Raw genomic sequence first — 49,140 nt, 5'->3', positions numbered from 1 at the left:
CAGCCTCCAGTCGAGTACGAGAAGGCAACCGCCTGAAATCCCCTATTCGGGTGTCCACTAAAACTTGACCACGACAAGGTTCCTGAATAAGCATTGAGGTTTTTCTACAGCCTCAACGATTAAGCTAAGGGGCAGACAAAGCGAAGCTTTTGACTGTCCAGCGAACGAAGTGAGCGATAGTTGAGCGCATTGCTAGACCTCTGGCACAAGCTCGGGATGGCGATCTAAAACTGACACAGTTAATTCGTAAGCTATTTGACGAATGCAAGCCAGCTCAACTTTGTCGATTGGTTTAATGTTGTCATTGACCCCGACAGCATAGCCGATGGAATTTTGCCTGCTGAGAGCTGCATAAGTTGCGTCGATTTCAGGATCCACGTGAGCTCCCCCATCTGTATTGGCGACTGCCATGACGAGCATGCGTCGAGAGAACCTTGTGCCCTGCATATCAGTTAAAACAGCTTGGTTCCACCAGTCGGGAAACAAAACTTTCTTTGCGCGGGGCCAGCCTTCTGGTCGATGTCCCAGGAGTGGGTGATGCTTCCCGCTTAAAGTTAAGTCTTCATTGACCGTGATTTTGGTTTGGAGGAAAGCAAGGATGGCTTGTTTTTCTCCTTTCGCTATTGGAATTGCGGTATTTAAGAAACCAATTGACTTGAGGCCAAGCTGTGAGAATAAAGAGTGTGAGCTCTTCGTATCATGCAGCATCAGTCGAAGCGTTGCGGCAATACGCTTTGCCTCTGCCGTAAAGCCGGTGTCGTACACTGAGCATGATCGGCTGAGAAACTCAAATTGCTCTCGCAGGTGTGAGCGTAGTTCTGTTTTCGATTGCGGAACTCGTGCCATACGATTCTATGTGTAGGTCTAACTATAGTTAGGCGTCATTTGACGTATAAGACGCTGGAAGCGTCTGACGGATAAAATTCTTTCCACTACCGATTCGCTCTCTAGCCTGGGCCTTTTCGAGAGGCCCTGACTGTACAAGGGAGTTATACGTCATGGCGGGAAGGGCGCTCTGGTTGGGGAAGACGGTAGCCGAGAGCGTGGCGATTTGCCATGCGCATATGGCGCCTATCGTTCAGATCATTCCCCTGCGAGCATTCCCAGCAAGCGCCGCCCCAGCCTATGCCACTTACGCATACCCCACCGTAAATCGGCATTGGTCGGCGTTCTCCGTTTCCCGCAGATTGCACCGCGCCGGCCCTCCTGGGGCTGGTCTTGCGGTCATCGGCTTGCGTGGGCCGATGCGGGGCCCCGCTGTGGGCCGATCACAACAATAACGGACGAAAGCACTATGACTCAGCAGACAACGACCCTGGGCGCGCCGCTGCGCCTGTGGGGCAGCCTTGCGCTTTGGCAGCGGATTCTCATCGGGTTGGCCCTGGGCATCGGTATGGGGTGGATCTTCAAGGCGGATGCCCAGGTGCTGGCGCCGGTCGGCAGTCTGTTCCTGGCGGGGATCAAGATGTTGATCGTGCCGCTGGTGTTCGTCTCTCTGGTGGCCGGTATCACGGCGATGGCCGATAGCCGCAAGCTGGGCCGGATCAGCGCCAAGACCATCGCCATCTATCTAGTGACCACCGCCTTCGCGGTGAGCATCGGTTTGTTGTTCGGCGCCCTGTTCACGCCCGGCGAGGGCATGCAGATGGTCGCCAGCGGCGAGCAGGAGGCCAAGGCCGCGCCTTCGCTGGTGAGCATTCTGGTGGGGTTGGTGCCTACCAACCCGGTGGCCGCCTTCGCCGAGGGCAACATCTTGCAGATCATCGTGTTCGCCATCGCCCTCGGGGTCAGCCTGAATCTGGTGGGCGAGAAGGGGCGGCCGGCGGTGAAGGTCTTCGACAGCCTGGCCGAGGCGCTGTACAAGCTCACCGATCTGATCATGGGCCTGGCGCCCTACGGCGTGTTTGCGCTGACCGCCGTTGTGGTCGGCCAGCACGGGCCGGAGGTGCTGTTGCCGCTGGCCGGGGTGATCGGGGTGATCTACCTGGCCAGCGTGACCCATGTGCTGCTGGTCTACGGCGGCCTGATCGGCGTGCTCGCCCGGCTCAGCCCGCTGCGCTTCTTCCAGGGCATCGCGCCGGCTTTGGCGGTGGCGTTCAGCACCTCGAGCAGCGCCGGCACCCTGCCGGTTTCCATCGATTGCGCGCGCAAGAATCTGGGCGTGTCGGAAGGGGTGGCGGGCTTCGTGCTGCCGGTGGGGGCGACCATCAACATGGACGGCACGGCGATCTACCAGGGCGTGCTGGCGCTGTTCATCGCCCAGGCGTTCGGCATCGATCTGAACGCCAGCCAGTACCTGATGATCATCCTCACCGCCACCCTGGCCTCGATAGGCACGGCGGGCATTCCCGGCGCCGGCCTGATCATGCTGGGCATGGTGCTGACCTCCGTGGGCCTGCCGCTGGAGGGCGTGGCGCTGATCGCGGGGATCGACCGCATCCTCGACATGTGCCGCACCACGGTCAACGTCGCCGGCGACCTGATGACCACCACCCTGGTCGGTCGCAGCGAGAAGGAGCTGGACGTCGAGGTGTACACCCGCTCGAACGCGCAATAACCGACCGGCGGGCGTTACCGGGCGGGTAGCTCGAAACGCCCGAGGTGTCCCTTCCAGTCCCATTGCGCCCCGCCGTAGTCGATACGGTGGGGCGTTTGCGCGTCGGTGCTGTCGGCCAGCGCCAGCAGTTCCCGCCGGCCGTCCCGCCATTCGATGACGATCAGGTCCGTCGCCACCTGGCGGCTGTGTTCGAGCGCGGCGATGCGGCTGCGGCTGTCAGTCACGGCCTCGCTTTCCGGGTCGTAGCTCCCGTGGGGTTCCAGCAGGGAGACGAAGGTGGCGTCGGCGGCGCCGGCCTGGCGCTGGATCACCACCGGCTCGCGGCGCAGATTGAAGTGCGGGTCGTTGGCGCCGCTTTCGGCCAGGATGATCTGCGCGTTTTCCGGCAGCAGCATGCGGTAGCTGTAGAAGCGCTCGCCGTTCATCCAGGTCAGGGTGGCGGCGCCGGCCTGGGGCGTGCCGATGGCGTCGACCCACAGGTGCTGGTAGCCGTTGGCCTGGCCGAGCACGGGGCGGCTGCTGGGGTGGGATTGCAGCGCAAAGCCGATGTCTATCAGGTGGCCGGCGTAGTGCAGCGGCAGGTCGTATTGCGCCGGTTGCTCGCCCTCGACGCGCAGCAGGTCCAGCACCAGCGGGGCGGGGCTGCCGGCGACGTCGAGCTGCACCAGGCTGCGGCGCCAGCGCACGCCGGGGTAGGCGCCGGTCATCTCGGCGGTGCTGGCGCGGGTGCGGTCGTCGACGACGAAGGCCAATTGCCGCGGGGCGCGGCTCTCGCCGAGCTGCCAGTCGCCGCCGAAGTGGCTGGTCTCGTTCACCACCAGGGTGTTGTGGGCGACGCTCTGCTTGGCCCAGCTTTCGTTCTCCGGCAGGTAGCGGCCGCCGTTCTTGGCCTCGATGTTGAGAAAGCGCGCCGCGCCGTAGTCGGTCACCAGCGGCTTGCCGTTGTCGTAGAGCAGCCAGCCGAGCTTGTCGAAGTGGCCGTGGCCCATGCCCTGGGCGCTGTTCTTCGCCACCAGGGTCTGCTCGCCGGAGCGCAGGATGGCGACGGCACCGCGCTTTCCCTCGGGACCGTCGCGCAGCAGCAGGGAGGTGAACGGGAAGGGCCGCTCCCGCGCCGCCGCCAGGTCGCGGGCCACCTGCAGGCCCTCCGGGGTCAGCGGCACGCGGCCCTGCCAGCGGGCGATGGCCAGCAGGCCGGGGTCGCCGCTGTGGGCGTAGCCGATGGCGACCGCGTGGTACAGCTCGTCGGTGCGCAGGCTCTTGTCCGGCATGGCGTCGTTGAGCGGGAAGAAGTAGCCGTCGTGGGTCAGCTGGATGCTGGTGCGGATGGCTTTGAGCAGGATGCCGTCGCGGTAGGCGAAGATCTGCCGCCGCGGCTCGTTGAGGTCGATGGCCTGGGCGAAGACGACGAAGGGCAGCAGGGCGTAGCGCTGGTAGTAGGGGCCTTCCGAGTAGTAGCCGTCCGGCGAGAAGAGCAGGTCGAGCTGGCGCAGGAAGCCGCTGCGGCCATCCTTGGCCAGGCCCTTGAGGGCGCGCTCCACGTAGTCCCGTTCGCCGAGCACGTAGCCGGTCATGCCGACCGCGGCGGTGGCCCAGGTGGCGTGGTTGTGGATCAGGTCGAAGGTCTGCGGCTGGCCTTCGGAGAGGAAGCTGGCCATCGGGCGGAACAGCTTTTCTTCCAGCAGTTGGCGTTCGTCCAGCGGCAGGGTGGCGCGGATGGCGTCGTAGCCCTGGATGGCATGCACCAGCCAGACGCTCTCGTTGAGGCTCTGCCAGAACAACCGGCCCGGCGCGCTGCTGGCGGCGGCCGGGTGGCGGCCCAGGGACGGGTAGAGCTCGGCGTAGGCCAGCAGCAGCTCGCGGGCATGTTCGGCATAGGCCGGTTCGCCGGTGATGCGGTAGAGCAGCCCGGCCTCGTAAAGGGTGCGGTAGTTGCGCTTGTGCTGCTCGTGGCTCGGTCCGCCACCCGGATCGGTGGGGTAGGGCACCTGGATACCGGCGCGGCGGGCTTCTTCGAAGTCGGCCTTGGCTCGCTGCAGTTCGTCGGAGAACAGCGGGTAGGTCATGGCCTGGGCGGTCGGGATCGGCCACGCATCGGTCTTGAACAACACTGGCGCGGTCGCGGCCGGCAGGGGGCTCGAACAGATCAGCATGATCGTCAGACCGAACAGGATGCGCCTAATTTCCATGAATTCCCCTCTCCTTTTTGCCAGTGCCGCTGCGCATGGACTGCGTGTTGGGCGATGCGTTCAGCGGTTGGGGATTTATTTGGTGCTGTGCGTTTGGTCGGTAGAGGTGACTTGCTGAGGCTCGGATTCGCTTTCTGCTTGCACTGGGCTTTAGCAGGAAGCGTCCGCGCTGCTCGCCCCTGGGTACCGACCTACGTCGGTACGACGGGTTTGGGTGGGCCTGCTTGTAGCCCGAATAAGCGTCAGCGCAATCCGGGGCGCGCTTCCCGGATTGCACCGCGTTCCGCGGCTGATCCGGGCTACGGTGTGCCCATTAGGCTGGGAGCCTCCGCGCTGCCTGCCCCTGGGTACCGACCTGCGTCGGTACGACGGGTTTGGGAGGGCCAGTGGCTTGGTGGCTCCGGTGTTGCTTGAGGGCGATTGCCTGCGTACGGCTGTGACTGTGCCCTAGGCTAGGTACTGGCTTGGATGAGGACGGTTGGAGAGCTTAGGTAAGGTCAGTCGTTTTTTCGCACTGCGCTACGGCAGCTGGCAGAAAGCGGCTTACCTTGGACTCAAGCAGACGGACCAGAACCGGGTCCATGAAGTCATACTCGTCCGGGATATCCAGACAGATGATTCGCTGAGCCTTGATGTGGCGTTTGAACTTGGCGCCCAGCTTGTTTCTGTGTGCTTTCTCCATCACGAAGATCAGCTCCGCCCACTCCAGCAGCTCCGGTGTGAGCGGATTTTCCGCGTCGTTGTTCAGCCCTGCCGAAGAGCATTCAATCCCCGGATGGTTGGCGAAGATCTGTTCGGCGGTTGGGCTGCGCAGGCGGTTCTGGCTGCAAATGAACAGAACATGCTTTGCTTGGTTATTCATGGAGCACTCTTCTCTTCTGAAATCAAACCAGCCTCTACCGCTATCTCACGAAGCAGTTGTTTCTGAAGAGCGTCGGCATGGGTACATGCGGAGTCGTGCAGGCCGTATCTGCAGGACTTTCTCAGCGCTGCGATGGCGAAATGAATGTCTTTTGGTACGCCTTGCCCTTTGCTCAGTTGCAGCCCATACATCGTGCAAGCCCAAGGATCATCGGCCGCACATCCCTTGGAAAATGTTCTGACTGAACAGAGATGTACGGAAGCGTTTTCCCCATTATCACTCAGCATGCCAGCAGCTCTATTGGTACAGCCAGAAACGACACCAAGCCGGCAGGAGCGCTGGAAAAGCACCTCGGCAGCCAGTTGTTCGCCATGGTTCGCCTGGATTTCTTGAGCGAGCCAGTAGCACGCGTTTGCTGATTCAGCCATGCATTCGTTGAAACAGCGCTCTAGGCGCCCTGGGGCGCACGGATTCTGTTCCGACTGGGTCTGTAATTCGTAAGAAGGGACGAAGTCGGCAGGGCATTGCTCGGTATCCGCCACCCATTCATTCATCCCAAGGGCTTGTTGTGTGACGGCTTGTATGGAGGTGGACTCGGCGTGCAATTGAGCATTGGCTAGCAATGCCACGGAGGCAAAGAAACAGCGGAGGAGAGTGTGCATTGGGGCAGTCCATTAGAGCGCATCAGCGGGCTGGTTTCGCAGAAATCGTGGTGCACCGCAAGAAAGGACTCACCTGGCTGCATTCCTTTGCTCTTGGCTCACGGCCCGCGAGAGTAGTGGTACGGGATGAGCGTGGCAAGCGCCCGGATAGCACCGTGTTCCGCTGTTCATCCTGGCTAGGTCTGCCGGCGAGCCCCGATTGCAGCCATTACCCCGTGCGCCCAAACTAGCCGCCCTACCTTCACCCGCGGAGATTCCCGTGTCCCACCCCGCCGATCTGTCCCGCCAAGCCACCCTCGCCCACCCCGATGCCCAGGACTGCACGCTCTACCGCCCCGACCCGAAGGATGCGGACGCCGAGGAGCAGGACCTCGGCGATGCGCGCATTCTCATCGTCGGTGCCTTCCAGCCCCCGGCGGACTGGGATGCTCGCGAGCGTGAGGACTATTTCGGCGACGACGATCCAGCGGCCTTCGTCGTGGCCCATATCGCCTGTGAGGCGGAGCCGGGCAGCAAGGCTTATTGCGAGGCCGAGGCCGGCGACTACGTGGCGGTGATGGCGGGGCTGGAGGTGATCATGTTCTATGTGCACGAGCGTGGCGAAGGTGGCGCCTATGTACTGATTCGCGACGACGAACAGGACTGAGAGTAGCGACTAGGCCGTGTTGCGCGGCAGCGTAACCCTTACTTCCAGCCCGCCCAGCGGCGAGTCGAGCAGTTCGATGCTGCCGCGATGCAGCTCGACCACCCGCGCGACGATGGACAGGCCCAGGCCCGCGCCGAGGCCCTCGCCCTGGCGGAAGAAACGCTCGAACAGCTTGCCGCGCAGGTCCGCCGGCACGCCGGGGCCGCTGTCTTGCACGTGCAGGGTGATGGCCTCCGGCCGGGCTTCCAGACGTACCTGGATCTGTCCGCCCTCGGGGGTGTATTGCACGGCGTTGCTGACCAGGTTCTGCAGCAGCGTGGCCAGGCTCGGCGCGTCGCCCTTGAGGTGCGCATCGGCGCCGTCGGCGATCTCCAGGGTCAGCTCCTGATGGCGGGCCAGGGCCAGCGGCGTGAGTTCGGCCAGCTCGTCCCGCAGCAGGGCGTGCAGGTCCAGTTCGGTCATGGCCAGTTGCGCGGCGCTGGGTTCCAGGCGGGCCAGGGTAAGCAACTGGGCGACCACCCGAGTGGCCCGCTCGACGCCGCTGCCGAGGTGGCGTAGGGCATCGTCGCGCTCCTGCGCGTCGCGGGCTTCCAGGGCGTTCTGTGCATGGATGCGCAGCACCGCCAGTGGCGTGCGCAGTTCATGGGCAGCGTCGGCGAGAAAGCGCTTCTCGCGCTCCAGCAGGTCGGTGACCTGGGCCAGCAGGCGGTTGAGCGAGGCGGCCATCGGCTCCAGTTCCTGCGGCAGCGGCGCCAGCAGCAGCGGGTCGAGGTTGTCCGGATCGCGGGTCTTCAACAGCTGCACCATGCGCGCCAGCGGACGCAGGCCCCAGCCGACCGCCAGCCACACCAGCAGGGCCAGCAGCGGCAGGCCGAGCAGGTCGGGCAGCAGGCTGCGCATGGCGATGTTCTCGACCAGCTCGCCGCGCACGTCTTCGCGCTCGCCCACCAGTATCCACAGGTCGTCGCGCGAGTCGTGCAGCATGAACAGGCGCCAGCGATAGCCACCGATGGAGATGTCGTGATAGCCGATCAGGCGCTCGCCGAGGGCCGACAGGCGGGCCGACTTGGAGCGATCCCCGGTCAGCCGGTCGAGTGCACCGAGCGGGGCGCTGGCCGACTGCAGCAGCGCCTGGCCCCGGTCGTCGAAAACCTGGAAGCCCAGCTTGCTCTCGTAGGGGTGGCCGCGGTTGCTGGCCTCGTCGTCGGCATAGCGCTGCAAACTGACCGCTTCGTCCAGCGCCGCTTGCAACTGCTGGCGTCCGTGCTCGTCCATGTCGTGGCTGACCATGCCTTGCAGCAGGCGCGCGCTCTGCGCCAACTGGGCATCGAACAATTCTTCGATCTCGTGCTGGGCGTCGCGATAGCTCTTGTAGGAGAGCACGCTCAGGGAAATGCCGAGCAGGCCCAGCACCAGTACCAGGGTGCGACTGCGGATCGAGCGCATCAGGCTTTGTCCACCAGGTAGCCGACGCCGCGCACGGTGCGGATCAGCTCGGGGAAGAACTTCTTGCGCAGGTGATGGATGTGCACTTCCAGGGCGTTGCTTTCGACTTCCTCGTCCCAGCCGTAGAGCGCCTGTTGCAGTTTGTCGCGGGTCAGCACGCGGCCCGGTTGGGCGAGCAGTTCGTGCAGCAGGAGGAATTCCTTGCGCGGCAGGTTGACCGGTTTGCCGCGATAGCTGACCTGCTGGTTCACCGGGTCGAGCTGGATCTCGCGGTATTCCAGCGCCGGTTGCGGCCGGTTGAAGCTGCGCCGCAGCAAGGCGCGCAGGCGGGCCTTGAGTTCGGCGACGTCGAACGGCTTGATCAGGTAGTCATCGGCGCCGGCGTCGAGCCCGGCGATGCGGTCGCTGGTGGCGTCGCGCGCGGTGAGCACCAGCACCGGCACCGGGTTGGCCGCCGCCCGCAGGCGCTTGAGCACTTCCAGGCCGTCCATGCGCGGCAGGCCGAGGTCGAGGATGGCCAGCTCGAAGCTCTCGTGGCTCAGCGCGTGCAGGGCGCTGGCGCCGTCCTTGAGCCAGTCGACGGTGTAGCCTTCGGGTTTGAGTGCGGTGCGAATGCCTTCGCCCAGGGCGGGGTCGTCTTCTACCAGCAGAATGCGCATGGGGAATCCTGTCGATCATTGACAAGCGCCGCCTGGCGGGCGGCGCGGGTGCTGACATTCAAGCCTGTGGCGGCGGCTTATTCCAGCTCCTTCTCGACCTCGGCGAGCAGCTTGCGCGCTTCGGCGCGGCGGCCGGCGTCGGCGCTGGCGCGGCCGGGGCGGTCGGCTGCGGCCAGGGCCTTTTCCAGGGCCACGCGGGCTTCGGCGTAGCGACCCTGGCGTTGCAGGTAGTCACCGTAGAAGTAGTTGGGGTCGATGCCGTTGGGGTTGATCGCCAGGGCCTGCTTGAGCATCTGCTCGGCCTTTGCCTTGTCGCCGAAGCCGATGGGCCAGCCGGGGACCTGGTAGTAGAGGCTGCCGAGGCTGGTATAGGCCGAGCCGTCGAGGGCCTTGGCGTCGAGCTGCTGGGCTTGTTCCAGGCTGGCCTTGGCCTGCTTGACCAGGCCGAGGGCGCCGAGCCCGCCCTTGGCGCCGGCCCAGGTGCTCAGGATGATGCCGTGCCAGATGTGCAGCTCGGCGGCTTGCGGCTCCTCGGCTACGGCCTTTTCCGCCTGGCTGGCGAGGTCGGCGAAGGCCGCCTCGCGCTGCTTCTGCGGCGTCTGGTAGTTGATTTCGGCCCAGCGGCTTTGCAGTTGCTGCAGGTGTTGCTGGCCGCTGTCGCTGAGGGCGAAGGCGGGCAGGCTGATGACGGCGAGCAGGGCAAGGCACAGGCGTTGCAGGTGGTTCATCGGATGGTTCTCCAGGTCAGGAACGGTGGCGGGCGAAGCGCTGGATGATGGGCAACTGCTTGCGCAGCGCCTGGTCGACCACCCGCGGCAACAGGCTGTTGAGGCGCACGAAGAGCTTTTCCGGCCAGCCCAGGTAGAGTTCTTCGCGCTCGTCGCGGATGGCGCGGGCAATCTGTGCGGCGACGGTCTGCGGGTCGTCCATCTCGACCTTCAGTTCGTCGTTCATTGCCACCACGTGGTCCGCGTTCATGCCGGTGCGGGTGGCGCGCGGGGCGATGTAGAGCACCTTGATGCGGCTGTCGGCCAGCTCCCGTCGCAGGGCTTCGGAGAAGCCGCGCAGGGCGAACTTGCTGGCGCAATAGGCGGTGAACCCCGGATAGCCGATGGAGCCGAAGGTGGAGCCGAGGTTGACCAGCAACGCCTGCGATTGCTGGCGCAGCAGCGGTAGCAGGCGGTGGCTGAGTTGCAGGGTGGCGGTGACGTTGAGGTCGATCAGCCGGGCGATGGCGGCCTCATCCTGCTGTTCCAGCAGACCGAACTGGTTGACCCCGGCGGCATTGATCAAGCAGTTGAGACCGCCGAACTGGCGGGCGGCGGCGACCACCGCATCGCGGTCGGCGGCCTGGCGCAGGTCCGCGCGCACCAGGCTGATCTGGGTCGGGTAGCGCTGGGCCAGGGTGTCGAGGGCTGCACTCTGCCTGCCGACCAGCAGCAGCCGTGCCCCGCCGGCGCAGAGCTGCTCGACCAGGGCCTGGCCGATGCCGCCGCTGGCGCCGGTGAGCAGGGCGCGACATTCGCTAAGGCGCATGGCGTTCTCCTCAGGCAGACAGCGGCAGGCTGCGGAACAGGTCGCCATACAGGCGGTAGACCACCCTGGCGGTATGCACCACGGCGGCTTTGTCGTCGTCGTTGTCGAGGCGGTTCATCAGTTTCTTGAAGAACTCGATGTGCTCGATGTCCAGGCTGCCGTGGGAGGTCAGGTAGCTGAACGCCTGGGGCGGCAGGCGCAGCTTGTCCTGGATGATGCCGGCGGCCTGGGTGGCCAGGGCGATGCTGGTGCCTTCCAGCACGTTGACCATGCCGAAGAAGCTCACCGGGTTGTGGCGGGCGATGCGGTCATAGACGTAGGCGACCATCAACTCGGTGGGCAGGTTGGGTGTGCCGGCGCGCACTGCCTCGGGGTCGGCGCCGCAGGCGCGGATGTCGTTGAGAATCCACTCCTGGTGGCCGTATTCCTCCTCGATGTATTCGGCGATGGCCTCGCGCAGCCACTCCAGCCGTTCCGGCAGGCGCGCGCCGCAGGCCATCAGCAGCGGCACGGTGTGCTTGACGTGGTGATAGGCCTGGGTGAGGAAAGCGACGTAGCTGTCCAGGTTGACGCTGCCGGTCATCGCCTGCTGGATGATCGGTGCGGCAAGCAGGTAGTCGCGCTCGGTGCTGGTCTGTTGTTGCAACTGGTCGAAGAAGTCCATGGGCGTCCTCAGTGGGTGGGGGCAGTCGTCAGGGCCTCGATGGCCTCGCGGTAGTGGGCAAGCAGGGCGGCGCGGCGCAGCCGGCCGTTGGCGGTGGCCAGGCCGTTTTCCGCGCTGAAGGGCCGTTCGGCACGTAGCCAGTGATGCACGCGGGCGTAGTCGGGCAGGCCGCGGTTGACCTGTGCCACCGCCTCGGCGAGTTCGGCGTCGGCGGTGTTGGCGAAGCGCGGCACCAGCACGGCGACGTTCTCGGCCAGCGCCTCGCCATGCAGCCAGGCCTGGGCGATGGGCAGTTGCTGGACCAGTTCGGCCTCGACCCATTCCGGGTTGACGTTGCGCCCATAGGCGGTGACGAACTGATGCTTCTTGCGCCCGTGCAGGACCAGGAAGCCGTCTTCGAAATGGCCCAGATCGCCGGTGGCCAGCCAGGCGTCACGCAGCGGCGCTTCGCCCAGATAACCGAGCATGCGCGCGCCGCGCACCATTACCTCGCCATCGGCAGCCAGGCGCACCTCGGCGTGGGCCAGCGGCGTGCCGACCGTACCGATGCGCCGTGCCAGGGGCGTGTTCAGGCAAACCACCGAGGCGCATTCGGACAGGCCGTAGCCCTCGAACACCGGCAGCCCGAGCGCTTCGGCGCGCTCCAGCAACTGCGGCGCGACGCGGCCGCCGCCGACGGCGATGAAGCGCAGCGAGGGAGGCAGTGGCAGGCCGCGCTCGGCGGCGCTGACCAGCGCCAGCAGCAGTTGCGGCAGCAGGATCAGGCTGTGCGGCTGGCTGGCGTTGAGGCTGGTGAGAAAGCGCATCAGGTCGAAGCCGCTGGCGCCGGTCAGGCCGATTTCCGCCAGCGGACGCAGTTCGACGATGATTCCGGCCAGCAGTGGGGCATAGATCCCGGCGAGGTTTTCCAGCAGGGTGGCCAGTGGCAGCACGCAGAGATGGCGCTCCACCTGGCAGGGCAGGCTGGCCTGCCAGAGGCTGGCGGCGACGGTGAGCTGAGCGTCGGCATCCAGGCACACGCCCTTCGGCTGGCCAGTGGTGCCGGAGGTGTAGGTGATCTTCAGGGTGCCGGCCGGTACCTCCGGCACCCGCGCCGGTTGCCGCTGCAGCAGGCCGGGGCGGCTTTGCTCGAAGCCGCAGGCGTCGGTCAGTTGGTTGGCCTCGCCGATCAGGCAATCGACGCCGGCGCTGTCCAGCACATGGCGCTGCTGGCTGGCGGAGAAGAAGCCCGGCAATGGCACGCAGATCAGTTCGGCGCGCAGCAGGGCCAGGTCCCAGAGCGCCCAGTCCAGGCCGTTGTCCAAGGCCAGGGCGACCCGTCGCGCGCCCAGCTCGCGCAGGATTGCCATGCGCTCGGCGACCTCGGCGAGCAACTCGGCATAGCTCAGATGGCGCCCGCCCTGGCTTAGCGCAAGGCGCTCGCCATGGTTTTCCAGCGCCTGCCAGAAGCCCTCAGCTACAGGCGACATGGGGCATCTCTCCCTCGGCGAACAGCGGTTGGTAGCCCAGGCGCGGGTAGACGCCGGCCTGCAATAGGCGTTGGTATCCGCCGAGGATTTCCCCAGCCATCACCTGTGGCCGGCTGGCGTAGTAGCTGCCCCAGTCGGCCAACTCCTCGCCCATGCGCGCCGGGTCGGCATGGCCCAGCGGCAAGGGGTTCAGGCCCAGGCGTTGGAAGCTGTTGAGCAGCGTCGGGGTGCCGGTGAAGGTCACCCAGCGAAAACCCTGGGCCACCAGCAGATCGGCCAGGGCGACGATCAGCAGGCGCGAGGCGCCGGCACCGAGGGCGGCCAGGTTGCCGACCTCGACGATCTGCTCGCGGGGTATCTGCTGGCCATGGTTGGTCGCGATGGCCTGTTCGATGGGCTCGTCCAGGTAGCGTTCGAGAAACAGCGGCCGGCTTTGCGCGCTGCGCAGGCCGACCGCGCCCTGGACCTCGCCGGCATCGTTCTCCAGGCCCAGCAGGCAGGGCATGAAGTGACGGATGCGCGCCTGATAGTGCTCGGCGAAGCGTGTACGGATGAAGGTTTCCAGCGCCGCCCGGCGTTCGCCGTGGTGGGCTTGGGCCAGTCGCAGGGTAAGCGGGCGGTCGCGACCAATGCGCGCCAGCGGTCCGTCTTGATGCACCCAGGGCAGTTCCATCGGGGAACCTCGGTTGATGAGCCTGGGGGCATTCTTGGGGGGCGGGCTTAACTCAACATTAAGGAAGGGAAGTCGGCCTGCCGGCGAATGCGGCAGGCCGACAGCGGTGCACTCAGCTCAGGCCCCTGGCCAACTGCAGGGTCAGTTCGGCAGCACCCACGGCCTGGCAGCCGCTGGCGTTCTGCCCGCACCAGAGCGGCGAGAAGTCGCCGCTGCCCTGGCTTTCCGCCTTGGCCCGCAGCGGGGCGAGGGCGGCGCTGGCCAGGGGGAAGGTCGGCACTTCGGTGGCCAGCGGCCCCTGCTCGCGCATCAGCCGGTTGACGATGCCGCGAGCCGGGCGGCCGCTGAACAGGTTGGTGATGGCGGTATGACCAGCCGCCGGGCTTTGCAGGGCGGCGCGGTGCACGGCGCTGGTGGTGGCCTCCGGGCACAGCAGGTAGGCACTGCCTACCTGCACGCCGGCCGCGCCCAGGGCCATGGCGGCGGCCACGCCCTGGGCATCGGCGATGCCGCCGGCGGCGATCACCGGCACCTGCACCGCGCGAACCAGCTGCGGCAGCAGGGCGAAGGTGCCGGCCTGGCGGCTGAGGTCCTCACTGAGGAAATTCCCGCGATGGCCGCCGGCTTCCAGACCCTGGGCGATGATCGCGTCGGCGCCGTGGGCTTCCAGCCACAGGGCTTCTTCCAGCGTGGTCGCCGAGGCGAGCACCTTCGCGCCCCACTGGCGCACCCGTTGCAACAGCTCGGGCGCGGGCAGGCCGAAGTGGAAGCTCACCACCCGCGGGCGGAAGTCGTCCAGCAGGTCGGCCAGTTCGGCGCTGAAGGGCGCGCGGGCCGGGGCATTGACGCTGGCTGCCGGGTCCAGGCCGAGTTCGGTGTAGTAGGGCGCCAGGCGCTCGCGCCAGCGCATCTCCGCCGCCGCGTCCGGCGTGGGCGGGGTATGGCAGAAGAAGTTCAGGTTGATCGGGCGTTCGCCAAGGCTGCGCAGCTTGTCCAGTTCGCCGCGCAGTGCGTCCTGGCCAAGCATGGCGCAGGGCAGCGAGCCGAGGCCGCCGGCATTGGCCACGGCGATGGCCAGGCGGCTGTCCTGCACGCCGGCCATGGGTGCCTGGATGATTGGCAGGTCGACGCCGAGCAGGTCTTGCAGGCGGTTCGGGATAGTGGGCATGGCGCTTCCTCCTTGATGATGCGATTACCTGTAGGGGCGAATTTATTCGCCTTGCATGACTCGTTGGGCTTCGTCGCTGCGCTCCTCAACCGCAACCTACAATGCGCGTCGTAGGTTGCGGTTGAGCGAAGCGAAGCCCAACGCCGACGACATAGCCAAAGGCAAATAAATTCGCCCCTACAGAAATAAAAAACCGGCTCATGTGAGCCGGTTTCTGGTCTTACTTAACTTCCACCGCGAGGTTCTCGGCGATTTTCTGCTGCCAGATCGCCGGGCCGGTGATGTGCACGGACTCGCCGTTGGTGTCGACCGCGACGGTGACCGGCATGTCTTTCACTTCGAACTCGTAGATGGCTTCCATGCCCAGTTCGGCGAAGGCCAGCACCTTGGATTTCTTGATCGCCTGGGCCACCAGGTAGGCGGCGCCGCCGACGGCCATCAGATACACGGCCTTGTTGTCCTTAATCGCCTCGATGGCGATCGGGCCGCGTTCGGACTTGCCGATCATGCCCAGCAGGCCGGTGCTTTCCAGGATCTGGCGGGTGAACTTGTCCATGCGGGTGGCAGTGGTCGGGCCAGCCGGTCCGACCACTTCGTCACCAACCGGATCGACCGGGCCGACGTAGTAGATGAAGCGGCCTTTGAGATCCACCGGCAGCTCTTCGCCCTTGTTCAGCATGTCGACCATGCGCTTGTGTGCGGCGTCGCGGCCGGTGAGCATCTTGCCGTTGAGCAGGATGGTCTCGCCCGGCTTCCAGCTCTGCACTTCTTCCGGAGTGATGCTGTCGAGGTTGACGCGGCGCGCGCTCGGGCCGGCTTCCCAGACGATGTCCGGGTAGGCGTCCAGGTCCGGTGCTTCCAGCGAGGCCGGGCCGGAGCCGTCGAGCACGAAGTGGGCGTGACGGGTGGCGGCGCAGTTGGGGATCATGCACACCGGCAGGCTGGCTGCGTGGGTCGGGTAGTCCATGATCTTGACGTCGAGCACGGTGGTCAGGCCGCCCAGGCCCTGGGCGCCGATGCCCAGCTGGTTGACCTTCTCGAACAGCTCCAGGCGCAGCTCTTCGATGCGGTTCTGCGGGCCGCGGGCCTGCAGTTCGTGGATGTCTATGTGCTCCATCAGCACTTCCTTGGCCATCACCGCGGCTTTCTCGGCGGTGCCGCCGATGCCGATGCCGAGCATGCCCGGCGGGCACCAGCCGGCGCCCATGGTCGGCACGGTCTTCAGTACCCAGTCGACGATGGAGTCGGACGGGTTGAGCATGGCCATCTTCGACTTGTTCTCGGAGCCGCCGCCCTTGGCCGCGACGTCCACTTCCACCTTGTCGCCGGGCACGATGGAGTAGTGGATCACCGCCGGGGTGTTGTCCTTGGTGTTCTTGCGGGCACCGGCCGGGTCGGCCAGGATCGAGGCGCGCAGCACGTTCTCCGGCAGGTTGTAGGCGCGCCGCACGCCCTCGTTGATCATGTCGTCGACGCTCATGGTGGCGCCGTCCCAGCGCACGTCCATGCCGACCTTGATGAACACGGTGACGATGCCGGTGTCCTGGCAGATCGGGCGGTGGCCGGTGGCGCACATGCGCGAGTTGATCAGGATCTGCGCCATGGAGTCCTTGGCGGCGGGGGACTCTTCCTTCAGGTAGGCCTCATGCATGGCCTGGATGAAGTCGACGGGATGGTAGTAGGAAATGAACTGCAAAGCGTCGGCGACACTCTGTATCAGATCGTCTTGCTTGATCACGGTCATGCGGGGCGCTCCTGAAACACGGGAACCATCTGCTTACGATCCGCGATGCTCGACCACGCTGTGCTCTCAGGCTTCTGGAATGTCATTTACGCCGCGTAAACTCGATTCTTCAGCCGCTTTGCCCAACGTGAGCTACGCTCGCACATTCGCCTACAGATTCTGGAGGAAGCACCGGACCACGATCCGGCGCAGGCTTTCACGGTGAAAACGGCGCGGCAGTATAACCCGCGAGCCGCCAGGCGCACAGCCGCAGGACCCGCGGCGACAGGCGGGCGCGACCCGGCGCGGGTGCCTCGGCGGCCTGCGCGGGGCGAAACATGGCCTAGGCATCGCCAGGTCACAGGGTTACAGTGGCGGCCAGGTGCCAGTAGGGAAGGAGCCCATGGGTACAGCGAGTCATAGGCTCAAACACAAGGCGTTGCAAAACCTGCTGCTGAGTCGCTTCGGCATGGCAGTGGCGACCTATGCCCTGGGTTTGATGTTGACCTGGGTGCTGGTGCTGTCGGGCCTGTACCAGGCTTCCCTGGTTACCGCGCTGGTCGGTTCGGTGCTGGTGGTGGCCAGCCAGGTGGGCTTCTTCCTGATGTTCCGCCACGGCCTGAACCTGCGGTTCCGCGACCCCAGCCTGACCGAGCCGCAGGTGCTGGTGGCGCTGATCTGGCACAGCTACCTGCTGTCGCACCTGGACACGGCGCGCGGCACCCTGCTGATGTTCTACGTGCTGATCCTGCTGTTCGGCGCCTTTCAATTGGCTCCCCGGGTATTCGCCCGCTGCTCCGCGTTCGCCTTCTTCTGCTTCGCCGGCCTCAATCTCTGGGAAGCCTACCGCATGCAGCTCGCCGAGCCTGAACTGGCGGTATTGCAGGTCGGCGTGCTCGGTATCGTGCTGATCTGGCTGAGCATGTTCGCCAGCTATATGCAGACCCTGCGCCAGCGTATGCGCAAACGCCGCTTCGCCCTGCAGGCCCACCAGGACACCCTGCGCGGCATGATGCGCCAGTTGGAAGACCTGGTGGCGACCGACGAACTGACCGGGCTGTTCAATCGCCGGCACTTCCTGCGCCTGGCCGGACGCGAGTTGGCCACCCTGGAGCCCGGCCGGCAACATGGCCTTGCGCTGATCGACCTCGATCACTTCAAGCGCATCAACGATGCCCATGGCCATGCCGCCGGCGACCGCGTGCTGCAAACCTTCGCCGCGGTGGCGCGGGCCTGCCTGCGTGACGGCGACGTGCTGGCCCGCTACGGCGGCGAGGAGTTTGTGCTGTTGCTGCCCAATACCGACGCCGACCAGTTCACCAACTGCTGCGAGCGCCTGCGCGAGGCCTTCGCCAGCGCCGAGCCGGTGGGGGTGAAGGTGAACGGGCTCAGCCTGTCGGCCGGCATGACCCTGCTGGTCCAGGGGGATGAGCTGGACGCTGCGTTGCAGCGGGCCGACCAGGCGCTGTATCGGGCCAAGCGCAGCGGTCGCAACCGTTGCGCCGCGGCCTGGGAGGGCGCGGGTGCCTGAACTGGCCGCTGGCGACCGGCATTGGCCGGTGGACCCCGACAGCAACCTGCTCGATGCCCTGCGTCGCGCCGGCATCGCCGTGCCCTACAGCTGCCGCGCTGGCAGTTGCCATGCCTGCCTGGTGCGCTGCGTGCAGGGCGAACCGGCCGATGCCCAGCCGCTGGCGCTAAGCGGCGAGCAGCGCGCCGAGGGCTGGCGACTGGCGTGCCAGTGCCGGGTGGTCGAGGACTTGCGGGTCGAGGTGTTCGATCCGCAGCGCGACGGCGAGCCGGCCAAGGTCCATGGCGTCGACTGGCCAGGACCCGAGGTGCTGCGTCTGCGGCTGTCGCCGCAGAGACCGCTGCGCTACCGGGCAGGCCAGCACCTGGTGCTGTGGAACGGCGCCGGCATTGCCCGGCCCTATTCCCTGGCCAGCCTGCCGGGCGAGGACCCCTGGCTGGAGTTCCATATCGACTGCCGGCAGAGCGGTGCCTTCAGCGACGCGGCGCGGCAGTTGCGACCGGGAAACGAACTGCGCCTGGGCGAGTTGCGCGGCGGCGCCCTGCACTACGACGCGGACTGGCAGGATCGACCGTTGCTGCTGCTCGCCGCCGGCACCGGCCTGGCGCCGCTGTGGGGCGTTCTGCGCGAGGCGCTGCGGCACGATCATCGAGGCCCCATTCGCCTCATTCACGTCGCCCATGACAGCAGCGGGCACTACCTCGCCGAGCCCCTGGCGGCGCTGGCCGGGGCGCATGCGCAGCTGCAGGTGGAGCTGCGCGTAGCGGCCGAGCTGCCGGCTGCTTTGGCCGAACTGCACCTTGTTTCGCGGCGAACCCTGGCCTTACTCTGCGGCCACCCAAGCAGTGTCGAATCCTTCGCGCGGCGGCTTTACCTGGCCGGTCTGCCGCGCTCGCAACTGCTGGCCGACGTCTTTCTGCCTCGCGTCGGTTGAATCCCGGTCTGCCCTGGGCGCGAGTCGACGACTTCAGCCCGTTCGAGGGCGTCGGTTGCCGCTATCAAGGAGCCTTTCATGAGCGATCACATTCTCGTCGAGCGCGAGCAGGGGCTGCTGACCCTGCGCCTGAACCGGGCGGACAAGCTGAACGCCCTGACCCGCGCGATGTACAGCCGCATGGCCGAGGTGCTGCGGGATGCGGACAGCGACCGCAGCGTGCGTGCGGTGCTGCTTACCGGCAGCAGCGAATGCTTCACCAGCGGCAACGACGTCGCCGATTTCCTCCAGGCGCCGCCGACCAGCCTGGACAGTCCGGTGTTCCACTTCATGCAGGCGCTGCTCGACATGAACAAGCCGGTGGTGGCCGCGGTCGCCGGCCCGGCAGTGGGCATCGGCACCACCTTGCTGCTGCATTGCGACCTGGTCTACGTCAGCCGCGACGCCAGGTTCAAGATGCCCTTCGTCAATCTCGGGCTCTGTCCGGAGTTCGGTTCCAGCCTGATCTTGCCGCGCCTGCTCGGCCAGGCGAAGGCCGCTGAACTGCTGTTGCTCGGCGAGTCCTTCAGCGGTGAGCAGGCGGCGGCCTGGGGCATCGCCAATGCCGCGCTGGAGAGCGGGGCTGCTGCCCAGGCCAAGGCCCATGAAATGGCCCTGCGGTTCCAGGAACTGGCGCCGTCTGCGGTGGAGGCCAGCAAGCGGCTGATGCGCGGGCCCGGACGCGAGGAGCTGCGTCGGGTGATCTGCGAAGAGGGCGAGCTGTTCGGTCAGCGCCTGCACGCGCCGGAGGCCCGCGAAGCGCTGAGCGCCTTCCTGCAGCGCCGCAAGCCGGACTTCACGCCGTTCTGCTGAGTGCCTGCCGGGTCATACCAGAGGATCGCCCACATGCAGGATCTTCAGCGTGTTGGTACCGCCGATGGCGTGGTAGCTGTCGCCCTTGGTCAGGATCACCCAGTCGCCGGGCTCCACCACGCCGCGCTGGAGCAGTTCGTCCACCGCCGCCTGGCTGACCTCGCCGGGCGGTAGCGCGGCGGGGTCGAAGGGCACCGTCTGCACGCCGCGGAACAGCGCCACCCGCGCCTGGGTTTCGCGGTGCGGCGAGAAGGCGAAAATCGGGATCGACGAACGAATGCGCGACATGATCAGCGGGGTATAGCCGCTCTCGGTCAGGCAGATGATCGCCTTCACCCCGGGAAAGTGGTTGGCGGTGTACATGGCGGCCAGGGCGATGCTCTCGTCGCAGCGCTCGAAGCTTTGCCCCAGGCGATGCCCGGAGCGTTTGCTGGTGGGGTGTTTCTCGGCACCGACGCAGACCCGCGCCATGGCCTTGACCGCTTCCACCGGGTACTGGCCGGCGGCGCTCTCGGCGGACAGCATCACCGCATCGGTGTAGTCGAGCACCGCGTTGGCCACGTCGGAGACTTCGGCGCGGGTCGGCATCGGGCTGCTGATCATCGACTCCATCATCTGCGTGGCGGTGATCACCACCTTGTTCAGCTGTCGGGCGCGCAAAATGATCTTCTTCTGAATGCCGACCAGCTCGGCGTCGCCGATTTCCACGCCCAGATCGCCGCGCGCCACCATCACGCCATCGCTGGCGCGGATCAGCCCGTCGAGGGTTTCGTCGTCGGCCACCGCTTCGGCGCGCTCGATCTTCGCCACCAGCCAGGCGGTGCCGCCGGCCTCGTCGCGCAGGCGGCGGGCCAGATCCATGTCGGCGGCGTCGCGGGGAAAGGACACGGCCAGATAGTCCAGGTCCATGTCGGCGGCCAGCTTGATATCGGCCTTGTCCTTCTCGGTCAGCGCCGGTGCGGTGAGGCCGCCGCCGCGGCGGTTGATGCCCTTGTGGTCGGACAGCGGCCCGCCGATCTCCACCCGGCATTCCAGCTCATCGGCATGCCGGGCCTCGACACGCATCACCACCCGGCCGTCGTCGAGCAGCAGTTCGTCCCCCACCGTGCAGTCCTTCACCAGGTCCGGGTAGTCGATGCCGACCACCTGCTGGTTGCCGGCATCGCGCGGGTGGCGCGTGGACAGGCGGAAGCGGTCGCCGATGTTCAGCTCGATGCGCTTGTTGACGAACCGGGCGATGCGGATCTTCGGGCCCTGCAGATCGCCGAGCAGGGCGACGAAGCGGCCATGCCGGGCAGCCAGTTCACGAACCAGCTTCGCGCGGGCACGGTGCTCGTCGGGGCTGCCGTGGGAGAAATTGAGGCGGGCGACGTCCAGCCCGGCCAGGATCAGCTTCTCCAGCACCTCCGGCGAGCTGCTGGCGGGACCGAGGGTGGCGACGATCTTGCTGCGACGCGGAATCATGCGGGGCTCCTCAGGAAGAATGGCCCGGGCGGCGGTGCCAGGGCTCAGGGCTGCAAGGCCGTGCCGGAAGCATTGGGCTTGAGCACCAGCAGGTCGCACTCGACGGCCTCCAGCACCCGCTCGGCGGTGTTGCCGATCAGGGCGTTGTCCAGATGGCCTCGGGCGATGGCACCCATCAGCAGCAGGTCGATGCCCTGTTCGCTGACGAAACGGGGAATCACTTCCTCGGCGAAGCCCTCCAGCAGGTGGGTACTAGGCAGTGGGATCGGATATTGGCTGAGCAGTTCCTCGAACGCGGCGCGATGCTGCTCGGCACAGTGCTTGGCGTACTGCTCGTAGTCGGTCACCAGCTCGGCGTCGAACACCAGGGTGCGCGGCAGCGGGGCGAAGCTGTGCAGGTACTGGTCGTCCATGCCGAGCGTGCCGGCCAGCTCGCGCGCGGCGGTGATCAACTGGTGGTCGAGCGCGGCCGGCTTGTCGGCGCTGTGCAGCGGGTCGAGTGCCGCGCACAACCGGCGGCCCTGCCACTCGCCGTGGTGCACCAGCCAGAGCGGCGTCTGGCAGTGACGCAGCAGGTGCCAGCAGGTGTTGGTCAGGAACAGGCGCTTGAGCAGGCCATGGTTGCGTGCCGACTTGAACACCAGGTCGGGCTTTAGCTCCTCGGCCCGGGCCAGGATGACCTTGTGCCAGGGCTTGCCCCAGCGCACCTCCAGGTGCACGTCGAGCCCCTCGCTGCGCAGCGGTTCGGCCAGTGCCTCCAGCCACTGGCGGCGCTGGTCGAGCAGGGCCGTGCGGGCCTTGTCCGGGGTGAAGCCTTGCAGCAGCAGGCCGCCATCGAGGGCCGAGTGATATTCGCAAAGCAGCAACTCGAGCGCTGCACCGGTCTGCCGGGCCAGCCAGGCGGCGCGTTGCAGGGCGGGCTGTCTGTCCTGGGTGGGGTCGATCACCACCAGTAGCTGGCGCAGGTTCATAGCGGCATTCCTCGGCTGGGTCGTCGGCTGTATTGCACCTCAAGCGCGCGCCGCGACGCTTGATCTGCATCAGCCTAGCCGATTCCGTCGCCCTGGACGGGCAGCGTCTCAGACGCCGCCTTGGTTCAGTGCCTGGTCGAGGTGCTGCGAAGCCTTGGTCGCCAGTGTGCTTTCCGGGAACTGCACCAGCAGGCGGCGGAAGTAGCCGATGGCCTTGTCGCGGTTGGCCTGGGGGTTGTCCGGCGCCTGGTACATCAGGCCGAGCTGGTACAGCGCCTTCTCCTTGATGTCGCGGGATACGGCAGGATCGGCCAGGGCCAGCAGGTATAGCTCCTCGGCCTCATCGACCCGCCCCTTGAGCACGGCACGGCGCGACAGCAGGGTCAGGTCCTGATCCAGGCTCGGCTTGTAGAGGTCGATATTGCGGCTTGGCTTCCAGTGGGCCAACAGCTCGCGGGAGGTCTTCTGCACCGGGTCGTCGGCCCGTCGGCGAATCGCCTGGATGCGCGTTTCGGCGCGGCTCGCGGCTCGACTGGCGGGGAACTCGTTGAGCACCTGGTAGAGGTAGTTGAGCGCCTTGCTGTCATCGCGTTCGTCGTTGTAGCGGTTCATGTACAGCAGGCCGATCTGGTAGAGGGCAATGGCGCGCACCTCGTCGCTCAGCTGTTCGTCGCGGTAGCCGCTGAGGTAGAGCGCTTCGGCCTTGGCGCTCTGGGCGTCGCGAATGGCCATGGCTGTGTAGGTCAGCAGGTCGCCTTCTTCCTTGATGGCGGCGGTCATGCGGTTGTGCTTCAGCTCCTTGTACTCGACCACTTCCTGGGTGGTGATCTGGGCGATGAACAAGGGCGTGGTCGGCGAGCAGCCACCAAGCAGGGCGAGGAGTAGCAGGCTGAAACGGGCGCGGCGCATGGGCTTTCCTGGCGGGACGGCGAAGGCGGCAGTCTAGCAGCGCGCCCGCCGCGCCTGGACGGGGCGGGCGCAGAACCCAACGGAGGTTATGCTTGCACGGTCCGCGGTGCCCGCAGGCCCGGCGCGGCCCCGAGCAGCAGCGGCGTGAGCAGCGTGGCGAACGGTCGCCCAGGTCGCAGCAAGGCGAACCAGGCCAGCAGCAGCGCCAGGGGCAGGCCCAGCAGGTAACTGAGTGCATGCCGGCCCAACTGCTCCGGCGCATAGAAGCCGTCATGCCAGACGACCGCCCCGATGCCGAGCAACTGGCCGATGGCGCCGACGGACAGCGCCGCCAGTGCCGCACAGCCGAAGCCGACGACGAAGACGCCGGCGAGGTAGCTGGCGAAAGCGCTGCCCAGCCGTGGCGCGGGGCGCCCGGTCGCGGCGGCGTCGCCGTGCAACCAGCGATTGAATAGGAAGATGAACGGCGGAATCAGCCACAGGCCATCGGTCAGCAGGGTGGTGATCACACTGGCGCCACCGGCGGGATGGCTGAAGGTCAGGCCGAAACGCTGCAGCGCATCCAGCACGCCGCTGGTGGTCCCGGCACCGGGCGTCCAGGCAGGGCTGCCGGGCAGCAGGTCGCGGTCGTAGAGGAAGCGGTCATAGCCCAGCCCATCCCAGCCATACAGCAGGATGAAGAACATGCCGAAGTAGCCGGCGATCCAGTTCAGTTGGGCGGCATAAACCTGCCCGCCGCGCATCAGCCGCTGGCCGACCCAGAAGCCGAGCAGGCCCTGGGTGATGTTGCTGATGCCGAATGCCAGCACCAGCCAGATCGGCAACTCGCCGAAGCTGCCGGCAGCCTGCATGGTTTCCCAACTTGGGTGGCGCAGCAGCAGGAGCTGGCCGGTGGGCGCCCAGAACAGCGCGAGAAACAGAATCGTATGGGCCCAGAAGGCCGTTTCGAACGGCTTGTCGCGCCGCGCCAACTGGCGGCCGCAGGCCACCGCCAGGCTGGCGCCCCAGCCGTATGCCCAGAACACATCTACCTGAACCATGATCGGTCTCCCTGAGAGTTAGAAGAGTCTGCAAGCCATGCCCCGAGAGACGAGACGACGCCCGCCATAGAAGAATGACATGTCATTCCGTTTTTGAGGGCGATAAAAGCCGGTCAGGGCCGGCTTCCAGTCTTTCGATCAGGCGGCGACGCCGCGCAGCATCATCGGCACGCCTTGCTCGGCCCATTGCCGGGCCATGGGCTCCGGATCGGCGCTGAAGCAGACTTCGCGGATGCCCTCGATGATCACTGCATTGATGGCCCGGGCGGCGATGGTGCTGTCCTGGGCGCGCAGGAAGCCTTTGCGCTGGCCATTCAGCAAATATTGCTGGGTGATCTGGGCGAAGGCCGACATGGCGACCTGGAATTGCCGCTGCAACTCCGAATCCACGCCGGGCGCCTCGAACAGCAGGATACGCCCGAGGCGCGCATCGGCGGCGAATACCGCGAACAGTCGGTGGGCGATGCGCAGCAATTGGGCTTCGTATTCGGCGAGGCTGTCGCAGGTCGGCGGCTCGTCGCGCAGCACCTCGGCAAGCGCCTGGGTGATCTGCGCCAGCAGGGCGTCGAAGATCGCCCGCTTGTTGGTGAAGTAGCGGTAGAAGGTGCCATGGCCGATGCCCAGCAGACGGGCGATGTCGGCGATGCCGGCGGCGTGGTAGCCCTTGTCGGCGAAGACCTGCAGGGCGGCTTCGAGAATTTCCTGGCGGCGCTGTTCGGCGCGCTCGTTGCGCTTGGACATCGGTTGCTGACTTCCTCCGCCCGCCGATCGGGCAGGGGCGATTGTGCCTGGCTTTGCCGGCGCGTGCAGCCGTCGCGCCGGTACTGAAGAATGTGCCCGGGCTGTCGATACAGAGGGCAACGGAGGAGATACCCATGCGCATCCTGATCGTCCTGGCACTGGCGGCGAGCGCCGCCGGCTGCACCCGCCTGTCCCTGGATCACCATCTGAACAACGCCTACCGCTTCTATGACGAGGGCAACTGCGAGCGCGTGATGCTCGAACTGTCCCAGGCCGAACGCAAGAGTCGCTCGCGGCCGTACTTGCAGCCGGAGATCTCGCTGTTGCGCGGCCAGTGCCTGGAACGGCAGAACCTGTTCGTCGACGCGGCGCAGACCTACCAGTTCATCCTCAGCCGCTATCCCCACAGCGAATATGCCTACCGCGCCCGCGCCAGGCTGGAAACCTTGCGCCAACTGGGGCACCATTCGCCGGTCGAGCAAGCTGGCACGAAGCCGGCAGCGCCCTAGCTCGCTACTGACCGCCGGTCGCCGACGGTTTTTATGGCAGCTTGCCAGCGCTAAGCTGAAGTGCCCGACCAGGGAGGAAATCCATGCGTCGCCTGCTGTTCTGCCTGTTGCTCCTGTCGTCATTGGCGAATGCGGAAATCTACCGCTGGACCGATGCGCAAGGCCGGGTACACTTCGGTCAGCAGCCGCCTGCCGGCGCCGAGCAGGTCGAGGTCAAGCCGCAGGTGATCGAGCAGGACGAGGCCACCCGCCAGCGGCTGGAGCGCACCGAGCGCTTCTACGACGCGCGTCAGGAGGAGCGAGCGCAAGCCGCCTCCGAGTCGGCCGCCCGCGAGGCCAAGCAGGAGCAAGCATGTAGTCGGTTGCGCCAGCAGTTGGCGCAGCTGGAACAGGGAGGCCGTTTCTTCCGCACGGACGCCCAGGGCGAGATGGTGTATTACAGCGACGAAGAAATCGCTGCCGCCCGCCAGGAATTGACCAGCCTATTGGCCACGCATTGCGGTTAGGGCTGGTCTCAATGCAGTAGTGCGACCATACTCCAATGGTCTTCTATAGCGATCTGCCATTATGCGTACCCAGCGCCGCATCGAACGTCACCAACTGCCGTACTACCTGAAGGTGTTCAACCGCTTCACCGATAAGCCGATGGGCTATATCGGCAACATTTCCCTGGATGGGCTCATGCTCATCAGCCAACTGCCGATGCTGGTGGGCGCGCGTTTCGACATGCGCCTGAAGATTCCAGGGCAGGATGGCCTGATGCACAACATCGATTTCTACGGCACCTGCCAGTGGAGCAAGGAGGATGTCACTCCCGGCACCTTCGATTCCGGCTTTTCCCTGGTTGCGCCGCCAATCGAGTATGTCGAACTGGTGGAGGCCTTGCGTTACTATTTCACCTTTCGTCCCCTCGCCGCATCGGCATAGGGGAAGGCTCTGAGTCTCGGCCAGGAAGGCCGGCCGCGGTTGAGGAGCGCATCGACGATGACCGACGGACCGTGCGGTATCCGGTCTGTCGGCCTTCAGGTTTGCCTCCGATTCGACGAGTGATCAGGCCGCTCTCACGGCGTCGTCTTCCCCAGCCGCGTTCAACGGGCTGTCAGAGCACGCCTGCTTTCTTCCACGCCAAATAACGCCCTACCAACTCCGGCCCCAGCTCGCTCGGACGCACATCGAGCACCGGCACGTCGTGGGCGGCCAGGCGTTCGTGCAGGCCGGAGCGGGCATTGAGGTAATCGACCGTGCCGCAGTAGGCCAACGCATCCTCGTAGTTCTGCACCGGGTTCTGGCGCAGGCGGTCGAGCACCTCCTCGCGCAGGCTGGCGACCAGCACGCGATGCTGGCGACCCAGGCGCTTTACCGCGCCAAGCAACTCTTCGTCGTCTTCATCGCGCAGGTTGGTCAGCAGCACCACCAGCGCGCGCCGACGTTGACGGGCGAGCAGGTTGTCGGCGGCGGCGGCATAGTCCGCCGGGCGCTGGGTGCTGGCCAGGTCGTAGACACCATTGAGCAGCACGCTCAGCTGCGCCGGCCCTTTGACCGGTGCGATGAAACGCGGCTGGTCGCCGGCGAACGTCGCCAGGCCGACCGCATCGCCCTGGCGCAACGCCACGTAGCTGAGCAGCAGGCAGGCGTTGAGGGCGTGGTCGAAATGCGCGAGGTCGCCGTCGTGGCTGCGCATGCGCCGGCCGCAATCGAGCAGGAAGACGATCTGCTGGTCGCGTTCGTCCTGGTATTCGCGGGCGATGGGGGTACGCTTGCGGGCGGTGGCCTTCCAGTCGATCTGGCGCAGGGTGTCGCCATCGCGAAAATCTCGCAGTTGATGGAATTCCAGTCCCAGCCCTCGGCGCGGGCGCTGGCGCACACCGAGTTGGCTGAGCCAGTCGTCTACCGCCATCAGCTGCGCGCCGTAGAGACGGGCGAAGTCCGGGTATACGCGGGTTTCCCCCGCTAGCGGCAGGTAGCGCCGTCCGCGCCACAGGCGCAGCGGGCTGGGCAGCACCACTTCGCATTGGGGAAAGTGGAAGTGTCCGCGCACCAAAGGACGCACCCGGTAGCCGAACTGGGTCTGTTCGCCAGGGTGCAGCTCGATGCGCAGCGGCAGGTGCTCGAACTCCATGGCCTCGGGCACATGGTCGAACACTTCCAGCTGCAGCGACTGCCGATAGCCGTGGTGTGCCACCAGCTGCACTTCGCTCCAGCGACCCAGGGGCAGATTGCCCGGCAGCTCGCGCTCCAGCCTGGGCGAGGGCAGGCTGCGCAGCCACAGGGCGTCTGCCGCGGCAACCAGAGCCAGCGCCAGCAGCAAGCCCCACCACAGCGGTTGCAGGCTGGCCGGCAGCTTGATGCCCAGGGCCGGCAGCGCGCCGAGCAGAATCGCCAGAGCCAGCAGCCCGCCAAGCAGCGACAGCAGTACGCGAGACGGCTTCATGGCTGCTCCCGGCTCGATGCGCGATGATCGGCGAATCGGCTCATAGACGCGGGGCCGGGACCTGGTCGAGCAATTGTTGCAGGACCTGGTCCACCGACAGCCCCTCGATGTCCAGCTCAGGTGCCAGGCGCACGCGATGGCGTAACACCGCCAGCGCGCAGCCCTTGACATCGTCCGGCAGCACAAAATCGCCGCCGCGCAGCAGGGCGCGAGCACGACCGCCGCGCACCAGGGCTATCGAGGCGCGCGGCCCGGCACCGAGGGCCAGGCCCGGCCAACTGCGGGTGGCCCGGGCCAGGCGCACGGCGTAATCGAGCACCTGTTCGTCGATCGGCAGGTCGCTGGCGATCTTTTGCAGCGCCAGCACTTCCTTGGCTTGCAGCAGCGTGCGCAGCGGCGCCACCTCGAGCATGTCGGCGCGGGCGGAGCGGGTGACCTGGCGAACCAGAGTCAGCTCTTCCTGGCTCTCGGGGTAGTCCATGCGCAGCTTGAGCATGAAGCGATCCAGCTCCGCCTCGGGCAGCGGGTAGGTCCCTTCCTGCTCGATCGGGTTCTGCGTGGCCATGACCAGGAACGGCTGCGGTACCGGCAGGGCGCGGCCTTCGAGGGTCACCTGGCGCTCCTGCATGACTTCCAGCAAAGCCGCCTGGGTCTTGGCCGGTGCGCGGTTGATCTCGTCGGCCAGCAGCAGGTTGGTGAACACCGGCCCCTTGCGCAGCTTGAACTGCTCGCTCTGCATGTCGTACACGGCGTGGCCGGTGACATCGCTGGGCATCAGGTCGGGGGTGAACTGGATGCGCGAGAACTCGCCGCCGAAGCAGCGAGCCAGGGCGCGGATCAGCAAGGTCTTGCCGAGGCCGGGCACGCCTTCGACCAGTACGTGGCCACCGGCGATCAGCGCGGTGAGCACGTCGTCGACGACCGCACTCTGACCGATCACCGCCTTCTGCAGCTCCTGGCGCAGGGCTTGGGCCAGCTGGCTGGCGCGCTGTCGCGGGCTCGCCGAGGGGGTTGTCGGGGTGGCCGGTGCAACGGCAGCGGCACTGCTCGGTTGCGGTGCGGACGGTTCGCTGTTGCTGGGTTGTTCGCTCATAGGGCATTCCTGAGGGTTTGCAGGTGGGCGACCTGGCGGGTGAAGTCGAGTGCGGACAGGCGCTGGCTGGGCAGCGGGCGCATGGCTTGGCTGATGTCGCTGGATGGCAAGCGGGTCAGGCGACCCAACACCTGCCACTGCTCGGCCACCGCCAGGCGCTCGAAGCCGGGGTGGCGGCGGCGCGCTCGGCGTTGGATGTCGCGTTGCAGGGCCTGCAGCAGGGCGTGCTGGCCGCTGCGGCGGAGCAGGAAGTCGGCGCTGCCGCGCAGGTGTTCTTCGAGCTGCCGGCGGGCACGGCTGGCGGGCGCCTGCAGCGGCCCTTGGCGCTGGCCGACATGCCACAGGCCGAAGACGATGAGCAGCGCCAGCGCCGCCAGCGCCTCGGGAAAATTGCGGGCCAGCAGGCTGGCCAGGTCGTCGCGCTCGGCACGATGGAGCAGGGTGACTTCGCTGTCCTGGGTGAGGTACCACAACAGCCAAGCATGGTCATATTCGTCGATATCGTGATTCCGCCAGATCCAGGCGTCGGTCAGCACGGTAATCAGGCCTTCGCCGTGATAGAGCTGCAGCATGTGGGTGGCATTGCCGCTGTTGGCCCAGGCGTGCGCGCGGTTTTCCGCGTCGTACAGGTGGAAGTCGGTATCGAACGCGATGTAGGCCGGCGCTTCTTCGTTTTCCAGGTAGAGCTTGGTCAGGTCGGGGTAGGGGTCTGCCTCGAACCCGTCAGCCGTCGCTTGCGCCTCGACTGCGTCGGCCGGGTCCGCCTCTTCGCTGTCTTCTTCGACGTCCAGTTCTTCGGTCAGGGATTGCTGGATACCCAGGCGGTCGAGCAGCAGGTCGCCGCTTTTGCCGCTTTCCTCATCCCAGAGTTGCTCGGCGACGAACAGCAGGTGCCCGCCCTTGCTGGTCCACTCCAGCAGCCGGTCGGCCTGGCGCGGCGTCATCTTCTCACGGTCGCTGAGCAGCAACAGGGTCTGGCCGGCGCTTGGCAGCCTGGACAGCACTTCCAGGCCGTCCGCATGGCGCACCTGCAGGCCTCGTTGACGCAGGAAGTGTTCGGCGGCCAGGTACGGGTTGGCCTTGGCCTCGGGCGAGGGGCCGTGCTTGAGCGTCTGCTCATAAGGCTCGGCCTTGCCCAGCAGGTAAACAGCCAGCAGCCCCAGCAGCAGGAACAGGGCGGCCCCCAGCAGTACGGCAGCACGTCGGCTCATGCCATCGCCTCCCGTTCGAACAGCTGGCGCCAGCCAGCGCATAGCTCGCCCTTGAGTTCCGCCGGCGGCAGGCGGTGCCCGTAGGCGAGATTCTGCCAGTGGCGGGTCAGCGTCTGGGCAAAGGCACCGAGGTCCGCCTGCTCCAGGCGCAGCACCTGATGCAGTACTTCGCCTTCGGTATGGGAACCCTTGAGCGGCAGCCGGTAGTCATGCAGCAGGCGGCTGAGCAGGGCGCGGTAGAGCAGCCCGAGCGCTTCGCGCGGCTGCTCGCGCCAGAGGCGTTCGGCTTCGCTGGCGACATCGTCGGGAAGGCTTTCCGGCGCGACTTCCAGGCCGAACAGCATGCTCGGCGGCTGGCGCTTCTGTCGCTTCGGCAGGCCGATGCGCCCGGCAAAGGCGCTCAGCCAGTCGCGGTAGCGCCATAGCAGCAAGGCCAGCAGGCTGAACAACAGGCCCCAGAGCAGTACCTCCAGTACCAGCGCAGCGGTGTTCAGGCTGTCCCAGAACTTGCCGATCTTGAGCAGTCCTTCGAGCAACTTGGCAAAACCCTTGAGATCGTCCTTGTCCGGATCCTGCTCTTTCTCCTCGGGGCCGAAGCGCCAACGGGTAACCGTCTCGCGGTTCTCGAACGGCGGCTGATCGAGCAGGGCCTTGATCTCGTCCTGGGCGGCCTTGCTGGTCAGGGCCTGGTTGACCAGGCGGTCCGCCTTGGGGCCGGTGGGGTCGTCCTGGCTATCTTCCAGCGCCTCGCTGGGCAACGGGCAGCTGTTGGCGGACCCGGCCCAGGCGTCGCTGGTCGGTTGCATCAGCAGCACACCGCAACCCAGCAGCAGGGCATAGGCGACGCCGGTGAGCCGTTGGCGCAGGCGGCGGAACACCAGTTCGATGTCCCAGGCTTCGAGGGCGGTACGGCGATTGAGGTAGAGGGTGAAGCCGCAGGCGACGTAGACCGGCTCCCAGGCGATCAGGACCAGGGCATAGAGCAGGTTGGACAGGTGTTCCAGCCAGAGCCATTCGCCGGCGGCGGCATTGGTCAGCTTCTGCCAGTCCAGGTTTTCGCTGAGCTGCTGCGGCAACAGCATATAGAGCAGCGCGATCAGGCCGATCCAGAGCGCGCCTTCGAGGTGCATGCCGACAATGGTCAGCCAACTGGCGCTGCCCGACTCGCGCTGGCCGAGCACGGTCAGCCTCTGGCTGCGGGCCTGCCCGGAGAGCCCCTCGAGCTGCTGGACTGGCAGGTCGAAGCTGCGGGTGGGGCTCAGGCGGCGCCAGGTGAGGCTGGCCAGCAGCTGCGGTTTGAGCAGCCGCGGCCAGGTCTTGAGAGCCTGCTTGAGGGTCGGAGTGTCGCCGAACAGGGCACGTGACAGGATGAACAGCGGCAGCCGTTCGTAGGCGGGTTTCAGCCACCAGAACAGGAATATCGCCCAGCCCGGGTGACGCCATAACACGGCGCTCAGCAGCAGGAAAATCGGCAGGGTGACCAGCGCCCAACTGGCCATCAGCAGAGCGCCGTGGCGGCGCGCCAGCAGCACGCCGAGGTCCATGGCTTCCCAGGCGCTGCGCGGGCGAATGGCGACGCTGGCGTCAGTCAGGCGCATGGCGGTTCCGTCCAGGCAATGCGAAATAGAGCGCCACCAGTGTCCACAGGCCGGCGCCGACCAGGTATTTCACCTGCGGGCCGACATAGGTCATCGAAGACCAGTAGGCCTCGATGAAGGCGGCGATCAGCAGGAACAGCATGGCGCCGGCGATCAGTTGCACGCTGATCGCTGCCGCCAGGCGCAGGGCCTCGGCGCGACGCAGGCGGCCGGGGGCGAGCAGGGCCCAGCCGAGCTTCAGCCCGGCGGCGCCGGCAAGGGTGATGGCGGTCAGCTCGAAGGCACCGTGGCCGATGACGAAGGACCAGAACGGCTGGCTGTAGCCGATCTCGGTCAGGTGACCGGCCACCGCGCCGATGTACAGCCCGTTGAACAGCAGGAAGAACAGCGTGCCGAGGCCGAAAAGCAGGCCGCTGGCAAAGGTCTGAAAGGCGATACCGATATTGTTCATGATGTAGAAGCCGAACATCATCCAGTCATCGCCGGAATGGCGTTCGGCGAAGCGCCCCAGACGATGGGCGTCGGGGTCGTACATGGATTCCATGGAGCTGACCTGCTCCGGGTCCATCAGGCTATAGACCAAGTCCGGAAACAGGTACACCAGCAAGCCCATGCCCAGCAGGCTGCCGTAGAACAGCAGGCTGGCTACCAGCAGGCTGCGCCATTCGCGACGGACCAGGCGGGAGAACCCTCCCAGCAGGAAGCCGATCAGGCGCGCGCCGAGATGGCTGCGGTGGCGGTAGAACTGCTGGTGGCCGCGCATCGCCAGCTGCTGCAGGTGGTCGATCAGGTGACTGCTGTAGCCGCGCTCCTGGGCCAGTGCCAGGTGTTGGCAGAGGTGCCGGTAGTCGGCGGCGAAGCCCTGGCTGGTCTTGCTGTCGGCCTTGCCGCGTTCGAGCGCATCGAGCTGTTCGGCGAAGCGTTTCCAGTCTGCCTGGTGACGGCTTTCGAAGAGACTCTGCTTCATGCTTGCCCCAACAGGCCGCGGGCAATGCCATTGAGTTGCGCTTCGGCGAGTTCCGCGGGCACTTCCAGCGGTTCGGCGAGAATCGCCGCCAGCTCCGCCCGGCGGGCGCTGGACAGTCCATCCTGGCGCTCTGCAAAGCCGAGCAGTGCGCGCTGTTCATCCAGACTCAACGGGAACGGGGCTCGCAGCGGTTCGGCCTCGGGCAGCTTCGGGCGGGCCGGGGCCTGTTCGCGATAGACCACCAGGGTGCCGGCCGCCAGGTCGCCGAGCCGCTTGAACGCCGGATGGTTGAGGCAACTGAGAATGCCCAGGCAATAGGCGAACGGCAGCATGTCGACGAAACGCAGCAGGTTGCGCAGCAACGAGGCGCCCCAGCCCACCGGCGTACCGTCATCGTTTACCACGCGCAAACCCAGCAGGTGCTTGCCCGGCGTGCGTCCCTGGTTGAGCACCTCGAACAGCACCATGTACCACCAGTCGACGAGAAACAGCAGGATGGTGCCCAGCCCCATGCCGAACTTGCCGAGCAGCGCGAGCACGATGAACATCACCGCCAGCACCGCGCCGCGAATGAGCAGGTCGACGGTATAGGCCAGGGCACGCGGTACCAGACTGGCGGGGCGAAGGGTGAGGTCGATGCCTTCCGGAGTCTCTACCCGGTACCGGGTATCCAGCGTTGCGCTTGGCGGCGCAGCGTTGCGTAGGTGGGTTGGTGTGGAGTTGGGAGACATCGGAGAACTGCGTCGAAGAAAGCCCGATGCTAGCCAGCAGCGGGCCGGGAAGCAACCGGACTGCATGGCAGCCCGGTGCGCGAATCGTCAGTTCGGTGCGGGCAGCACACCGAAAATCGTGCGATAGAGCACGCCCAGCACGATGACGCTCATGGGAATGCTCCAGATCAGGCCGATGCCGAAGGGAATCGCGCTGACGAAGACGATGCCGAACACTGCCAGCAGAAGGCCGAAGATCTTGAACCAGTGCTGGTTGATGGCCTTGCGCGAGGCTTCCAGCGCCTGCCAGGGGGACAGTCCACGTTCGACGACCAGCGGAATGGCCAGCATGTACGCGATGCTCAGGTAGAGACCGGGAATGAAGAACAGCATGTAGCCGATGCTGGTCAGCACGATGGTCAGCAGGCCGGCGCCGATTACCGCGCCGCTGCGGCCGAAATGGCGAAAGAGTTCGTTGAAGGTGACCGGTTGATCGGCTGCGCGACGGATGCCGACCATGTTGATGCCGGCCAGGAAGGGATAGCTCAGGACCGCCGCCAGCATGGTGATGACCAGACTGCCCAGGATGAAGGCTAAGATTGCGCTGACGGCGAGCATGCCGTTGTCACCGCCGAGCAGGCCGAGGCCGGCGAATCCCGCGACACCGAGGAGGAGCATGAGGGTGCCGAGGATGTTGCTGATGACGAACAGGGCCGTATAGAACACGGCGAACCCGCCAATGATCACGCCCTTGGTGCCCTGGGTGCGTTGCCAGGCTTCGCTGAGTACTCCGCCAATGCTGAAGTCATAGCCGCGACGCAGGGCTTCGTCGACGCTTGGCGCTGTCTCGGTGGTGACGATCGCCAGGCTGCTGGCGGGGGCGGAAAAAGGATTTGGCGCAAGGCTATCGCTCATGCTGACTGTCCCTGTAGTGGCGAGTGCTTTCTTGGAGGCGCGATCCTAGCGGTACTGGCAACTGGCCGGCAACCGGCTTGGTGGCAGGTGTCGCCGGGCTGTGCGCAAGTTCATGTTTCGGCTGCCAAGGCTCATGCGGCGAAGGGCGATGCTAGACTGCCGCGGCTCGCCATTTCAGGAACGCGCCCGTGACCTCAAGCATCTTCTGGTACGACTACGAAACCACCGGTATCGACCCGCGCTGCGACCGCCCGCTGCAAGTGGCCGGCATCCGCACCGACGAAGCGTTGAACGAGGTGGAAGAGCCCCTGAACCTCTACTGCCGTCCGAGCGACGACATACTGCCGCATCCGGCGGCCTGCCTGGTGACCGGCATCACACCGAGTCGCCTGGCGGAACAAGGCCTGGGCGAGGCGGAATTCATGACGCGTGTGCATGCCGAACTGGCTCGGCCGGGCACCTGCACCGCGGGCTACAACAGCTTGCGCTTCGACGACGAGGTGACGCGCTATAGCCTCTACCGCAACTTCTTCGACCCCTATGCCCGCGAGTGGCAGGGCGGAAACAGTCGATGGGATCTTATCGACCTGGTGCGCACCGCCTATGCGCTACGTCCCGAAGGCATCGCATGGCCGGAAGAGGAAGGACGGGTCAGTCTCAAGCTTGAACTGCTGACGGCTGCCAACGGTATCGACCATGGCCAGGCGCACGATGCCCTGGCCGATGTACGCGCGACCATCGCCCTGGCCCGGCTGGTGAAAAGCCGGCAGCCGAAGCTCTACGACTATCTCTATCGACTGCGCACCAAGCAGCAGGTGCTCGAGCAGATTCGCCTGCTGCAGCCGTTGGTGCATGTGTCGGGGCGCTTCTCTGGCGCGCGCGGCTATCTCGCGGTCGTGCTGCCGCTGGCATGGCATCCGCGCAACCGCAACGCGCTGATCGTCTGCGATCTGCAGGCCGATCATGGGCCGTTGCTGGAACTGGATGCCGACGGGCTGCGCCAACGCCTCTATACCCGTCGTGAGCAGTTGGCCGAGGGCGAGTCGCCGATTCCGCTGAAGCTGCTGCATATCAATCGCTGTCCGGTGCTGGCACCGCTATCGGTATTGCGCGACGGCGATCGAGAGCGTCTGCAGCTCGACCTGGAGGCTTGCCATGCCCGGGCGTCGGCCTTGAGCGATGCCCAGTCGCTCTGGCAGGACAAGCTGCAGGTGCTTTACGGGCAGGATGACTTGGTCGGGCACGAGGATCCCGAACAACAACTATATGCAGGCTTTCTGGGAGATCGTGATCGGCGTCTGTGCGAGCAAGTTCGTCGTGCCGAGCCTGGTATGTTGGCCCGGGAAAACTGGCCGTTCGATGATAGCCGGTTGCCGGAGTTGCTCTTTCGTTACCGTGCCCGCAACTTTCCCGATACTTTATCGGTCGGCGAGCAGCAGCGCTGGCGCGAGTTCTGTCAGCAGCGCTTAAGCGATCCCCGCTGGGGAGCACCCAATACCGTGGCAAGTTTCGACGCGGCAACGAAGGAGTATTGGGAAAAGGCGACGCCAGCACAGCAACGATTATTGGCCGAATGGCGAGAACATGCGCAGCAGTTGAGTGCACGCTATGCCGTTTGATCGTCGGCGCGACGCGTCGGTCTGGTTAATAAATAGCCATGGCCACGCTGCCGCGATGAGTGTTTATTGAACATGGCCCGGAGTCGAGTGTTCAATGCCGGCTATGGGCGCTCGGCTTGTTCTACTGTGGCACTGCGCGGTCATGCGCTGCGGGCATATTCAAGCGGACACAAAAAACGCCAGCATACGCTGGCGTTTTTGTGAGCGATGAAACCGCGCGGGTGATTAGCTGAGCAGAGTAGCCCAACCTTCGACGACGTCGGCGCCCCACTTGGCTTTCCACTCTTTCAGGGTCTTGTGGTTGCCGCCTTTGGTCTCGATCACTTCACCGGTATTCGGGTTCTTGTACTGCTTGACCTTGCGGGCACGCTTGCTGCCAGTGGCCTTGCCAGCGCGCGGCGCCTTGCTCAGCTTGGCTTCCGGGTCGAGCAGGGCGATGATGTCGCGCAGCGACTTCTGGTATTCGCCCATCAGGGTGCGGAGTTTGCCTTCGAACTCCAGTTCCTTTTTCAGTTTGTCGTCCTGGGAGAGATTCTTCAGGCGCTCTTGTAGTTCTTTGATGGCTTCTTCGGTGGCGCGGTATTCATTGATCAGGGACATGTCGCTTACCTTGATGAGTGAGGTGGCACGGATTAAGTGTCAGCAATAATAGTCAGACAGCCTGCCTAAGTAAACACGCTAAAAAGTTTTACTGGAATTATCGGCGGGATATTTCGGCACTCTTACGGGGACGTGACTAATTGGGGGGCGACGGCACTGGGGTGGTTCCGGTGTGCAAAGAGTTGCCTGCCAAACTGTCGCGCTGGCGAGTGGACGAAGCCCGGATAGTTAACCGGGATTTTACCCGCGGCGGATGCATTTCCTGTTCTGGTGGCCGTTTGGCGCTCCCCTTGTCGGGTACCGGTTTAATTGAGGGGCCAATGCGTTGTTCCGGGACTCGGCATTTGGCGGGGGGATGTACAAGTTTCCCGTGTCCTTCCCGAATGATTGTCGTATCTTTGCCGGCGGCTCGCACAGCCACGGTGGCAGCCTCTAGAATGGCGGTCTTTGTAAAAAGTTTCAGGAGTTTTCCATGCGCACTTTTCGGCTGGTTATTGCCTGCCCGGACCGCGTCGGTATCGTTGCCAAGGTCAGCAACTTCCTAGCGACTTATAACGGCTGGATCACCGAGGCCAGCCATCACTCGGATAACCAGACCGGTTGGTTCTTCATGCGCCACGAGATTCGTGCGGATTCCCTGCCGTTCGATATCGAGGGGTTTCGCCAGGCTTTCGCGCCCATCGGCCGCGAGTTCTCGATGGAGTGGCGGGTCACCGACTCCGCGCAGAAGAAGCGTGTCGTGCTGATGGCCAGCCGCGAGTCACACTGCCTGGCGGACCTGCTGCATCGCTGGCACAGCGATGAACTGGATTGCGAGATCCCTTGCGTGATTTCCAACCATGACGCCCTGCGCAGCATGGTCGAGTGGCATGGCATTCCGTTCCACCATGTGCCGGTCGATCCGAAGGACAAGGAACCGGCCTTCGCCGAAGTGTCGCGGCTGGTGCGCGAGAACCAGGCCGATACCGTGGTGCTGGCGCGCTACATGCAGATCCTGCCGGCCCAGCTCTGCCGGGAATACGCCCAGCGGGTGATCAATATCCACCACAGCTTCCTGCCGTCGTTCGTCGGTGCCAAGCCCTATCACCAGGCTTCATTGCGCGGCGTCAAGCTGATCGGGGCGACTTGCCATTATGTTACCGAGGAACTCGATGCCGGGCCGATCATCGAGCAGGACGTCGTGCGGGTGACCCATCGCGACAGCATCGAGGACATGGTCCGCCTGGGCAGGGATGTGGAGAAAATGGCGCTGGCCCGTGGGCTACGCTATCACTTGGAAGATCGAGTGTTGGTACACGACAACAAGACGGTGGTGTTCGACTGATCTTGCTGCCGTGGGCCGTTCTGGTGCACGACAGAGGAGTTCGTCCATGCTCAAGTCAATCAAGGTGCGCGACTACATGACCGTCCACCTGGTGACTTTCCGTTCCGATACGGATTTGTTCACTGCCATCAACCGGTTGCTGGAGCATCGGATTTCCGGTGCTCCGGTGGTGGATTCCCAGGGGCATCTGATCGGCCTGCTGTCCGAGGGCGACTGCCTGCGCGGCATTCTCTCCGGCGCGTATTACGAGGCGGTGGGCGGCAATGTCAGTTCTTATATGAATACCGAGATCGAGACCATTTCCCCGGAAGCGGACATCATCGAGGTGTCCGAGAGCTTCCTGCGGGGCCGCCGGGGGCGCCTGCCGGTGGTGGAAAATGGTCGGCTGATCGGCCAGATCAGCCGCAGCGATGTGCTGCGCGCGGTCAAGGAGTTCGCTCAGCACGATCAGGGGCGACAGGTCGCCAGCTAGTCGGGAGGTGTTATGGACGATCCATTCGAGCGTGCCACGGCCAGCCCGCCGCCGACGGTGGGCGAGGGCTGCGTCCGGCGTTACGATCCGGATGCGCTGAGTGACGAGCTGGGCACCGAGTTCGCCGATGCTGCCGAGCTGTGGGATGAGTTGCAAAGCGAGCAGCCGTCCCAACAGCCGGAATGAAACGGGCGCCTCCTGGCGCCCGTCGTGTTTTCAGCGATGTGTCAGATGCGGAAGCTGCCGACCATGTGCTTCAGGCGCGCGGCCTGTTGTTCCAGATCGCCGCAGGCGCGCAGGGTCGCCTGGAGGTTTTCCACACCTTCCTGGTTGAGCGTGTTGATCTCGGTGATATCCATGTTCAGCGAATCGATCACTGCCGTCTGTTCCTCGGTGGCGGTGGCGACCGACTGGTTCATGCCATCGATCTCGCCGATGCGCTGGGTCACGCTGGAAAGGCGTTCACCGGCCTGATTGGCGATCTGCACGCTTTGTTCGCTGTGCTGCTGGCTCTCGGTCATGGTGGTGACCGCTTCGCGGGCGCCCACCTGCAGCTCCTCGATCATTTGCTGGATTTCCTGTGCCGACTCCTGGGTGCGATGGGCCAGGTTGCGCACCTCGTCCGCGACCACCGCGAACCCGCGCCCGGCCTCGCCGGCACGGGCGGCCTCGATGGCCGCGTTGAGCGCCAGCAGGTTGGTCTGCTCGGAGATGCTCTTGATCACTTCGAGGATCTGGCCGATATCCACGGTCTTGTTGTTGAGCGTCTCGATGTTCTGGCACGACGCGCTGATCTTGGCGGACAGCTCGCTCATCGCCCTGATGGTGTTTTCCACTACCTTGCGGCCTTCTTCGGCCAGGTTGCGCGCATCCGAAGCCTGATGCGAGGCATCGGCGGCGTTGCGGGCGATCTCCTGCGCGGCGGCACCGAGTTCGTTGATCGCCGCGGCGACGCTGTTGGTGCGGCTGGCCTGTTCGTCGGAGTTGCTCATTGAAGAGTTGGAGGCATTGAGCACCAGTTGGGCGACTTCGTTGACCTGGATGGTGGTCGAGGAAACCTCGCGAACGGATTCATGGATGCGCTCCACGAAGCGGTTGAATGCCCCCGCCAGCTCGCCGAATTCGTCCTGGGTGTGGATTTCCAGGCGCTTGGTCAGGTCGCCTTCGCCCTGGGCGATGTCCTGCATGGCGCGCCCCATGACATGCAGCGGCTGCATCAGCACGCGGATCAGCATGCCCAGCAGCCCAATGATCAGGGCCACGGCCACCAGTGTGGCGATCAGCGCCGAGGCGCGGAACTCGCTGAGCATCGCGTAGGCCTTGGCCTTGTCGACCGAGAGGCCGATGTACCAGTTGACCGACGGCAGCCCTTGGACGGGGGTGAAGGTGAGGATGCGCGTGCCTTCCTCCTGCTCCACTTCGGTGATTTCGGTGGAGATGCGGGGCGTATTGTCTGGGTAGACCTCGCCAAGGCTCTTCATCACCCGATCCTTGTTCGGGTGGACGAGGATCTTGCCGTCGGCGCTGACCAGGAAGGCATAGCCGATGCCGCCGAAATCCAGGGAGTTGATGATTCGAACCAGGGTGTCGAGGGACAAGTCGCCGCCGACCACGCCGATCGATTGGCCGCTCTGCTGCACGGGCGCGGCGATGGTGATGATCAGTTGGCCGGTGGCGGCATCCACGTAGGGCTCGGTCAGGGTGCTGCCGCCAGCGGCCTTGGCGTCCTTGTACCAGGGACGGGTGCGCGGATCGTAGCCTGCTGGCATGGCGTTGTCCGGGCGCATGGTAAAGGAACCGGCCTCGCTGCCCAGGTAGCTGAACATGAACGTGGAGAGCATGGTCTTTTGTTCCAGCAGCTGGACCACACGCTCGGGCGCGCTGTCGTTGCCAATCGATTGCGCGAGGTTCTCCACCAAGAGGATGCGTCCGGACAACCAGTTCTGGATGTTACTGGCAGTCACTTCCCCCATGTCGCGCAGATGGCTGTTGAGGTTGTCGCGGATCGCCTGGCGTTGCAGGTAATCGTTGTACAGGGTGAACAGGGCGAAAGCGGTCGCCACCACCAGGGAAGCGGCGATTAGGATTTTGTGGCTGAACTTAAGGTTCTTGGGCATGGCTTCTGCGTCCGGGTGCTGTGCTGGCTTCAAGGCGAGGCGGGTATGGCCCCTATGTCGGCCGCAAGCGGGAAAAGCTTTAGACGGGCGTTGTACGGGAACAGCGGGCGCGAAGCCGCATCGACGAACAGGTCGTCGATGCGGCCGGGGGAGGGGAACTAGGAGTCTTGTTTTTGAAGATCGGTTTCGATCTTTTTCAACTCATGTTCGAAGGCTTGGTCCAGCAGGCTGGCTCTTTTACGCCAGGGTTTGCGCTCGGGGGCAGGCTGAGCAGCGTAGGTAATGACTTCCCCGCCGTAAACTTCCTTGTAACGCTGCGCCTGGCGCTCGAGTTCTGCGCGCAGTTCGTCTTTCGTCACGTGGTTTTATCCAATGGTCGGTAGTGAGTTATTCGAATCGATTGAACGACTGGGCAAGAGTGAGTTCTTGCTGTCGGGAAATAGTCGATTGGCTTTATATATCGACGTCAGCATCGCCAGGGAGTTCGCTGCTGGTGGGCCCGCTGCCCCTGGCCGCCCGCCGCCGGCTCTTGCTGGGGCGGGCTGTTGCTGGCGAACCGCGGGTCGCGGTTCAGGGTCGATTATCGCGATTCTCCCGTGCTTGTCTATGCGCAATGCAAAAAGTGTGTGTCTGTTATAGGGAAGGATTGTTCCGTTTTATGTACGCCCGTGCTTCATGGCGGTTTCTACGAGGAAAGACGCCGCGGGCATTGTTGTGGCAGGTAAAACTTTTCCTGCCTGCTGCGCACCAAGTTTAGTCCAGGCGCTAATTGCCAGGCGGTGACAGGTGCAACAATCGCAAGTTGAACTAACAGGCATGTCCGACTCAATTACCGAATCGACTCGGCTGGCCAACGGCATGACGGTAGTAACCCAGTCGGTCCCGGGTGCAGCCCGCGCAGCCGCGCTCTTGCGAATTGCCGCGGGCAGTCACGACGAGCCGTCGGATTATCCCGGCCTGGCGCATTTTCTTGAGCACCTGGTTTTTCTCGGCAGCGAGGGTTTTCCGGCCGGGCAAGGGCTGATGCCATTCGTGCAGGCCTGCGGCGGTGAGCTGAATGCCAGCACGCGCGAGCGCGATACGGACTTCTTCTGCTCGGTGCCCGCCGATTCGCTCGGCGAGGCGCTGGCGCGCCTGTGCGACATGATCGCCCGACCGCTGCTGGAGCCAGCCAGGCAGCTGGGCGAGCGCGAGGTGCTGCATGCCGAATATCTCGCACGCGCGCGGGATGCGGAGACACTGTGCGACGCGGCGCTGGCCGTGGCGTGGGACCGGCCCCATCCGTTCCTGCGCTTCCATGCTGGGCATCGCGATAGCCTGCCGGTGGAGCAGGGTGAATTCCAGCAGGCGCTTTGGGCATTTCATCGGCGTTTTTTTCACGCGGGGCAGGCCACGCTGATCTTGGTGGCACCGCTACCTTGCGCGGCGTTGCAGCGGTTGGCCGGCCTGCACGCTGGCAGGCTGGCGCCTGGCCGGCGGGTCGTGTGTCCCGCGCCGCCCAGCCTGCTGCCGCTGCCCGGTGTCGGGGTGCGCGTGCAGGTGGCGGGCCCGTCGCGCCTGAGCCTGTACTTCGTGCTGGAGTCCCTGCCTGTAGCCGCTGGCGAGTCCCTGCGCTTCGTGGCGTTCTGTCTGGAGACGGGCGAGCTGCCTCGTCGTCTTCGCCGGCTGGGTTGGTGCACCGGCTTGCGTGTGCGCATCGCCTACCGCGTTGCCGGGCAAGCGGTGCTGGTTGTGGCATTCGATGAGCCCGGCTCCACGAGGCATGCCGAGCTGGCGGCGGCCTGTCTTGACTGGCTGCGCGCCTGGTCATCCGGGGACCATTGGCCGGCCTGGTGGCATCGCTATCGGCGCAGTTGCCACCTGCGCCGGCTGGCAATGGAGCCGCTGGAACTGGCCTGCGACTGGGCCGAGCGACTGGCATCGCATGGCGACCAGGCGGACCGGGCGGAGCTGGACCGGCACGCGCTACTGGCCGTGCTGGCGCAGTTGTCTGCGGCTCACATGGTGCCTTTGTGCACGGCCGACCAGGTGCTGGGCAGCCCGGACGCGAACGGCTTTCCATTTTGCGCACAGCGCATCGAGCGTCCGCTGTCGGAGCGGCATCGATGCTGGCGCTGGCATCTCGCGCCGGTCGATCCGCTTGCTGGCAGCGTGCCGGCCGGGCCGCATCGCGAGCAGCAGGCCGGGGTGAGGTGGCTGCCCGCTCCCGCGCCCGAGGCTGCGGTCGCTGCGCTCCATCTGCGATGGACGTTCGCGGCGGCGCCGGCGGGCGGGCTTTGGCAGGTCCTGGATGCCGCCTTGCAGGATATTCGTTCCGTCGCGCGTCATGCCGGGGTCGAGTTGCGTTTCGAGGAACAGGCGAGCCACTGGCAGCTCAGCCTCTTCGGCGCCCAGGAGCCACAGGCGTCGATCTTGGCGTCGATCCTGGCGCTGTTCGAGCGCCCGCCAACCGACGCCTGGCGGCGAGCAATGCGCCCCTTGCAAGGCGGCGACATGCCCTTGATCCATCGCCTGTGGCGGGCGCTGCCTGGGCTGCTGGAGCCCCTGGCGCCGGGCCTGCCGGAGCCGACGCCCTGCGCCTTGCAGCAGCTCTGGGTCAGGGCTCGCTGGCACGGGTTGGCGGTTGGACATGCGCCGGCACGGATGAGCGGCGTGCTCGCCAGGCTGCCGGGGCGACCCGGGCCGCCTCCAACCTGGGCGACCGGCGACGAGGCCGGTTACGTCTGGCGCGATGCCCGGATCGCCGACGGGCAGTGCGCGTTGCTGCTGTTCTGCCCGCTGCCGCGCCGCGATGCGCGGACGGAGGCGGCCTGGCGCCTGCTGGCGCACCTGCAGGAGGCCGACTTTTTCCGGCGTTTACGCAGCGAGCTGCAGCTCGGCTATGCGGTGTTCTCCGCTTATCGCCAGTGCGGCGCGCAGTCCGGACTGCTGTATGCCGTGCAGTCGCCCTGGGCATCGGCGGGCGAGATCCTCGGACATATCGAGGCCTTTCTCGGGGAATGGTCGGCGACCCTGGCCGACATTGCCCCCGGTGTGGTGCGCGAGCAGGGCAGCCAGCTGGCGGCCTGTCTGGAGCATCCGGCAGGGGTGCGCGTGGCGGCCGAACTGGCATGGCAGGAGTACCTGGCGGGCCACTCGCCCGCCCGACGCGCCGGCGTGTGCCAGGCGCTGCGAGCGATGACCCCGTCGTGCATGTCCGCGGCGCAGCAGGCGCTGCGCGATGCCGAGGGCGGCTGGTGGGTACTGGCCAATGCCGAAGCGGTCGACCGGCGCTGGCGGGTTGGCTAGTGCCCAGCGGCACGGCGAACTCTCGTGGGTAGCGATCGTCCGAATTTAGGACTGGTCGGTAAGGAGGTGCTCCATGGGGTGGCTGGAGCTGCGGGAAATCGGGGCTTGGGGTGTGCTCAAGTGCACGGTGAAGGCGTTCGGCGACGACGACATGAGCAACTATGCCGCGGCCCTCGCGTATCGAATGCTCTTTGCCTTGTTTCCGTTCCTGTTGTTCCTGGTGGCCCTGGTCGGTGTGCTCGGCTTGCCGGACTTCTTCGATTGGCTGCGGGAGCAGGCCACGCTAATCCTGCCGGCGCCAGCGCTCGATCTGGTCAACCCGGCCATCGAGGAAATGCAGGAGCAGAAAACCGGGCTGATGTCGGTCGGTATCCTGGTGGCGGTCTGGTCGGCGTCGGTGGGTATGCGGTCGATGATGAACGCGATGAACGTCGCTTATAAGGTGGGCGAGCAGCGTCCGCTCTGGAAACGCCTGCCGTTGTCATTGATCTATACGGTCGGCGTGGCGTTCATGCTGTTGCTGGCCGCCGGCCTGATGGTCCTCGGGCCACAGGTGATGAACTGGCTGGCGGCACAGGTGGGCCTGGAGCGCATCGTCGTCGTCCTGTGGGCCTGGCTGCGCTGGCCGGCGGTGATCATGCTGCTCATGCTGGCGGTGGCGTTGTTGTACTACCTGGCACCGAACGTCGAGCAGGAGTTTCGCTTCATCACGCCCGGATCGGTGGTGGCGGTGATCGTCTGGATCGCCGCATCGCTGGCTTTCGGTTACTACGTGCAGAACTTCGCCGATTACAACGCGACCTATGGCGGTATCGGCGCGATCATCATCCTGCTGCTGTATTTCTACATTTCCGCGGCGGTGCTGCTGTTCGGCGCCGAACTCAATGCGGTCATCGAGCATCATGCGGCCGGCGGCAAGGACCCTGGCGAGAAGGAAATGCCCGCCTGAGGCATCGCTCGATGCCAGGGCACTACCGCGACGGGATGCGGTCTTCTTTCGAAGTATCGCCCGTAGACGGCGGGTGGATACCGACAGGGCGCCGGATGTCCCGGCGCCACCTGCAGAGGACAGCAGCCATGTGGACCAAACCGGCCTATACCGATCTGCGCATCGGCTTTGAAGTCACCCTGTACTTCGCCAACCGCTGATGCACTTCGCCCCGGCCTGGCCGGGGCCGTTCGGGGGATTCCATGCATATCCGCATTCTCGGCTCCGCCGCCGGTGGCGGCTTTCCGCAGTGGAATTGCAATTGCCGCAATTGCCGCGGCGTGCGCAAGGGCACCCTGCGCGCGCAGCCGCGCACGCAATCGTCCATCGCCCTGTCCGACAACGGCGTGGACTGGGTGCTGTGCAACGCTTCGCCGGACATTCGTGCCCAGCTCGAAGCCTTCCCGCTGCTGCAGCCCGCGCGCAAGCCGCGCGACACGGCGATTGCCGGCGTCGTGCTGCTGGACGCCCAGATCGACCATTGCACCGGACTGCTCAGCCTGCGCGAAGGTTGCCCGCTGCAGGTCTGGTGCACCGAGCGCGTGCATCGCGACCTGAGCAGCGGCTTTCCCCTGTTCGACCTGCTGGCCCATTGGAACGGCGGGCTGCAGTGGAACCCCGTCGCGGTGCATGGCGAACCGTTCGCCATCGCGGCCTGCCCTGCCTTGCGCTTCACCGCCGTTGCCCTGCGCAGCAATGCGCCGCCTTATTCGCCCCATCGCGGCGATCCGCATCCGGGTGACACCATCGGCCTATTCGTGGAAGACACCAATACCGGCGGGCGGCTGTTCTACGCGCCCGGCCTCGGCGACGTGGACGAGCCGCTGCTGACCTGGATGCGCCGCGCCGATTGCCTGCTGGTGGACGGCACCCTGTGGCGCGACGACGAGCTGCGCGTCTGCGAGGTTGGCGACAAGCTCGGGCGCGAGATGGGGCATCTGCCGCTGAGCGGCCCCGGCGGCATGCTCGACGTGCTCGCCGGATTGCCCGCGCCGCGCAAGGTGCTTATCCACATCAACAACACCAATCCCATTCTCGACGTCGACTCCCCCGAGCGCGCGCTGCTGGCCGGCCAGGGTGTGGAGGTCGCCTGGGATGGCATGCTCATCGACCTGTAGCCCAACCGAGGATAGCCCCATGCCCCTGGCCGCCATGAGCCCCGGAGAATTCGAAGAGGCGCTGCGCGCCAAGGGCGCCTACTACCACACCCACCACCCGTTCCATGTCGCCATGTACGAAGGCTACGCGACCCGCGAGCAGATCCAGGGCTGGGTGGCCAACCGCTTCTACTACCAGGCCTGCATTCCACTGAAGGATGCCGCGATCCTTGCCAACTGCCCGGATCGCGGCGCCCGTCGCGAATGGCTGCGGCGCATCCAGGATCACGACGGTGCGCCGGGCGAGGAGGGCGGCATCGAGGCCTGGTTGCGCCTGGCCGAGGCCGTCGGCCTGGACCGCCAGCAGGTGCTTTCCCAGGAGTTGGTGCTGCCCGGTGTGCGCTTCGCGGTGGATGCCTACGTCAACTTCGCCCGCCGCGCCAGTTGGCAGGAAGCGGCCAGCAGCTCATTGACCGAGCTGTTCGCCCCGGCCATACACCAGTCGCGCCTGGACAGCTGGCCCGGGCACTACCCGTGGATCGATCCCGGCGGCTACGACTATTTCCGCCAGCGCCTGGGCCAGGCCCGCCGCGATGTCGAGCACGGCCTTCGCATCACCCTGGGCCACTACCGCACTGCGCAGGCCCAGTTGCGCATGCTGAACATCCTGCAATTCAAGCTCGACGTGCTCTGGAGCATGCTCGATGCGATGAGCATGGCCTACGAACTGCACCGCCCTCCATACCATACGGTGACCAGCGAGCGCGTCTGGCATCGGGGCATCGAACCGGGCTGGACATGAGTGTCACGCCACCAGGAGATCGAACGATGGAAGAACCCTTGAGTCATCAGGTGCCGACCCTGCGCCGCGGTTTCCGCCTGCAATGGGAGCCGGCGCAGGGCTGCCAGGTACTGCTCTACCCAGAGGGCATGGTCAGGCTCAACGACAGTGCCGGGGAGGTCCTCAAGCAGGTGGACGGCCGGCGCAGCGTGGCGGCCATTGTCCAGGAACTCAAACGGCGTTTTCCCGGCGCGGCGGGAATCGACGCGGACATCCGCGAATTCATCGAGGAGGCCCATGCCCAGCACTGGATCGAGCTGCACTGACCGCCAGCCCGGCCCGCCGCTCTGGCTACTGGCCGAACTGACCTATCGTTGCCCGCTGCAATGCCCGTACTGTTCCAACCCGCTGGACTTCGCCGCCCAGGGGGATGAGCTGTCCACCGCCGAGTGGATCGAGGTCTTTCGCCAGGCTCGCGAACTGGGGGCGGCGCAACTGGGCTTTTCCGGCGGCGAACCCTTGGTGCGCCAGGACCTCGCCGCACTGATCGGGGCGGCGCGGCAACTGGGCTTCTACACCAACCTGATCACCTCCGGCATCGGCCTGAGCGAAGCGCGGCTGGCCGAATTCGCCGACGCCGGGCTCGACCATATCCAGGTCAGCTTCCAGGCCGCCGACGAGCAGGTGAACAACCTGCTGGCTGGCTCGCGCAAGGCCTTCGCCCAGAAGCTGGCCATGGCCCGTGCGGTCAAGGCCCATGGCTACCCGATGGTGCTCAACTTCGTCACCCACCGGCACAACATCGACCGGATCGAGCACATCATCGAGCTTTGCCTGGAGCTGGAGGCGGACTTCGTCGAACTCGCCACCTGCCAGTTCTACGGCTGGGCCGAGCTCAACCGCGCCGGCCTGTTGCCGACCCGCGCACAACTGGAGCGCGCCGAGCGCATCACCAACCGATGGCGCGCCAGGCTGGCTGCCGAGAACCATCCCTGCAAGCTGATCTTCGTCACCCCCGACTACTACGAGGAGCGACCCAAGGCCTGCATGAATGGCTGGGGTAACCTCTTCCTCGCGATCACCCCGGATGGCACCGCCTTGCCCTGCCACAGCGCGCGGCAGTTGCCGCTGCGCTTTCCCAACGTGCGCGAGCACAGCCTTCGCCATATCTGGCAGGACTCCTTCGGCTTCAACCGTTTCCGCGGCTACGACTGGATGTCCGAACCCTGCCGCTCCTGCGATGAGCGCGAGCGCGACTTCGGCGGCTGTCGCTGCCAGGCCTTCCAACTCACCGGCGATGCCAGCAACGCCGATCCGGTGTGCGGCAAGTCGGCCCACCACGGCCTCATCCTCGCGGCCCGCGAAGAGGCCGGGCAGGCACCGCTGGAGTTGGAGCAGCTGACCTATCGCAACGAGCGCGCCTCGCGGCTGATCTGCAAGGAATAACCGGAGCGGGCCGGCGCTTCAGCCGTTCGGCTGTACTGGGCGGTCACCGATGAATTCGAAGAAGCGAAACAGGTAGCCATCCCGATCGGCGACGAAGAACTCCCGTTGGCCATGTTCCACCTCGTCGGCGCGGTACCAGGACTCGACAACCGGCGCCTGCAACGCCACTCCGGCACGCGCCAGGCGAGTCAGCAGCGGCTCGATCGCATCCACCTCCACTTGGAAGTGCAGACCGAGGCCCTTGGCCTCGGCAAGCCTGGGTCGCTCCAGCAGCATGAGCTGCGAGCCCTGCAAGTCGAAGTAGCCGAAGCGATCTTCGGGACGCTCGTAGCACAGCTTGAAGCCAAACACCGTCAGGTAAAACGCCTTGGCCTGTTCATAGCTGTCCACGTTCAGTTCAGGTACCAGTCGATTCCATTCCATGGTGCGATCCTCATATCGATTGGCGGCGCCACGCGGCCGCTGCGCTATCCTGCGGTTTCCTCGGCATCGAAGCAAAAGGCAACTCCCATGGATTTCATTCATCGCCACGAGATTGCGGCCGGGCTGGATGCGGAACGCCTGCTGCTGGATCGAGTCCACGGCGGCGAGATCGAGACCGACCTGCTGTTCTGGCGGCCCCAGGACCAGGCGCTGGTGATGCCGCGCAAATTCGGTCGCTTGCCCGGGTTCGCCGTGGCCGAAGAATACTGCCGCGCCCTCGGCTGGCCGGTAGCGCTGCGCGATACCGGTGGAGAACCGGTGCCCCAGTCGCCAGCGGTATTGAACGTCGCCCTCGCCTATGCCTTGCCGCCCGGCGAAAGCGAACGTACCCGCCTGGAAAGCGCCTACCTGCGCCTGTGCGAACCGCTCTGTGCCTGGCTGCGCGGCGCTGGGCTCGTGCCGAGCCTGGGCGAGGTGGCCGGCGCCTTCTGCGATGGCCGTTACAACGTCAACCTGCAGGACCGCAAACTGGTCGGCACCGCGCAACGCTGGCGCCGCCGCCCCAGCGACGGCCGCCACGTGGTCCTGGCCCACGGAGCAGTATTGATGGAAAACCAGCGGCGGGAGATGGTCGAACTGGTCAACGGTTTCTATGCGCGCTGTGAATTGGACATGCGCTGCAGTGAGGACAGCCATATCGCCCTGGATGAATGCCTGGATGGTCCGTGGCCGCGCACCGACAGGCTTTGGCAGCAATACCGCGGCAGACTTGATGAATTGAATCGCCCCGGGTTTCGTGGAGGCTGTTTCGTTTAAGTCAGGCCGCCATGGCCTGACCTGCTTGTTGCCGGTGGA

Annotated in this window: 49 protein-coding genes; 20 read left to right on the top strand and 29 right to left on the bottom strand. The window is 65.6% G+C overall.

The features are described 5' to 3' along the window. Positions 1 to 192 precede the first annotated feature (192 nt). A complete protein-coding gene (locus tag ACWKV7_RS22885; RefSeq protein ID WP_483860012.1) occupies positions 193 to 765 on the bottom strand; it encodes a hypothetical protein in 573 nt (190 codons plus the stop codon). Between the two features lie 529 nt (positions 766 to 1,294). On the opposite strand from ACWKV7_RS22885, the gene ACWKV7_RS22880 reads away from it, so the two are divergent. Continuing rightward, entirely contained in the window at positions 1,295 to 2,557 is a 1,263-nt protein-coding gene (locus ACWKV7_RS22880) for a dicarboxylate/amino acid:cation symporter (protein WP_483860011.1), read from the top strand. 14 nt (positions 2,558 to 2,571) lie between these two features. Here the strand turns inward: ACWKV7_RS22880 and ACWKV7_RS22875 are convergent, their stop codons facing one another. The 3 genes from ACWKV7_RS22875 to ACWKV7_RS22865 all read right to left on the bottom strand — a co-directional run bounded on the left by ACWKV7_RS22875 (position 2,572) and on the right by ACWKV7_RS22865 (position 6,270). Then, entirely contained in the window at positions 2,572 to 4,746 is a 2,175-nt protein-coding gene (locus tag ACWKV7_RS22875) for an alginate lyase family protein (RefSeq protein WP_483860010.1), read from the bottom strand. A 487-nt stretch (positions 4,747 to 5,233) separates the two neighbouring features. After that, positions 5,234 to 5,608 (bottom strand): low molecular weight protein tyrosine phosphatase family protein, encoded by a 375-nt coding sequence (locus ACWKV7_RS22870; RefSeq protein ID WP_483860009.1) that lies wholly within the window; start codon positions 5,606 to 5,608, stop codon positions 5,234 to 5,236. Further along, positions 5,605 to 6,270: an SEL1-like repeat protein gene (locus tag ACWKV7_RS22865; protein ID WP_483860008.1), complete on the bottom strand. Its 666-nt coding sequence runs from the start codon at positions 6,268 to 6,270 to the stop codon at positions 5,605 to 5,607. The genes ACWKV7_RS22870 and ACWKV7_RS22865 overlap by 4 nt, the downstream gene beginning before the upstream one ends. Positions 6,271 to 6,529: 259 nt before the next feature. Between ACWKV7_RS22865 and ACWKV7_RS22860 the strand changes: the two genes are divergently transcribed. Further along, a complete protein-coding gene (locus ACWKV7_RS22860; RefSeq protein ID WP_483860007.1) occupies positions 6,530 to 6,916 on the top strand; it encodes a hypothetical protein in 387 nt (128 codons plus the stop codon). A 9-nt stretch (positions 6,917 to 6,925) separates the two neighbouring features. Here ACWKV7_RS22860 and ACWKV7_RS22855 read toward each other — a convergent pair whose 3' ends face one another. The 9 genes from ACWKV7_RS22855 to ACWKV7_RS22815 all read right to left on the bottom strand — a co-directional run bounded on the left by ACWKV7_RS22855 (position 6,926) and on the right by ACWKV7_RS22815 (position 16,275). Beyond that, on the bottom strand, positions 6,926 to 8,362 hold the full coding sequence (locus ACWKV7_RS22855; RefSeq protein ID WP_483860006.1) for a sensor histidine kinase: 1,437 nt from the start codon (positions 8,360 to 8,362) through the stop codon (positions 6,926 to 6,928). Continuing rightward, positions 8,362 to 9,021, bottom strand: a complete 660-nt coding sequence (locus ACWKV7_RS22850) for a response regulator (RefSeq protein ID WP_483860005.1) — start codon at positions 9,019 to 9,021, stop codon at positions 8,362 to 8,364. Before ACWKV7_RS22850 ends, ACWKV7_RS22855 begins: the two co-directional genes overlap by 1 nt. A 77-nt stretch (positions 9,022 to 9,098) precedes the next feature. Then, a complete protein-coding gene (locus tag ACWKV7_RS22845) occupies positions 9,099 to 9,749 on the bottom strand; it encodes a tetratricopeptide repeat protein (protein WP_483860004.1) in 651 nt (216 codons plus the stop codon). Positions 9,750 to 9,765: 16 nt separating this feature from the next. Further along, positions 9,766 to 10,557, bottom strand: coding sequence for an SDR family oxidoreductase (locus ACWKV7_RS22840; RefSeq protein WP_483860003.1), 792 nt, complete (start codon positions 10,555 to 10,557; stop codon positions 9,766 to 9,768). Between the two features lie 10 nt (positions 10,558 to 10,567). After that, on the bottom strand, positions 10,568 to 11,221 hold the full coding sequence (locus tag ACWKV7_RS22835; RefSeq protein WP_483860002.1) for an iron-containing redox enzyme family protein: 654 nt from the start codon (positions 11,219 to 11,221) through the stop codon (positions 10,568 to 10,570). An 8-nt stretch (positions 11,222 to 11,229) separates the two neighbouring features. Continuing rightward, positions 11,230 to 12,690 (bottom strand): AMP-binding protein, encoded by a 1,461-nt coding sequence (locus ACWKV7_RS22830; protein ID WP_483860001.1) that lies wholly within the window; start codon positions 12,688 to 12,690, stop codon positions 11,230 to 11,232. Next, entirely contained in the window at positions 12,674 to 13,363 is a 690-nt protein-coding gene (locus ACWKV7_RS22825; RefSeq protein WP_483860000.1) for a thermostable hemolysin, read from the bottom strand. Before ACWKV7_RS22825 ends, ACWKV7_RS22830 begins: the two co-directional genes overlap by 17 nt. Before the next feature lie 112 nt (positions 13,364 to 13,475). Continuing rightward, a complete protein-coding gene (locus ACWKV7_RS22820; protein ID WP_483859999.1) occupies positions 13,476 to 14,531 on the bottom strand; it encodes an NAD(P)H-dependent flavin oxidoreductase in 1,056 nt (351 codons plus the stop codon). A 220-nt stretch (positions 14,532 to 14,751) separates the two neighbouring features. Further along, a complete protein-coding gene (locus ACWKV7_RS22815) occupies positions 14,752 to 16,275 on the bottom strand; it encodes a fumarate hydratase (protein ID WP_483859998.1) in 1,524 nt (507 codons plus the stop codon). A gap of 382 nt (positions 16,276 to 16,657) precedes the next feature. On the opposite strand from ACWKV7_RS22815, the gene ACWKV7_RS22810 reads away from it, so the two are divergent. The 3 genes from ACWKV7_RS22810 to ACWKV7_RS22800 all read left to right on the top strand — a co-directional run bounded on the left by ACWKV7_RS22810 (position 16,658) and on the right by ACWKV7_RS22800 (position 19,571). Continuing rightward, entirely contained in the window at positions 16,658 to 17,785 is a 1,128-nt protein-coding gene (locus ACWKV7_RS22810) for a GGDEF domain-containing protein (protein WP_483859997.1), read from the top strand. Then, a complete protein-coding gene (locus tag ACWKV7_RS22805) occupies positions 17,778 to 18,719 on the top strand; it encodes an iron-sulfur-binding ferredoxin reductase (protein ID WP_483859996.1) in 942 nt (313 codons plus the stop codon). Before ACWKV7_RS22810 ends, ACWKV7_RS22805 begins: the two co-directional genes overlap by 8 nt. A 78-nt stretch (positions 18,720 to 18,797) precedes the next feature. Continuing rightward, a complete protein-coding gene (locus ACWKV7_RS22800) occupies positions 18,798 to 19,571 on the top strand; it encodes an enoyl-CoA hydratase-related protein (protein WP_483859995.1) in 774 nt (257 codons plus the stop codon). A 12-nt stretch (positions 19,572 to 19,583) separates the two neighbouring features. Here ACWKV7_RS22800 and pyk read toward each other — a convergent pair whose 3' ends face one another. From pyk to ACWKV7_RS22775, 5 genes are all read right to left on the bottom strand, one after another. Then, a complete protein-coding gene (gene pyk / locus ACWKV7_RS22795; RefSeq protein ID WP_483859994.1) occupies positions 19,584 to 21,035 on the bottom strand; it encodes a pyruvate kinase in 1,452 nt (483 codons plus the stop codon). A 44-nt stretch (positions 21,036 to 21,079) separates the two neighbouring features. Continuing rightward, positions 21,080 to 22,006 carry a universal stress protein gene (locus ACWKV7_RS22790; RefSeq protein ID WP_483859993.1) on the bottom strand — a complete coding sequence of 309 codons (927 nt, stop codon included), beginning with the start codon at positions 22,004 to 22,006 and terminating at the stop codon, positions 21,080 to 21,082. A 108-nt stretch (positions 22,007 to 22,114) separates the two neighbouring features. Further along, positions 22,115 to 22,915 carry a tetratricopeptide repeat protein gene (locus ACWKV7_RS22785; RefSeq protein ID WP_483859992.1) on the bottom strand — a complete coding sequence of 267 codons (801 nt, stop codon included), beginning with the start codon at positions 22,913 to 22,915 and terminating at the stop codon, positions 22,115 to 22,117. A gap of 86 nt (positions 22,916 to 23,001) precedes the next feature. Further along, positions 23,002 to 23,955 carry a hypothetical protein gene (locus tag ACWKV7_RS22780; RefSeq protein ID WP_483859991.1) on the bottom strand — a complete coding sequence of 318 codons (954 nt, stop codon included), beginning with the start codon at positions 23,953 to 23,955 and terminating at the stop codon, positions 23,002 to 23,004. Positions 23,956 to 24,093: 138 nt separating this feature from the next. Then, a complete protein-coding gene (locus tag ACWKV7_RS22775) occupies positions 24,094 to 24,696 on the bottom strand; it encodes a TetR/AcrR family transcriptional regulator (protein ID WP_483859990.1) in 603 nt (200 codons plus the stop codon). A 134-nt stretch (positions 24,697 to 24,830) separates the two neighbouring features. Between ACWKV7_RS22775 and ACWKV7_RS22770 the strand changes: the two genes are divergently transcribed. The 3 genes from ACWKV7_RS22770 (at position 24,831) to ACWKV7_RS22760 (ending at position 26,132) form a co-directional block, all read left to right on the top strand. Continuing rightward, positions 24,831 to 25,205, top strand: coding sequence for a tetratricopeptide repeat protein (locus tag ACWKV7_RS22770; RefSeq protein WP_483859989.1), 375 nt, complete (start codon positions 24,831 to 24,833; stop codon positions 25,203 to 25,205). An 83-nt stretch (positions 25,206 to 25,288) separates the two neighbouring features. Next, positions 25,289 to 25,711 (top strand): DUF4124 domain-containing protein, encoded by a 423-nt coding sequence (locus ACWKV7_RS22765; RefSeq protein ID WP_483859988.1) that lies wholly within the window; start codon positions 25,289 to 25,291, stop codon positions 25,709 to 25,711. Between the two features lie 61 nt (positions 25,712 to 25,772). Continuing rightward, positions 25,773 to 26,132 (top strand): PilZ domain-containing protein, encoded by a 360-nt coding sequence (locus ACWKV7_RS22760; RefSeq protein ID WP_483859987.1) that lies wholly within the window; start codon positions 25,773 to 25,775, stop codon positions 26,130 to 26,132. A gap of 172 nt (positions 26,133 to 26,304) precedes the next feature. Here the strand turns inward: ACWKV7_RS22760 and ACWKV7_RS22755 are convergent, their stop codons facing one another. The 7 genes from ACWKV7_RS22755 to ACWKV7_RS22725 all read right to left on the bottom strand — a co-directional run bounded on the left by ACWKV7_RS22755 (position 26,305) and on the right by ACWKV7_RS22725 (position 34,130). Continuing rightward, positions 26,305 to 27,636 (bottom strand): DUF58 domain-containing protein, encoded by a 1,332-nt coding sequence (locus tag ACWKV7_RS22755; protein WP_483859986.1) that lies wholly within the window; start codon positions 27,634 to 27,636, stop codon positions 26,305 to 26,307. Between the two features lie 40 nt (positions 27,637 to 27,676). After that, positions 27,677 to 28,729, bottom strand: coding sequence for an AAA family ATPase (locus ACWKV7_RS22750; protein WP_483859985.1), 1,053 nt, complete (start codon positions 28,727 to 28,729; stop codon positions 27,677 to 27,679). Next, positions 28,726 to 29,940, bottom strand: a complete 1,215-nt coding sequence (locus ACWKV7_RS22745; protein WP_483859984.1) for a DUF4350 domain-containing protein — start codon at positions 29,938 to 29,940, stop codon at positions 28,726 to 28,728. The genes ACWKV7_RS22750 and ACWKV7_RS22745 overlap by 4 nt, the downstream gene beginning before the upstream one ends. Continuing rightward, entirely contained in the window at positions 29,937 to 31,538 is a 1,602-nt protein-coding gene (locus ACWKV7_RS22740; RefSeq protein ID WP_483859983.1) for a DUF4129 domain-containing protein, read from the bottom strand. Before ACWKV7_RS22740 ends, ACWKV7_RS22745 begins: the two co-directional genes overlap by 4 nt. Then, positions 31,525 to 32,505: a stage II sporulation protein M gene (locus ACWKV7_RS22735; RefSeq protein WP_483859982.1), complete on the bottom strand. Its 981-nt coding sequence runs from the start codon at positions 32,503 to 32,505 to the stop codon at positions 31,525 to 31,527. Before ACWKV7_RS22735 ends, ACWKV7_RS22740 begins: the two co-directional genes overlap by 14 nt. After that, positions 32,502 to 33,236: an RDD family protein gene (locus ACWKV7_RS22730; protein ID WP_483859981.1), complete on the bottom strand. Its 735-nt coding sequence runs from the start codon at positions 33,234 to 33,236 to the stop codon at positions 32,502 to 32,504. Before ACWKV7_RS22730 ends, ACWKV7_RS22735 begins: the two co-directional genes overlap by 4 nt. An 87-nt stretch (positions 33,237 to 33,323) precedes the next feature. Next, positions 33,324 to 34,130 (bottom strand): hypothetical protein, encoded by an 807-nt coding sequence (locus tag ACWKV7_RS22725; protein WP_483859980.1) that lies wholly within the window; start codon positions 34,128 to 34,130, stop codon positions 33,324 to 33,326. 188 nt (positions 34,131 to 34,318) lie between these two features. Between ACWKV7_RS22725 and sbcB the strand changes: the two genes are divergently transcribed. Then, entirely contained in the window at positions 34,319 to 35,749 is a 1,431-nt protein-coding gene (sbcB, locus tag ACWKV7_RS22720; RefSeq protein ID WP_483859979.1) for an exodeoxyribonuclease I, read from the top strand. A 225-nt stretch (positions 35,750 to 35,974) separates the two neighbouring features. On the opposite strand, the gene mvaT is transcribed toward sbcB, so the two are convergent. Further along, the gene (mvaT, locus tag ACWKV7_RS22715) at positions 35,975 to 36,349 is read right to left on the bottom strand and encodes a histone-like nucleoid-structuring protein MvaT (RefSeq protein WP_483859978.1); all 375 of its coding nucleotides are present in this window, start codon (positions 36,347 to 36,349) and stop codon (positions 35,975 to 35,977) included. 472 nt (positions 36,350 to 36,821) lie between these two features. Between mvaT and purU the strand changes: the two genes are divergently transcribed. From purU to ACWKV7_RS22700, 3 genes are read left to right on the top strand one after another with little or no spacing between them, the layout of a single operon-like run. Continuing rightward, on the top strand, positions 36,822 to 37,673 hold the full coding sequence (gene purU, locus ACWKV7_RS22710; RefSeq protein ID WP_483859977.1) for a formyltetrahydrofolate deformylase: 852 nt from the start codon (positions 36,822 to 36,824) through the stop codon (positions 37,671 to 37,673). A gap of 46 nt (positions 37,674 to 37,719) precedes the next feature. Next, the gene (locus tag ACWKV7_RS22705; protein ID WP_483859976.1) at positions 37,720 to 38,145 is read left to right on the top strand and encodes a CBS domain-containing protein; all 426 of its coding nucleotides are present in this window, start codon (positions 37,720 to 37,722) and stop codon (positions 38,143 to 38,145) included. Positions 38,146 to 38,157: 12 nt separating this feature from the next. Beyond that, positions 38,158 to 38,331 (top strand): hypothetical protein, encoded by a 174-nt coding sequence (locus tag ACWKV7_RS22700; RefSeq protein ID WP_483859975.1) that lies wholly within the window; start codon positions 38,158 to 38,160, stop codon positions 38,329 to 38,331. A gap of 41 nt (positions 38,332 to 38,372) precedes the next feature. Here ACWKV7_RS22700 and ACWKV7_RS23790 read toward each other — a convergent pair whose 3' ends face one another. Continuing rightward, positions 38,373 to 40,262, bottom strand: coding sequence for a methyl-accepting chemotaxis protein (locus ACWKV7_RS23790; RefSeq protein ID WP_487249235.1), 1,890 nt, complete (start codon positions 40,260 to 40,262; stop codon positions 38,373 to 38,375). A gap of 158 nt (positions 40,263 to 40,420) precedes the next feature. Then, the gene (locus ACWKV7_RS22685) at positions 40,421 to 40,621 is read right to left on the bottom strand and encodes a hypothetical protein (protein WP_483859974.1); all 201 of its coding nucleotides are present in this window, start codon (positions 40,619 to 40,621) and stop codon (positions 40,421 to 40,423) included. Positions 40,622 to 41,078: 457 nt separating this feature from the next. Here ACWKV7_RS22685 and pqqF point away from each other — a divergent pair, with 457 nt between their 5' ends. The 7 genes from pqqF to pqqE all read left to right on the top strand — a co-directional run bounded on the left by pqqF (position 41,079) and on the right by pqqE (position 47,862). Next, entirely contained in the window at positions 41,079 to 43,550 is a 2,472-nt protein-coding gene (gene pqqF / locus ACWKV7_RS22680; protein WP_483859973.1) for a pyrroloquinoline quinone biosynthesis protein PqqF, read from the top strand. 73 nt (positions 43,551 to 43,623) lie between these two features. Beyond that, positions 43,624 to 44,499 (top strand): YihY/virulence factor BrkB family protein, encoded by an 876-nt coding sequence (locus ACWKV7_RS22675; RefSeq protein ID WP_483859972.1) that lies wholly within the window; start codon positions 43,624 to 43,626, stop codon positions 44,497 to 44,499. A gap of 128 nt (positions 44,500 to 44,627) precedes the next feature. Beyond that, positions 44,628 to 44,699, top strand: a complete 72-nt coding sequence (pqqA, locus tag ACWKV7_RS22670; RefSeq protein ID WP_080756929.1) for a pyrroloquinoline quinone precursor peptide PqqA — start codon at positions 44,628 to 44,630, stop codon at positions 44,697 to 44,699. 42 nt (positions 44,700 to 44,741) lie between these two features. After that, positions 44,742 to 45,656 (top strand): pyrroloquinoline quinone biosynthesis protein PqqB, encoded by a 915-nt coding sequence (gene pqqB / locus ACWKV7_RS22665; RefSeq protein WP_483859971.1) that lies wholly within the window; start codon positions 44,742 to 44,744, stop codon positions 45,654 to 45,656. A 19-nt stretch (positions 45,657 to 45,675) separates the two neighbouring features. Continuing rightward, positions 45,676 to 46,437 carry a pyrroloquinoline-quinone synthase PqqC gene (gene pqqC, locus ACWKV7_RS22660; protein ID WP_483859970.1) on the top strand — a complete coding sequence of 254 codons (762 nt, stop codon included), beginning with the start codon at positions 45,676 to 45,678 and terminating at the stop codon, positions 46,435 to 46,437. Between the two features lie 26 nt (positions 46,438 to 46,463). Further along, positions 46,464 to 46,742, top strand: a complete 279-nt coding sequence (gene pqqD / locus ACWKV7_RS22655; protein WP_483859969.1) for a pyrroloquinoline quinone biosynthesis peptide chaperone PqqD — start codon at positions 46,464 to 46,466, stop codon at positions 46,740 to 46,742. Next, complete coding sequence (gene pqqE, locus ACWKV7_RS22650) at positions 46,714 to 47,862, top strand: pyrroloquinoline quinone biosynthesis protein PqqE (protein WP_483859968.1); 1,149 nt, start codon at positions 46,714 to 46,716, stop codon at positions 47,860 to 47,862. Before pqqD ends, pqqE begins: the two co-directional genes overlap by 29 nt. 18 nt (positions 47,863 to 47,880) lie before the next feature. On the opposite strand, the gene ACWKV7_RS22645 is transcribed toward pqqE, so the two are convergent. Then, complete coding sequence (locus ACWKV7_RS22645; protein ID WP_483859967.1) at positions 47,881 to 48,285, bottom strand: VOC family protein; 405 nt, start codon at positions 48,283 to 48,285, stop codon at positions 47,881 to 47,883. 87 nt (positions 48,286 to 48,372) lie between these two features. On the opposite strand from ACWKV7_RS22645, the gene ACWKV7_RS22640 reads away from it, so the two are divergent. Further along, positions 48,373 to 49,101 (top strand): lipoate--protein ligase family protein, encoded by a 729-nt coding sequence (locus ACWKV7_RS22640; protein WP_483859966.1) that lies wholly within the window; start codon positions 48,373 to 48,375, stop codon positions 49,099 to 49,101. Positions 49,102 to 49,140: the final 39 nt, after the last annotated feature.

The organism is Zestomonas ipomoeae (assembly GCF_057128665.1).
The sequence above is the reverse complement of the archived record's forward strand: the minus strand, read 5'-3'. Positions and strand labels throughout refer to the sequence as shown.

What these genes read in the sequence shown, in the direction of transcription:
- ACWKV7_RS22880 (WP_483860011.1), top strand. Translation starts at nt 1,295, where the DNA reads ATGACTCAGCAGACAACGACCCTGGGCGCGCCGCTGCGCCTGTGGGGC.
- ACWKV7_RS22875 (WP_483860010.1), bottom strand. Translation starts at nt 4,746, where the DNA reads ATGGAAATTAGGCGCATCCTGTTCGGTCTGACGATCATGCTGATCTGT.
- ACWKV7_RS22870 (WP_483860009.1), bottom strand. Translation starts at nt 5,608, where the DNA reads ATGAATAACCAAGCAAAGCATGTTCTGTTCATTTGCAGCCAGAACCGC.
- ACWKV7_RS22865 (WP_483860008.1), bottom strand. Translation starts at nt 6,270, where the DNA reads ATGCACACTCTCCTCCGCTGTTTCTTTGCCTCCGTGGCATTGCTAGCC.
- ACWKV7_RS22855 (WP_483860006.1), bottom strand. Translation starts at nt 8,362, where the DNA reads ATGCGCTCGATCCGCAGTCGCACCCTGGTACTGGTGCTGGGCCTGCTC.
- ACWKV7_RS22850 (WP_483860005.1), bottom strand. Translation starts at nt 9,021, where the DNA reads ATGCGCATTCTGCTGGTAGAAGACGACCCCGCCCTGGGCGAAGGCATT.
- ACWKV7_RS22845 (WP_483860004.1), bottom strand. Translation starts at nt 9,749, where the DNA reads ATGAACCACCTGCAACGCCTGTGCCTTGCCCTGCTCGCCGTCATCAGC.
- ACWKV7_RS22840 (WP_483860003.1), bottom strand. Translation starts at nt 10,557, where the DNA reads ATGCGCCTTAGCGAATGTCGCGCCCTGCTCACCGGCGCCAGCGGCGGC.
- ACWKV7_RS22835 (WP_483860002.1), bottom strand. Translation starts at nt 11,221, where the DNA reads ATGGACTTCTTCGACCAGTTGCAACAACAGACCAGCACCGAGCGCGAC.
- ACWKV7_RS22830 (WP_483860001.1), bottom strand. Translation starts at nt 12,690, where the DNA reads ATGTCGCCTGTAGCTGAGGGCTTCTGGCAGGCGCTGGAAAACCATGGC.
- ACWKV7_RS22825 (WP_483860000.1), bottom strand. Translation starts at nt 13,363, where the DNA reads ATGGAACTGCCCTGGGTGCATCAAGACGGACCGCTGGCGCGCATTGGT.
- ACWKV7_RS22820 (WP_483859999.1), bottom strand. Translation starts at nt 14,531, where the DNA reads ATGCCCACTATCCCGAACCGCCTGCAAGACCTGCTCGGCGTCGACCTG.
- ACWKV7_RS22815 (WP_483859998.1), bottom strand. Translation starts at nt 16,275, where the DNA reads ATGACCGTGATCAAGCAAGACGATCTGATACAGAGTGTCGCCGACGCT.
- ACWKV7_RS22810 (WP_483859997.1), top strand. Translation starts at nt 16,658, where the DNA reads ATGGGTACAGCGAGTCATAGGCTCAAACACAAGGCGTTGCAAAACCTG.
- ACWKV7_RS22800 (WP_483859995.1), top strand. Translation starts at nt 18,798, where the DNA reads ATGAGCGATCACATTCTCGTCGAGCGCGAGCAGGGGCTGCTGACCCTG.
- pyk (WP_483859994.1), bottom strand. Translation starts at nt 21,035, where the DNA reads ATGATTCCGCGTCGCAGCAAGATCGTCGCCACCCTCGGTCCCGCCAGC.
- ACWKV7_RS22790 (WP_483859993.1), bottom strand. Translation starts at nt 22,006, where the DNA reads ATGAACCTGCGCCAGCTACTGGTGGTGATCGACCCCACCCAGGACAGA.
- ACWKV7_RS22785 (WP_483859992.1), bottom strand. Translation starts at nt 22,915, where the DNA reads ATGCGCCGCGCCCGTTTCAGCCTGCTACTCCTCGCCCTGCTTGGTGGC.
- ACWKV7_RS22780 (WP_483859991.1), bottom strand. Translation starts at nt 23,955, where the DNA reads ATGGTTCAGGTAGATGTGTTCTGGGCATACGGCTGGGGCGCCAGCCTG.
- ACWKV7_RS22775 (WP_483859990.1), bottom strand. Translation starts at nt 24,696, where the DNA reads ATGTCCAAGCGCAACGAGCGCGCCGAACAGCGCCGCCAGGAAATTCTC.
- ACWKV7_RS22770 (WP_483859989.1), top strand. Translation starts at nt 24,831, where the DNA reads ATGCGCATCCTGATCGTCCTGGCACTGGCGGCGAGCGCCGCCGGCTGC.
- ACWKV7_RS22765 (WP_483859988.1), top strand. Translation starts at nt 25,289, where the DNA reads ATGCGTCGCCTGCTGTTCTGCCTGTTGCTCCTGTCGTCATTGGCGAAT.
- ACWKV7_RS22760 (WP_483859987.1), top strand. Translation starts at nt 25,773, where the DNA reads ATGCGTACCCAGCGCCGCATCGAACGTCACCAACTGCCGTACTACCTG.
- ACWKV7_RS22755 (WP_483859986.1), bottom strand. Translation starts at nt 27,636, where the DNA reads ATGAAGCCGTCTCGCGTACTGCTGTCGCTGCTTGGCGGGCTGCTGGCT.
- ACWKV7_RS22750 (WP_483859985.1), bottom strand. Translation starts at nt 28,729, where the DNA reads ATGAGCGAACAACCCAGCAACAGCGAACCGTCCGCACCGCAACCGAGC.
- ACWKV7_RS22745 (WP_483859984.1), bottom strand. Translation starts at nt 29,940, where the DNA reads ATGAGCCGACGTGCTGCCGTACTGCTGGGGGCCGCCCTGTTCCTGCTG.
- ACWKV7_RS22740 (WP_483859983.1), bottom strand. Translation starts at nt 31,538, where the DNA reads ATGCGCCTGACTGACGCCAGCGTCGCCATTCGCCCGCGCAGCGCCTGG.
- ACWKV7_RS22735 (WP_483859982.1), bottom strand. Translation starts at nt 32,505, where the DNA reads ATGAAGCAGAGTCTCTTCGAAAGCCGTCACCAGGCAGACTGGAAACGC.
- ACWKV7_RS22730 (WP_483859981.1), bottom strand. Translation starts at nt 33,236, where the DNA reads ATGTCTCCCAACTCCACACCAACCCACCTACGCAACGCTGCGCCGCCA.
- ACWKV7_RS22725 (WP_483859980.1), bottom strand. Translation starts at nt 34,130, where the DNA reads ATGAGCGATAGCCTTGCGCCAAATCCTTTTTCCGCCCCCGCCAGCAGC.
- mvaT (WP_483859978.1), bottom strand. Translation starts at nt 36,349, where the DNA reads ATGTCCCTGATCAATGAATACCGCGCCACCGAAGAAGCCATCAAAGAA.
- purU (WP_483859977.1), top strand. Translation starts at nt 36,822, where the DNA reads ATGCGCACTTTTCGGCTGGTTATTGCCTGCCCGGACCGCGTCGGTATC.
- ACWKV7_RS22705 (WP_483859976.1), top strand. Translation starts at nt 37,720, where the DNA reads ATGCTCAAGTCAATCAAGGTGCGCGACTACATGACCGTCCACCTGGTG.
- ACWKV7_RS22700 (WP_483859975.1), top strand. Translation starts at nt 38,158, where the DNA reads ATGGACGATCCATTCGAGCGTGCCACGGCCAGCCCGCCGCCGACGGTG.
- ACWKV7_RS23790 (WP_487249235.1), bottom strand. Translation starts at nt 40,262, where the DNA reads ATGCCCAAGAACCTTAAGTTCAGCCACAAAATCCTAATCGCCGCTTCC.
- pqqF (WP_483859973.1), top strand. Translation starts at nt 41,079, where the DNA reads ATGTCCGACTCAATTACCGAATCGACTCGGCTGGCCAACGGCATGACG.
- ACWKV7_RS22675 (WP_483859972.1), top strand. Translation starts at nt 43,624, where the DNA reads ATGGGGTGGCTGGAGCTGCGGGAAATCGGGGCTTGGGGTGTGCTCAAG.
- pqqB (WP_483859971.1), top strand. Translation starts at nt 44,742, where the DNA reads ATGCATATCCGCATTCTCGGCTCCGCCGCCGGTGGCGGCTTTCCGCAG.
- pqqC (WP_483859970.1), top strand. Translation starts at nt 45,676, where the DNA reads ATGCCCCTGGCCGCCATGAGCCCCGGAGAATTCGAAGAGGCGCTGCGC.
- pqqD (WP_483859969.1), top strand. Translation starts at nt 46,464, where the DNA reads ATGGAAGAACCCTTGAGTCATCAGGTGCCGACCCTGCGCCGCGGTTTC.
- pqqE (WP_483859968.1), top strand. Translation starts at nt 46,714, where the DNA reads ATGCCCAGCACTGGATCGAGCTGCACTGACCGCCAGCCCGGCCCGCCG.
- ACWKV7_RS22645 (WP_483859967.1), bottom strand. Translation starts at nt 48,285, where the DNA reads ATGGAATGGAATCGACTGGTACCTGAACTGAACGTGGACAGCTATGAA.
- ACWKV7_RS22640 (WP_483859966.1), top strand. Translation starts at nt 48,373, where the DNA reads ATGGATTTCATTCATCGCCACGAGATTGCGGCCGGGCTGGATGCGGAA.